The organism is Kocuria sp. ICS0012 (assembly GCF_001665945.1).
GTDB lineage: Bacteria > Actinomycetota > Actinomycetes > Actinomycetales > Micrococcaceae > Kocuria > Kocuria marina.
Window position 1 is genome coordinate 1 of record NZ_LZMM01000013.1, and the last position, 43,300, is coordinate 43,300.

Sequence of the window (43,300 nt, forward strand, 5' to 3'; positions counted from 1 at the left end):
TTTTTCTCCACCCCCGCGGCCGCCTTTTTGCGGGGTACCCCCCAATTGGGCCCCCCATGAAATTTCCTTTCGGCACCGCCGTGGGGGCGCCGGATTCCGGCGCACCACGAGAACGGTTACTTCTTGACGATCGTTTCCTGGTTCACAGCGGTCGCGCCCAGGGACTCGTGCTCCTCGACCCCGGCCTCGATCCCGTGCTTGGAACCGTGGAAGTCCCGTTTGACCTCGGCCACGGCCGTCTTGAGCGCCTCGACCGCGTCGTCCTCGAGCTTGCCCGTGGAGTTGATCGAGTCCATCACGTTGGTCGTGCGCCGGACCTGGTCCAGCAGCGCGCGCTCGAAGTCCGCGACGTTGGCGACGTCGACGTCGTCGAGCTGGCCCGTGGTACCGGCCCAGATGGACACGACCTGGTCCGCGACGGGGTACGGCGTGTACTGGGGCTGCTTGAGCAGCTCCATGAGCCGCTCACCGCGGATCAGCTGCTGACGGGACGCGGCGTCCAGGTCCGAGGCGAACATGGCGAACGCCTGCATGGATCGGTAGGACGCGAGGTCCAGTTTCAGCGTGCCGGAGACCTTCTTCATGGCCTTGACCTGCGCGGCACCGCCCACGCGGGACACCGAGATGCCCACGTCCACGGCGGGACGCTGGTTGGCGTTGAACAGGTCCGACTGCAGGAAGATCTGACCGTCGGTGATGGAGATGACGTTGGTCGGGATGAACGCCGAGACGTCGTTCGCCTTGGTCTCGATAATGGGCAGACCGGTCATGGAGCCCGCGCCCAGCTCGTCGGAGAGCTTGGCGCAACGCTCGAGCAGGCGCGAGTGCAGGTAGAAGACGTCACCCGGGTACGCTTCACGTCCCGGCGGGCGGCGCAGCAAGAGCGACACCGCACGGTAGGCCTCGGCCTGCTTGGAGAGGTCGTCGAACACGATGAGCACGTGCTTGCCGCCGTACATCCAGTGCTGACCGATCGCGGAACCCGAGTAGGGGGCCAGGTACTTCAGACCGGCGGACTCGGACGCGGGAGCGGCCACGATCGTGGTGTACTCCAGGGCGCCGTTGTCCTCGAGGGTCTGGCGCACCGCGGCGATCGTGGAGGCCTTCTGACCGATGGCCACGTAGATGCAGCGCACCTGCTTGTCCACGTCACCGGACTCCCAGTTGGAGCGCTGGTTCAGGATGGCGTCCACCGCGATCGCGGTCTTACCGGTCTGGCGGTCACCGATGATCAGCTGACGCTGGCCACGCCCGATCGGGATCATGGCGTCGATGGCCTTCATGCCGGTCTGCAGCGGCTCGTGCACCGACTTACGCATGGTCACGCCCGGAGCCTGCAGCTCCAGTTCGCGGCGACCCTCGGTGGCGATGGGTCCGAGATCGTCCAGGGGCTCGCCCAGGGGGTCCACGACGCGGCCGAGGTAGCCCTCGCCCACGGGCACCGACAACACCTCGCCGGTGCGGTGCACCTCCTGGCCTTCCTCGATGCCCTGGAAGTCACCGAGCACCACGACGCCGATGTCGCGGGTGTCGAGGTTCAGGGCCAGGCCCAGCACCCCGTTCTCGAACTTGAGCAACTCGTTCGCCATGACGGAGGGCAGGCCCTCCACATGCGCGATACCGTCCGCGGCGGACGACACGCGTCCGACTTCTACTCGTTCCACATTGCCGGGATCGTAGGACGCCGCGAACTCATTCAGCGCACTACGGACCTCATCGGCATTGATGGTCACATCGGCCATCTACTGTCCCTGCTCTCTACGTCTTGTGATCATCGCTCGAGCCATGACCACGGTTGTACTTGTCGCGATGCGTTGCCCCATCGCCGTGCGGCCGCCCCAGCGGTCGGGGGGGGCAACGTGACGAGATGCCGGCATCGACCGACTCCCCGCGATCCCCGCTGCGCGCGGGGATCAGGCTGCGATCCGCTGCTGCAACTGTTCCAGCCGGTGGGTCACCGATCCGTCGATGACCTCCTCGCCCACCTGCACCCGCAGGCCACCCACCAACGACGGGTCCACCTCCGTGGTGAGCTTCAGGTCCCGTCCGTACAGCCGGTTCAGACCCTGGCGCAGTTTCTCCGTCTGGTCCTCCCGGAGGGGACGAGCCGTGGTGATCCGCGCGATCCAGCGCTGCTGACGGTCCGCGACCCACTCGGCAAAGTGCCCGAGCAGGCGACCGGGTAGTGCGCCCCGGGGTTCGCTCGCCGCGCGTTCGATCAGCAAGGACACCTCCTCCGAGCTCGTCGTCATGAGACGACGGGCCAGGGTGACCTTGGCCTGCGCGCTCGCGCGCGAGTCCGAGAACGCGTTCTGCACCTCGGTGGAGTGATCCAGTACGGACTTGAACCGGATCAGTTCGTCCACGAGGGTCTCGAGCGCGTTCACGCCGCCGCGGTTCTCGGCGGACGCGGCCGCGAACAACACGGCCGTGCGTTCGATCCCGTCACCCAGCTGGCGCTCGGTGGCGCTGCGCTGGGATGCGAGTTCGGCGACGACGTCCACGGCCACCTCGTGCGCGCGGCCGTCGAGCAGCGTGTGCACGAACCGGGCGCGGTCCTCTGCGGGCCGGGAGGGATCCGTGAGAGCGCGGCGCAGTGCGCCGTTCTCGTCCACGATGTCCAGGATCTCGAACAACTGGTGTGCGATCTCGGGACTCGCGGCAGATGCCCAGCGGTCAACGTCCACGGAGAGCGGACGATAGGGTTCGTTCGATGCTTCTGCCATTACCGTGCAGCTCCCGTGCGACCTTGCTCGGCCTCGAGATCAGCCAGGAAACGATCGACCACGCGGTTGGCGCGATCGTCGTCGTTCAAGGACTCCCCGACGATCTTGGACGCGAGCTGTGTTGCCAAAGTGCCCACCTCGTCACGCAGTGAGACCACAGCGGCCGCACGCTCGGCCTCAATGGCCTTGTGCGCGTTCTCGGTGATCCGCGCGGATTCGAGGTTGGCGCGATCCTTGAAGTCCGCCAGGATCTTCTCGCCCTCGGAGCGAGCTTCCTCACGAATCTTCTGGGCCTCGAGCCGGGCACTTTCGAGCTGCTGGTTGTACTCGTCGCGAGCGGCCTTGGCCTCGGCCTGAGCAGCCTTGGCCTTGGCCAGTCCACCCTCGATGGCGTCAGCGCGGTCCCTGAAGACCTTTTCGAACGCCGGGACGATGAACTTGTACGCGATGAAGAGCAGAATTGCGAACCCCACAAAGGTAATCAGCATTTCCCAGCCGTTGGGGAGCAGAGGGCTCTGCCCCTCTTCAGCTGCCAACACCATTGCGTTCATGAGCGCGATTCCTGTTCTCTAGTTAGGGCGAGTGCGAAAGGGAGAGCCCTTAGAGCAGCGCCAGGACGAAGCCCAGAATGGCGAGCGCCTCGACCACGGCGAAGCCCATGAACAGCATGGGCTGGATCACGCGCTGGGACTCGGGCTGACGGGCCACGGACTGCATGTAAGCCGCGAAGATGAGACCCACACCGATGCCACCGCCGATGGCAGCGAGACCGTAGCCAATAACGCTGAGCGAACCTTCCATTATGGATATTTCCTTTCTGGGTGCCCGCTGGAGCGGGCCGTGGTGCCATTACGGGAAACCGTGAATGGTCGATGGTCACGTGAGCGGCCCGGAGGTCGCGCTCCTTCGTGGGGCTAGTGCCCCTCCTGCAGTGCGCCCTGTACGTACACGGCGAACAGCAGGGTGAAGATGTAGGCCTGCAGGATCTGGATCAGAACCTCCAGGAAGTAGATGAACAGTCCGAGGACCAGACCGAAGATCGAGCCGCCGATGCCCAGGGCGCCGCCCACCTCGGTGGCGAGGTACGCCATGAAGGCCGCCGCGACCATGATGGCCATGTGGCCGGCGAACATGGTGGCGAACACACGCAGTGCGTGGGTCACGGGGCGGATGATCATGTTCGAGAGGAACTCGAGCGGGATCAGGATGAGGTACAGGACCTTGGGGACGTTCGGCGGCATGGTCATCTTGGCCATGAAGTGGCCCAGACCGTGGCGCTTGATGCCGACCCCGACCCACACGACGTAGGCGATGGCCGCGAAGACGTACGCGGTGCCGGGGTGCGAGAACGTGGGCAGCTGCAGGACGGGGATGGACCCGAAGAGGTTGTTCACCAGGATGAAGAAGAAGAAGGTGAACAGCAGGGGCACGAACGGGCGGAAGTCCTTCTCGCCGATGATGTCGCGACCCAGGTGGTTACGCACGAGCCCGTAGCCCATCTCACCCAGGTACTGGCCCTTGGTGGGGACCAGCGCTCGCCGCCGCACCACGTACATGAAGAACGCGGCGATCAGAACCACCGACAACAGGATCAGCAACGAGTGCTTACCGAGGGCGAAGGAACCCACTTCGAAGAACGGGGGCAGATGCGCATCTTCCGTGGACGGGGCCACGAATTCGGCCGGAATCCTCAGGGCGGGGTTCAATACAGGTCCTTTCTGCGGTATCCAGACCGGTCACACTCTGGGCTCGGGGCCCATGCCGGATGACTTCTTCGTCTCCGACGGGGTCTTTTGCGGGGCGGTACTGCGGTTCAAGGCGTCCCTCATATGAAGATAACCGAGGTACACCCCGGCGGCCGCCCCGAAGACAGCTCCCGCGATCACAATCCACCGAGTTCCCAGTAGGTGATCCAGGAACCAGCCTACCAAACTCCAAAACACCGCACCGACCACGATGTACAGCAGGACCGCGATCCCACCACCCAGACCGCCACGCTCCACGAGCTCCCCTGCGGTGTGGAGGGTTTCCTTGCGCGCGTTGTCCCGCATGCGCGTTGACATCCCCCGCAGGTCCCTGGGGCGCCGGTCTCCCGGCTCGTTCGGTGCGGAACTCATGGCGTTCGCCTTTCGTGAGTGGGTCGGTCGTGCCCCGCCCGGCCGCCACTCGAGTCACGGGCGGGAGGGACGGACGGGGCGGCAGCGGCGTCGTCGTGGGCGTGTTCGACGGCCGACGACGCCGCGTGGGGTGCGGGCTCGGGCGCGTCCTGCCGGGTGACACCGCGGGTCAGCACGGTGAAACCGGCCAGGGCGAGTACGAGACACACCAGGACGGTCACGGCGAACACGCGCGGGGCGAGCCACGGCGGGGCCCCCAGGAACAGCAGGAACCAGCCCAACACGAGCACCTTGAGGAGGTACAGCGCGGCGAGCGCGGGAGCCGTGGCCGCCGGTGCCACGCGGTACATCTGAGCCGCCACGAGGGCGGTGGCTGCGGAGCTGACCGCGATGATCCCCGCCCCGAGCAGCACCGAGCGCGGTGCCGACAGCATGTCCACGACGGCTGAAAGTGTAAGCAGAATCACACCCAGGATCAGGAACATGACGGCCCCGGCCCGCACACCCCGGGCGTAGGAAGGGGGGCGGGAGCGGGCGGCGTCGTGCGCGGCGGATTCCGCCGACGAACGGGGAGCGCGGTCAGGGGTCACGGGCGCAAACTCCGTGCGGTGCTCCGGGCGCGGTCAAGCAGCACCGGCGACACGAGGTACAGCACGATCACGAGCACCACAGCCACACCGGCGAGCACGGAACCCGTGCCCGCGGCCCGCAGACCGTAGAGGGAGATCAGACTGACGCACGCCGTGGCGGTCGTGACCACCGCGGCGGACTGCACGTGGGACAGGCCCACGTCCGTGAGGCGCTGGTAGACGTGCTGCCGGTGCGGTGTGTACCAGACCTCCCCGCGGCGGATGCGCAGCACGAGCGTCACGGCGGTGTCCGCGAGGTAGACCAGCAGCGGGGACAGCAGGTACTCCACGTAGACGCCCGAGAGGAACGCGCCGATCGCGATCGCGGCGATGGCACTACCCAGGACGTAGGAGCCGACGTCGCCCAGGAAGACCGTGCCGCGCCCCAGGTTCCACGGTAGGAAGCCCAGGAACGCACCGGCGAGCGCGAGGCCCGCGCACACCATCCACGGCATCCCGTTTGCCGCACCAGCCCACGCGTAGAACAGCCCCACCACGCCGCCGTGCAGCCCGGAGATCCCGTTGATACCGTCCATGAAGTTGGCGATGTTGACGTAGGCCACGGTCGCGAGCACACCCACGGGCCACCACCACGCGGGGATGCCCAGGGCCACGATCATGGCGGCGGTCCCGAGCGCGCCCACGAGGGCCTGCATGCCCAACCGGACTCCGATGGACACGCCGCGGTAGTCCTCGGCCCAGCCCAGGGCCGCGCTGGCAGCGGTCATGGCGAGCACGGACAGGGCGAGCGAGCGGTCCACGGGGATCAGACCGAACCCCAGGGACAGCCCGTACGTGAGGATCAGGGCGATGGCCACCGCGAGTCCCATCCCGCGCAGTACGGGCCGCGAGTGCGAGGACCGGTCGGACGGGATGTCGATCACGCCCCACCGGCGTAGCAACGGCTTGACCGCGAACGGCAAGAGCACTGAGAGCACGAAGGCAGCGGCGAGTGTCCACGGGGCGAGGGCCAACAACAGATTCAGCGCCTGGCCGTCCGTGAAAGTGGCGGGGCCGGTGTCGACCGCGGGGGCCGTGGGTACGCCGTGGGCGGGCAGGAACGCGGTGGACACGAGGACGGTGCTCATGCGTGGCGCCTCCAGCCCGTGTGTCCCTCGGCGGCGTCGCCGTCCGCACCGTCAGCGTCCGCGTCCTCGGCGCGGGGTCCGGTGGCCGGTGCGCACTCGGCGGCGCGCGGCACGGAGAAGTCCGTGACCTTGGGCTGGGTGCTCACCACGACCTGCGGGATGGACCCCGTGAACATCATCCCGCCGCGCACCTTCCACACGTGACGGTCCAGGTTCGCGGGATCCAGGCGCTCGGCCTTGGCGTGGGAGATCTTGGGGTGGAAGGGCCGCTCGTCGGTCTCACCCGTGCCGATGAGGTCCTCATGCAGCTTCTCACCGTGGCGCAGCCCGGTGATCTCGATGCTGATGTCCTCGCGCCCGGACATCGACCGCAACCGGCGGGCGATGTCCAGGATCCGCACGGGCTCCCCCATGTCCAGGATGAGCACCTCTCCCCCGTGCGCGATCGCACCGGCCTGGATCACGAGCTGACACGCCTCGGGGATGGTCATGAAGTACCGGGTGGCATCCGGGTGGGTCACGGTGATCGGCCCGCCCTGGCGGATCTGTTCCGCGAACAGCGGCAGCATGGACCCGCGCGAACCGAAGACGTTGCCGAAGCGCACGGACGCGTAGCGCTTGCCCGTGCGGTCCCCCATCCACGCGGTGAGTTTCTCCGCCACGCGCTTGGAGTGACCGAGCGCCGTGGTGGGGTTGGCGGCCTTGTCCGTGGAGATGTTCACGAACACGTCCACGTCCACGGCGGCCGCGGCGCTCAACACGTGCAGCGAGCCCATGACGTTGGTCTTCCACGCCTCGTCCGGGTACTGCTCGAGCAGGGACACGTGCTTCAGCGCCGCAGCGTGGAAGACCACCTGGGGCCGGCGGTCCTGGAACACCCGGGTGAGCGCGTCCGGATCGCGGATGTCACAGAGCACGGTGTCGTTGCCGTCCAGCAGGCCACGCCCGGTGATGGAGATCTGGGTGGCCTGCAATCCGGATTCGTCACGGTCCAGCATGATCAGCTCGGCGGGTTCGAAACCCACGAGTTGGCGGCACAGTTCCGAACCGATCGACCCACCCGCGCCCGTGACGAGCACGCGCTTGCCGGTCACGTACCCCGCAATGGCCTCCACGTGGATGTCCACGGGCCGCCGTCCGATGAGGTCCTCCATGGAGATGTCACGAAGGTCCACGCTCTGGTTTGCGCCGGTGAGCATCTCGGTCAGGGGCGGGACGGTCATCACGCGAGTCCCTGTGCCCTCCACGGCTTCCGAGACGCGTTGCATGGTGCGGGGGTCCACGTCCGCGACGGCCACGATCAGCACGCCGGCGCGCGTGTGCTCCAGGACGGACGCGGCGTCGTGCAGCGTGCCCATGACCGGGACGGAGGAGATGCGCAGGTGCTTCTTGGCGGGGTCGTCGTCGAGCAGGGCCACGGGCAGGAAACCGGAGGCGGGGTCCTGCATCATGCGGTGTACCAGGAACGTGCCCAGCGCGCCCGCACCGAAGATCACCACGTTCTGCGCCTGCTCACCCGGCTTGGCCGTGGATTCCTGGTACATGCGTTTGAGGTAGCGGAACGCGGCCATCAGCAGGCACGCGAACGGGAACGCGATGAACCCCAGCGAGCGCGGGATCCACAGGGCCACACCGAAGACCAGCAGGACGGCCTCGAGCAGTGCCGTGACGATCACGGTCACGACCACGAGCAGCTTGGCCTCCTCGAAACTGCCGAACGAGTACCGGCCCTTGTAGAGGGCGAACGAGAATCCCACGAGCAGTTGCAACACGACCGCCACCACGCACGTGATGATCACGCCCCCCACGGAGATGAGCTCCACGTTCATCTCGAACCGGAGGAACGCCGCGACCCACAGCGCCACGATCCACGCGACGGAATCCAAGATCATCTGGATCCACAGCCACGCGACCGGTTTGTCCGCTCGGGGGGTGGGGCTTGCGGGGGTGACCATGCAGTCGTAGTCCTTTCGGGTGCGGGTCAGTCGCGGTGACCCACCATGAGCCGGTACGCCGTTTCCCGTACCCTCAGGGGGACGAATCGGTAGCCGCCGCGCACCATGACGTTCACGGCCCATTGTAGGAACCCCACGTGGCCCAGGGTGCGCAACCGGTGCTGCAACGTCAGTTCGGCCCGCAGCACGCGGTACCCGCCGCGGCGTTCGTAGGAGCCCGCGGAGACGCGATAACCCACGAGCGGTTCCGCCACGTTGCGCACGTCCGCGCCAGCATGGAGCATGCGCGTCCACAACCAGTAGTCCTCGGCCATGGGGACGTCCTCGTAACCACCCACGGCGAGCGCGGCACTGCGGCGCAGCACGACCGTGGGATGGGAGATGGGGTTGCGGTATCGGCTCACCGCGGCGATCCGCGCGGCCCCCACGGGGGCTGTGCGCAGCGCGACGGGCCGAGTCTCGTCGTCGCCGATCTCGTGCATGGACGCACCCACGAGATCCGCGCCGTCCTCGATCAGGGGCAGTTGCCTCTCGAACCGGCGGGGGTAGGAGACGTCGTCCGCGTCCGCGCGCGCGACGACGTCGTACGCGCACCGCGGCAACGCAACGGTCAGCGCCTGGGCGAGGCCACCGTTCTCCGGGATCCGCAGCACACGGACGGGGATCGGGGATTCTTTCGCGAGCCGCTCGAGCTCCGCCGTGACCGACGCCGACACCGGACCGTCCTGGACGAGCAGCACCTCCGCGGGCGGGCGGGTCTGCTCCACCGAATTAGACTCCACCGCGCGCCGGATCCGCTCGGCGGTGTCCGCGGCGTACACGGGGATCAGCACCGAGAACCGAGCCGGCAGTTGCGCGGGGGTCAGCGGGTCAGCGAGGGCCACCGAAACCACGTCCGCGCATGCCGTTGCCGTAGAGCCGCGCCCACCGCACCAGTCCGGGCAGGTCACGGCGGCGCGCGTAGTGGGCGGGGTAGCCGATCGCGTCCGCGACCAGTTGCACCACGCGCTTGTAACGCCACGAGACGTACCCGCGGTTACGGAAGAAGTGGCGCTGCTTGAACTCCCCCGGCGGGATCAACACCTGCAGCTTGCCGGGGATCACCACGTGTTCCTCGGCCCAGCCCGGCGGGTGGGACACGGCCGTGGTCGTGACCGTGCCGAACGGCAGCCCACTCTTGCGCAGGCGCACGAGGAAGTCGACCTCATCCCCGCGCAGGAACAGTTTCAGGTCCGGCAACCCCACCCGGAAGAACACGGACTCGTCCATGAGCGCACCGTTGAAGAAATTGGCGTAGGAATCGATGAAGCCCAGCGGTTCCAGGTCCGCGCGACGGTGGGTGATCCCGCCGTCCAAGCGGAACGGGAACGCGAGGGCGTCGTGGTCCTGGGGCGCCACGATGAGCGGTGACACCACGGCGAGCCCCCGCTCGCGCGCTGTTTCGCGCAGGGTGTGTAGGCACTCGGGGTCCTCGGGATGGGCGTCGTCGTCCATGAGCCACACCTGGTCCGCGCCGCTCGCGAGCGCCGTGAGGATGGCGAGCGCGAATCCGCCCGCCCCGCCCAGATTGGCCACGGAGCGGCGGTAGTGCAGCGTGAAGGCTCCCCCGATCCGCTCCCCCAGCGCGGCCTGGTCCAGGGCAGTGCGCCCGGCGTCCACGAGACACAGACTCGCGATCGGGTCGGTCTGGACGCGCAGCGCGTCGATCAGCGCCGCGACGTCCTCGGGGCGGTCCTGCGTGACGCACGCGACGCTCACGTTCGCGTCCGGACGGTCGCTCGCCCGCGCGGTGGATTCGGTCATGGCGCCCCCGGGACGACTCGTGATGTGCAAGGAAGATGTGCTCGACCGCGGCGCACGCGCAGCCGCTCGCGCGGGCGCCCGGCACGCCGGTGAACTCCGGGAGTCTATCAACGCGTACCTTGACGCCGCCTCGACGTCACCCGCACGGGTGATGTGCCGTGCTGACGACCACGGGCTGACCACCAAGAACGGGTCCGGGGCGCTACCGTACGATGAAGACACCATCACAGGAGGAGACACAACAGTGACGGCTCACAGCTGGCGCGTTCTCGGGGCCACGGGGTTCATCGGTTCCGCCATCACCACTGCCCTGCAGACCCGGAACATCCCGGTCACCCCGGTGGCCACCCCCCGACTGGCCTCGCCCGCGACCACGGTGCACCACCTCATTGAGCACGCGCACCGCCTCGAGTCCGTGATCGACTACCTGGCCGATTCCTTCGCCGGCGCGGACGTGGTGGTCAACGCCGCCGGTCTGGCCGCCCCCGATCAGACGCACCAGCAGTCCCTGACCGGGGCTAACGCGCTGCTTCCCGTCCTCGTGGCGCTCGCCGCCCACCGCACGGGCGTGCGCCGGGTGATCCACATGAGTTCCGCGTCCGTGCAGGCCGACGCACCCGTGCTGGACGAGTCCATCCGCACCGCACCGTTCTCCCCCTACTCCTTCTCCAAGGCCCTGGGCGAGTCCGCGCTCTACCGGTTGCGCTCCCAATGGCGCGAGGAATCCGGCGCTCCGCAGTTGAGCGTCATCCGCGCGACGTCCGTGATGGGCAGCGGGCGGCGCACCACGCGCATGCTCGCACGGTTCGCGTCCTCGCCCCTGAGCTCGGTCGCCGGGGACGGCTCCGCCCCCACCCCCGTGACCTCCGTGACCGCCCTCGCGCAGTTCACGGTGGCCGTGGGCGAGTTCCCTGAGGTCCTGCCCCCCGTGATCCTGCAACCGTGGGAGGGCGCCACGACCGGTTCCGTGCTGCGCGACGCCGGACGCCGCCACCCCCTGCAGCTGCCGTCCTGGGTGTGCCGGGCGGTGATCGCGACCGCGCGCACGGCCTCGGCCGCTGCCGGTTACCGCTACGGCGGGCTCATCCGCCGCCTGGAGGTCACGTGGTTCGGTCAGCGCCAGGTCCCCGGGTGGGCCCACGACAACGGTGTGCTCCCCGAGCCCCACGTGCAGGAGGTGCTGCGCCAGGCGCACCTCGCGCTGGGTCGCTGAGCCGCGCGTTGGGTTCTTCGCAGCGCGGCCGCGCCCGGTCCGGAGCACTCCCGCGCTGACAGAACGATCCCCGCACCGTACCCGTCATGGGATGGTGCGGGGATCGTCTCGTCAAGTCACCTGTTGTTCAGGCCCCGTGGTTCTCGGGTTCCCCGGCGACGAGCCGCTGCGCCTCCTCCATGCTCAGTGCCCCGGTCCCGTCCCAGCGCGGCTCGGTGTCCGGTGTGCGTTCCCGTCCCTGGTCCACGAACGGACGGGCCTCCGCGGGGGAACTTCGGACCAGGTCGGCCACGAGGTCCTCGTCCGCGGGAGTCGAGCCGGCCGAGAGGGCCGCGCCCTCGCCGAACGATTCCGGTGCATTCGCTTCGGGGTTCTGACGCGCGGAGTGTGTCGACGCCGCGGCGTCGTCGTCCGAGACCGCTGCGCCGGCACCGCTGGCTGCAGCGGCCGCCTCCGGGCTCTCACCGGTCGCCGGAGCTGCCGGTTCGGTGCCGCCGTCCACGTTCGGGACGACCTCGCGCAGCCGCGCCAGCGTGATCGCGCCGTGGCGCAGCACCACGGGCGTCTCCCCCGTGCAGTCCACGATGGTCGAGGCCACGTCCTGCGCACCGGCGGGGACCTCACCCGCGGGCCGCGGACCGTCGTCGAGGTAGAGCGCCACGCGGTCCTGCAGCATCTCGCGGGCCTGCTCGGCGGTGCGCGCGGCGGGCATCCCCGTCCGGTTGGCGGAGGACACGGCCATGGGACCCACGCGTTCGAGGACCGCGCGGGTCACGGCGTCGTCGGGAACGCGTAGCGCCACTGTCCCATGGGTCTCCCCCAGGTCCCAGCCCAGGGTGGGCTGGGCCCAGCAGATGATCGTGAGGGCGCCGGGCCAGAACGCCTGCGCGAGCGCGCGGGCGTCGTCGGAGATCTGGTCCGCGAGGCCGTCGATCACCTCGGGGCGGGCGATCAGCACGGGCGGGGGCATTTCCCGCGTGCGGCCCTTGGCGCCCAGCAGTCCCTGGACACCGGGCGCCGAGAACGCATCGCAGCCGATGCCGTAGACGGTGTCCGTGGGCAGCACGAGGCATTCGCCGTCCGCGACGACGCCCGCGGCCTCGGTCACGGCCGCTTCGAGTTCCTGCGGGGTCCCGCAGGATCGGATCTCACTCACGAGCAACTCCTCTGCTGACGTGTTTCGTGTTCTTCCCGTGCTCCGCGCACCCGGCCGTCCCGTTCACGGTACGTCTCCCGGCACGACGGCGCTGCGGCGCCCCGGTCTCTCAGCCCCCCGGCCCCGGCAGCGTGGCGGTCGTGGCCCGCGGGCGGTCGGTCAGGTCATGGTGCGTGCGGATGTCCCGGAACCCCCGGTCCTCGAGGGCGCGGGCGACGGCCGCGACCTGGGACTCGGCGTGTTCCATGACGAACGAACCGCCCGGACGCAGGATCCGCACGGCGGTGTCCATCGCGGCGCACGGGAACGTCATCCCGGTCTCGTCCCCGCCGTACAGCGCCGTGGGTGGATCGTAATCGCGTACCTCGGGATCCTCCGGGATCTCACCGTCCGGGACGTAGGGTGGGTTGGTCACGACCACGCAGAACCGCCCCGCCGACTCGACCGTGACATCGCGGTAGTCGGATTCGAGCAAGCGCACGCGGGAGCCCGCCAGATTGCGCCGGGTCCATTCCAGTGCGGCCGGTTCGCGTTCCACGGCGGTGACCCTACTCGCGGGATCCTCGCTCGCCACGGCCAGGGCTATCGCGCCACTGCCCGTCCCGAGGTCGATGACCCCCGGGTGGGTCTCGCCGGCCCCGCGCCATACGCGCACCAGATCCAGGGTCAATTGGACGAGCAGTTCGGTCTCCGGGCGGGGGACGAAGACCCCGGGACCCACCGCGAGCTCGAGCTTACGGAACGGGGCCGTACCCATGATGTGTTGCAGGGGCTCACGCCGTGCGCGGCGTTCCACGAGGTCGCGGTACCCGTGCGGTTCCGGCGCGCCCAGAATGGCCCGCGCTTCGGTGTCCCCGCGGCCCAGGCCCAGCGTGTGGGCGGCGAGCAACACGGCGTCGACGTCCGGGGAGGCCACACCCGCGCGAAGCAACCGGGACCGGCCCCACGCGATCGCCTGGGCGAGAGTCGTGGCCACGGGAAGTTACTTCCCGCCCGCGGACCCGTGCTGCGCGGAGTCCTGACCCAGTTGTTCCAACCGGTGCTTCTCGTCCAGTTCCACGGCGGAGGCGATCACGGGTTCCAATGCGCCGTCCAGGACGTGGTCCAGGTTGTAGGCCTTGTACCCGGTGCGGTGGTCCGCGATGCGGTTCTCGGGGAAGTTGTAGGTGCGGATGCGTTCCGAACGGTCCACGGTGCGCACCTGCGACTTGCGGGCCGCGGCGTTCTCGGCGTCGATCTGTTCCTGCTGGTGCGCGAGCAACCGGGCGCGCAACACGCGCATGGCCGCCTCACGGTTCTGCAGCTGGGACTTCTCGTTTTGCATGGACACCACGATGCCCGTAGGGACGTGCGTGATCCGCACCGCGGAGTCCGTGGTGTTCACCGACTGCCCACCCGGACCCGAGGACCGGTAGACGTCGATCTTGAGGTCGTTCTGGTTGATGTCGATCTCGTCCGGCTCGTCCACCTCGGGGAAGACCAGCACCCCCGCAGCGGACGTGTGCACGCGCCCCTGGGACTCGGTCACGGGCACCCGCTGCACGCGATGCACCCCGCCCTCGTACTTGAACCGGGCCCACGCGCCCTCGGCCGGATCGGAGGAGGACCCCTTGACCGCGAGCTGGACGTCCTTGTAGCCGCCCAGTTCGGTGGGGGTTGACGAGAGGATCTCGGTCTTGAGCCCGGACTGTTCCGCGAAGCGCATGTACATGCGCAGTAGGTCCCCGGCGAAGAGGGCGGATTCGTCCCCGCCCTCACCCGCCTTGACCTCGAGGATCACGTTGCGGCCGTCGTCCGGGTCCCGCGGGATGAGCTTGCGGCGCAGTTCCTCGCGCGCCACGACGAGCTCGTCCTCAAGGGGCTTGACCTCCGCGGCGAGTTCGGGATCCACGCTCCCGAGCTCGCGCGCGGCGCCCAGGTCCTCGGAGATGCGTTCCACCCGGCGATGCGCCTCAACGATGCCGTTGAGTTCGGAGTAGCGCCGACCCAGTTTCCTGGCCTTGCTCGCGTCCGCGTGGACGGCGGGATCCGCCAGGGCGCGCTGGAGCTCGGCGTGCTCATCCAGCAGCGGCTGAACGGGGTCGGACATACGGTGCTCTCCTGGGATCGACGGGTGGAACGCGGTGCTCGCGGGTTCCTAGTGACCGGCCAGCGTGGTCTTCTGGACCTGCAGCAGGAACTCGGTGTTGGACTGGGTATCCCGCAGCTTGCTCGTGAGCAGTTCCAGGGCCTGCTGCTGTTCCAGACCGGAGAGCACGCGGCGCAGCCGCCACATGATCTTGATCTCGTCCGCGGACAGCAGGTTCTCCTCGCGGCGGGTACCGGAGGAATTGACGTCCACGGCCGGGAAGATCCGCCGGTCCGCGAGCTGACGGGACAGGCGCAGTTCCATGTTGCCCGTGCCCTTGAACTCCTCGAAGATGACCTCGTCCATCTTGGACCCGGTCTCCACGAGCGCGGTCGCGAGGATGGTCAGCGAGCCACCGTTCTCGATGTTGCGCGCGGCGCCGAAGAACTTCTTGGGCGGGTACAGCGCGGCGGAGTCCACACCACCGGAGAGGATGCGGCCGGACGCCGGTGCCGAGAGGTTGTACGCGCGGCCCAGGCGGGTCATGGAGTCCAGCAGGACCACCACGTCCATGCCCATCTCCACCAGGCGCTTGGCCCGCTCGATCGCGAGCTCCGCGACCGTGGTGTGGTCGTCCGCAGGCCGGTCGAAGGTCGAGGCGATAACCTCACCCTTGACCGTGCGCTGCATGTCCGTGACCTCTTCGGGGCGCTCGTCCACGAGCACCATCATGAGGTGGACCTCGGGGTTGTTGGTCGTGATCGCGTTGGCGATCGATTGCAGCATGAGCGTCTTACCGGCCTTGGGCGGGGAAACGATCAGACCGCGCTGGCCCTTGCCGATCGGGGCCACGAGATCCACCACGCGGGGACCGATCTTCTTGGGCTCGGTCTCCAGGCGCAGCCGCTCTTGGGGGTACAGCGGGACGAGCTTGTTGAACTCGACCCGGTCCTTGTTCTCCTCGGGCTTGCGGCCGTTGACCGTGGTCAGCTGCACGAGCGCGGAGAACTTCTGGCGCGAGTTGTTGTGTTGTTCGCCCTCACGGGGAGCACGGATGGCACCCACGATCGCGTCGCCCTTGCGCAGGTTGTTCTTCTTGACCTGGGACAGGCTCACGTACACGTCCGACGGGCCGGGCAGGTAGCCCGAGGTGCGCACGAACGCGTAGTTGTCGAGCACGTCCAGGATGCCCGCCACGGGCAGCAGGACGTCGTCCTCGGTGATCTCGACGTCGTCCACGTCCGGACCGTTGTGCCGGTTGCGACGGTTGCGCCGCTCGTTGCGGTCGTTGCGGTCGTTACGGTCGTTACGGTCGTTGCGATTGCGGTTGCGCCGGTTGCGGCGGGAGTTGCCCTCACCGTCGTTGTTGCGATCGTTGTTGTTGCGGTTGCGCCGGTCGTTGCGGTTCTGGTTGTCCTGACCGCCGTCCTTGGGGTCACCGGAATCGTTGGAACCGCCTTGGCCCTTGGAGTCACGGGGGTTGTCCCGGTCCTGACCGTTGTCCTTGGAATCCTTCTGGTGGTTGGCGTGGCGGGAACCGTCCACCTGACCCTGCTTGTTCTCGCGCCGGTTCTCGTCCTGGGACGAGCCGTTCTGCTCGGACTTCTCGTTGCGGCGACCGCGCTGGTTGCGCTGACCGCGCCCGGACTCGTTGCCGGAGTCGTCAGAGCCCTGGGCGGAGTCCTGCCCGGACTCGTCCCGGCCCTTCTCCGCCTGGTCCTTGTCCTGCTGGTTCTGGGCGGAACGGTCCTGGCCGGAGCGCCCGTGCTCACCGGTGCCGCTGGCCGTGGCGCGCCGGGAACGGCGCGAACCGCCCTGCCGCGGGACGTTCTGTTCGCCGTTCTCGCCCTCCGAGCCCTCCTGGGACTTCGAGGAGGAGTCCGACGACGCCGCGTCCGCGGACGCGGCGGCCGGAGCGGCGTCGGCGGAGGACGACTGCGGAGCGTCGGAGGAGTGGCGCTGGGAGGCCTTGCGAGCGGTCTGCTCGATCTTGGCCTCCACGGCTTTGTCGCGCTCGGCGACGGCGCCCCCGCGCTGGTGGGCCTCGATGGCCTCGACCAGCAAGGACTTGCGCATGCGACGCGCGCCGGTGATGCCCAACTGGGCCGCGAGGGCCTGCAGCTGCGCGAGTTTGAGCCCGGACAGACCGGTGCTCTGGGCGTTCGAGGTGTCCGTTCCCTGTTCGGGGGCGGTGGTTTCTGTCACGAAGCTTCCTTCTGACTCGATGAGGGTTGCGGCACTCAGATCGCCAGCAACCCGACGATGATGGTGTGGGCCACCCGCGGCGGGCCACGAAAGTGCGCGCCGGAGGCGCGCGTCATCAGCAATGAAGTCCCCCGAATCTCCCGCGGAGCCGGGACGCCACATTACAGAGGTGGCTGGTCTACGCGGAAGAGGATCGCAGAGAGGCGACGCGGTCGAACACCTGCGTTGAGGAACTGCGCACGAGGCTCGGCTGCGGGGCTGCACTGTCCGGCACGGACGCGAACCCGGGGCCTATTGCGTGGATACGCTCACTTTAGCACCCTCTTCGGGCACCCGCAGGACATGAACACGCCACGTCACCGTTCGCCCCTGGTACTCGTGCGCCGACGACGCCGCGTCCGCCGCGATCTCCTCGATCGCCGCAGCCACGCGCCCAGCGTGCTCCGCGCCGTTCGCGAGCGTGAGCACGGTGGGGCCCGCACCCGAGATCAGGGCGGCGTGACCGAGGTCGCGCAATCGGGTCATGAGCTCGCAGCTCGGTGCCATGGCCTGTGCACGGTAGGGCTGGTGCAGCAGGTCGAACGTCGCAGGCACGAGCAGCTCGGGCCGTTCGCCCAGGGCCGCAACCAGAAGCGCCGCGCGGCCGGCGTTCACGGCCGCCGTGCGATGCGCGACCATCTCCGGCAGCAGCCCGCGGGCCACCGACGTGGCGACTTCGAAGTCGGGCACCGCGACCACGGGGACCACGTCCGGGTGCACGCGCACGGGCACGCTGTGGAAACGGCCTTCGTCCTCGTACGAGATCGTCAGACCACCCAGCAGGGTGGGGGCCACGTTGTCCGGGTGTCCCTCCATGTGGGAGCACACCTGCAGCACCGCATCCGGTGAGAGCCGGTGGGACGCGGGGAGCAGCGCGTTGGCCGCGAGGACACCGGCGACCACCGCGGAGGCCGAGGAGCCCATGCCCCGGCCGTGCGGGATCGCGTTGTGGGCGCGCAAGCGCAGCGGGGGCAGCTCACCGGCCCCGGCGGCGTCGAACGCGGCCTGCATGGCACGGATCACCAGGTGCTCGGGACCGCGCGGCACGCCCGCCGCGCCCTCCCCCGAGAGGTCGAACTCGAGTCCGCGCTCGATGCGCGTGAGCGTCACGGTGTCGTAGTGACCCAGTGCGAGACCGAGCGAGTCGAAGCCCGGGCCCACGTTGCCCGTGGAGCCGGGGACCCGCACGCTCACGGTGGTACCCACGGGCGTGATGGCGCCCGGCACGTTCCCGGTGCGGGGTGCGCTGTCGGTGTCGGGCGCGTCGGTGCGGGTGGCGTGCAATGGTGCGTTATTCACGGCGGAGCCGGTCATTCCAGGCCGAGGGCCGAGGCCACGGAGACCACGTCGAAGGCCACGCGCTTGGGCTCGGCGGCCGTGGGGTCCTCGGCCTCGGCGCCCTTGATCGCCCACTGGGGGTCCTTCAGGCCGTGGCCCGTGACGGTCACCACGATCGTCGCGTCCGTGGGTACCTCCCCGGCCCGGGCCTTCTTGAGCAGACCCGCCACTCCGGACGCGGAGCCCGGTTCCACGAACACGCCCTCGCGGGACGAGAGCCAGCGGTGGGCCTCGAGGATCTCGACGTCGCTCACGGAGTCGATGAGCCCGCCGGACTCGTCACGCGCGGCGATGGCCGTGTCCCAGGACGCGGGGTTGCCGATCCGGATCGCGGTCGCGATGGTCTCCGGTTCCGTCACGGGATGGCCCAGCACGAGAGGTGCGGCACCCTCCGCCTGGAAGCCCCACATGGCGGGCGTGCGGGTGGACACCGCAGGCAGGGTCTCACCCGAGGTGGCCGGGGTCTCCTGCGCGTACTCTCGGTAGCCCTTCCAGTACGCCGTGATGTTCCCGGCGTTGCCCACGGGCAGCACGTGGATGTCCGGGGCGTCGCCCAGTGTGTCCACGACCTCGAAGGCCGCGGTCTTCTGACCCTCGATCCGGTACGGGTTCACGGAGTTGACCAGGAAGACCGGGTAGGACTCGGAGAGCTTGCGCGCGACCTCCAGGCAGTTGTCGAAGTTGCCGTCGATCTGGATGATGTCCGCGCCGTGGGCCACGGCCTGGGACATTTTGCCCATGGAGATCTTGCCCTCCGGCACGAGCACCGCGCTGCGCATCCCGGCCTGCTTGGCGTACGCCGCCGCGGACGCGGACGTGTTGCCGGTGGACGCGCACACCACGGCCTTGGCCCCGGACTCCTTGGCCTTGGTGATGGCCATGGTCATCCCGCGGTCCTTGAACGAACCGGTGGGGTTCATGCCCTCGAACTTGAGCCACACCGTGGAGCCCGTGAGCTCGGACAGCGCCCGCGCCTGGATGAGAGGGGTGCCACCCTCTCCCATGGTGATGACCTCGGTCTGCTTGGTGACCGGCAACCGGTCCTTGTACTCGTTGATGACGCCCTGCCAGACGTGTGCCATGCCGCGTGCTCCTCGGTTCGACTCGTGGCCCCGCGCTGCGTGGTGCGCCGGGCGCTCAAGAATTATTCTCCGGCTTCCACCGGTGTGACGGACACGATGTCCCGCACCACGTCCAGCTCGCGCAGGGCCGCGACCGTGGCCATGAGGGACGCGTGTCGGCCGCTGTGCGTCACGAGCCGCAGCTGGGACATCCCGGGGGCGTCCGGGTCCTCGATCTGCAGCATCGTGGAGATCGAGACCCCGTGGTCCGCGAACACCTGGGCCAGTTGCGCGAGCGCACCCAGTCGGTCCGTGACGGCCACCGTGATGGACAGCCGCGTGGTGGCGTCGTCCATGCTCACGGCGGGCAGCGCCGCGTAGGCGTCGAGCGGGATGCCCTGAGCTCCCAGCGCGATCGCGCGCGCCGCGGAGACGAGGTCGCCCAGCACCGCCGACGCCGTGGGGTGACCACCCGCGCCCTGTCCGTAGAACATGAGGGAACCCGCGTTCGCGGCCTCCACGAACACCGCGTTGTACGCGCCGTGCACACCCGCGAGCACGTGGTCGCGCGGGATCATCACGGGGTTCACGCGCAGATTCACGCCGTCACCGCAGCGCTCGCCCACGGACAGCAGCTTGATCACGTACCCCGCCTCGCGGGCGGCCGCGACGTCCTGCGCCGTGATGCCCGTGATCCCCACGCAGTGCACGTCCGCGATCGTGTAGGTCGAGTGGAACGCGAGGGACGCGAGCACGGCGGCCTTGGCGGCGGCGTCGTGCCCCTCGACGTCCGCGGTGGGGTCCGCCTCGGCGTAGCCGAGCTCCTGAGCCTGCGCGAGGGCGTCGTCGAACGCGGCCCCCGTGGTGTCCATCTGGTCCAGGATGAAGTTGGTGGTCCCGTTCATGATGCCCAGGAAACGGTTGACCCGGTCCCCCGCGAGCGAGTCGCGCATGGGGCGCACGATGGGGATCGCGCCGGCCACTGCGGCCTCGTAGGACAACTGTGCGCCCGAGGCCGCCGCGGCGTCGTGCAGTTCGCGCCCGTGCTCGGCGAGCAGCGCCTTGTTGCCCGTGATCACGGACTTCCCGGCGTTCAGGGCACGCAGCACTCGCGTGCGCGTGGGTTCGATCCCGCCGGTCAGCTCCACCACCACGTCCGCGGCGTCGATCACCGCGTCCGCGTCCGTGGTCAGCAGTTCCGCGGGCAGCTCCGTGTCCCGCGGGGCTTGCGGATTGCGCACGGCCACGCCGCTCAGTTCCAGGCGCACGCCGCTGCGCAGGGCCAGCTCATGGGCGTGGTTGAGCAGCACGCGGGCCACCTGGGAGCCCACGGTGCCAGCACCCAACAGGGCCACTTTCAGCACGGGCGTCTCGCGGTCGGTTGCGGGTGAAGTGTTCATGGCTCCTGGTGTTCTGTCGGGGGCTTGCTGTCGGGGCGTGTCAATGGGTGGGGCCGCGCCCCGCGGGCTGTCGCGGCCCGGTGGGCGCGGCGGTGCTGCGTCCGGCGCGGGGGCGGGTGCGACGTCGCTCGCGTACCTCGACCGCGCCGGGCGGCTCACACCCCGGTGTCGCGGGCGAGCAGATCCGTGACGGACTCGCGGCGCACGATCTCGCGGGTGGCACCGTCCGGTGCGACCGCCACGATCCCCGGGCGGGGCAGCCAGTTGTAGTTGCTGGACAGGGACCAGCAGTACGCACCGGTCACGGGCACCACGAGCAGGTCACCCGCGGTGACGTCCCCGGGGAGGTAGACGTCCTTGACCACGATGTCACCGGACTCGCAGTGCTTGCCGACCACGCGCGAGAGCACGGGCGTCTCCTCGGACACGCGGTTGGCGAGCACGGCGGTGTAGTCGGCGTCGTAGAGCACGGGACGGGCGTTGTCGCTCATGCCGCCGTCCACGGACACGTACCGGCGCTGCACGCCCGGGCTGACCGTGACGGTCTTGACGGTGCCCACCGTGTAGACCGTGCACCCGGAGGGCCCGGCGATGAACCGGCCCGGTTCGAAGGACAGGTGCGGGGTGGGCAGGTCCGAGGACTCGAGCACGGAGGTGAGCAGCGGGGCGAGGTCCGCGGCGATCGCGGCGACCTCGCGCGGGCTGTCCGCGGCGGTGTACGCCACACCGTGGCCGCCACCCAGGTCGATCTCGGGCAGCGTCACGTCCCAGCGCTCGGCCACGGTCTCGCGCAGCGCGAAGACGCGCTCGGCGGCCTGACCGAAGCCCTCCGCCGCGAAAATCTGGGATCCGATGTGGCAGTGCAGCCCGCGCAGGTCCAGTGCATCGGAGGCGTCAACGCATGCAGCCACGGCCACGAGTGCGGGAGAGTCCTCCCCCTCCTGCACGGGGTTCAGCGAGAGTCCGAACTTCTGGTCCTCGTGGGCGGTCGCGATGAACTCGTGCGTGGACGCGTGCACCCCCGGGGTCACGCGGATCATCACGGGCGCGCGGGTGCCGCGGTCGCGGGCCAGCCGTGCCACGAGCTCGATCTCGGCGAGCGAGTCCACGACGATGCGTCCCACGCCCACCTCGAGGGCCCGGTCGAGTTCCTCCGCGGACTTGTTGTTGCCGTGCAACGCGATCCGGCCCGGGGCCACACCCGCGGCGAGCGCCACGGCGAGTTCCCCGCCGGAGGCGGTGTCGATATTGAGGCCCTCCTCCGTGGCCCACCGCGCCACGGCGGTGTTCAGCAGGGCCTTGGAGGCGTAGTAGACCTCGAGTTCCACGCCGAGAGGATTCAGGGCGGCCTCGAACGCCTCGCGGAAACCGCGGGCGCGGTCCCGGAAGGTCCGTTCAGAGACCACGTAGCTCGGGGAACCGTGGCGCGCGGCGATCTCGGTCACGGGCACGGAATCCACGGTGACGCACCCCGTGTCATCCCGGGCGTACTGGGACGTGAAGACCACGGGGTCCAGTGCCGCGGGGTCCGCGGGGACCTGCAGCCAGGCCGGGGCGAGCGGGTGGGCGGGAGCGAGTTCGGTCATGGGATCACATCCTTTCGGGAGCGGAGACGCCCAGCAGGTCCAGCCCATTGGCGAGGACCTGGCGCACGGCGTCGTTGAGCCATAGGCGGGTGTGGTGGACGGGCGCCACGGGGTCGTCGCCTTGCGGGGTGACCCGGCACGCGTCATACCAGCGGTGGTACGCCCCGGCCAGGGCCTCGAGGTGGCGCGCCACGCGGTGCGGTTCGCGCAGGGCCGCGGCCTGGGCGACGACGGACGGGTACTGTCCGAGCGCGGCCAACAGGTCCGCTTCACGCGGGTGCTCGAGCAGGGACGCGTTGAACCGGTCGGCGCCGGCCTCGTCCGTGTGCGCGACACCGGCGGCGTGGGCGTTGCGTTCCACAGCGCACGTGCGTGCGTGGGCGTACTGGACGTAGAAGACCGGGTTCTCGTTGGAGCGCTTGGTCAGCACGTCCAAATCGATGTCGATGTTGGAGTCCACGGAATAGCGGGTCAGCGAGTACCGCGCGGCGTCCACGCCCACGGCCTCCACGAGGTCCTCCATGGTCACCACGGTGCCCGCGCGCTTGGACATCCGCACCGCGGTGCCGTCCTTGACCAGGTTGACCATCTGACCGATCAGCACCTCGACGGCGTCCGGGGAGTCCCCGAGCGCGGCCGCCGCGGCCTTGAGCCGGGCCACGTAGCCGTGGTGGTCCGCGCCGAGCATGTAGATGCACAGGTCCGCACCGCGGTCCCGCTTGTTCTTGAAGTAGGCGATGTCCCCCGCGATGTACGCGGCGTGACCGTCCGACTTGATGACCACGCGGTCCTTGTCGTCCCCGTGGTCGGTGGAGCGCAGCCACCACGCTCCGTCCTCGAAGTACAGCGCGTCCGAGGAACGCAGCTGGTCGAGCAGCTTCTCGACCTGGCCGTCCTCGAACAGCGAGTTCTCGTGGAAGAAGACGTCGAAGTCCACGCCGAAATCGTGCAGCGAGGATTTGATCTGGGCGAACATCAGTTCCACGCCCGCGGCGCGGAAGACCTCCTGCGGGTCCTCGGACTCCAGGGCGTCCGGGTGCTGGGCCAGGACCTCGTCCGCGATCTCGGAGATGTACTGCCCGCCGTAGCCGTCCTCCGGGGCGGCCTCCCCGCGGGCACGGGCCAGCAGGGAACGGGCGAAGCGGTCGATCTGGTTGCCGTGGTCGTTGAAGTAGTACTCCCGCACGACCGAAGCACCCTGCGCATCCAGGATCCGGGCCAGGGAGTCACCCACGGCGGCCCACCGCGTGCCACCCAGGTGAATCGGACCGGTGGGGTTCGCGGAGACGAACTCGAGGTTGATGGTCGTGCCGGACAGGGTGTCCGCGGTCCCGAAGGCGCGCCCCTGTTCCACGATCGACTGCGCGAGCTCACCGGCCGCGGCGGCGTCGAGCGTGACGTTGAGGAAGCCCGGACCGGCGATGTCCACGGTCTTCACACCGGGGACGGCCGACAGGCGCTCGGAGAGGATCTGCGCGACGTCCCGGGGGGAACGGCCCACCTTCTTGGCCACCTGCATGGCCACGGTGGTGGCCCAGTCCCCGTGCTCACGGTTCTTGGGTCGCTCCACCTTCGCGTGCGGGAGTTCGGCGCCGTCCACCGGGGTCAGTTCACCGGCGGCCACGGCGTCTTGCAGGCATGCGGACACAGCGGAGGAAAGTTCTTCAGGAGTCACTGTGCCAGTGTAACGGCGCGGGAGCACCCCGCTCGATCCGCGCCGATTGGTGCGCCCGCGCGACCTGGTAGTATCGTCGAGTTGTCGTCGCGGGCCTCGTTCTCGGATCCTGTGACACCGCACGCCCGCGTAGCTCAGTGGATAGAGCGTCTGCCTCCGGAGCAGAAGGTCGTAGGTTCGAATCCTGTCGCGGGCACCACGAATGCCCTCCCCTCGGGGAGGGCATTTTCCCATTTTGGGGACCCCCACGCCCTACGGGGCCGGCACCCGGATCGCGGGTGGTTCGAGCTAGCGGGTCAGCGGTGACCGCGGCGCTGCTCGCGGGTCCTCAGGTGGGGGTTCAGCTCGAGTGGGTCGTACTCATTGACCACGGAGTCGCTGCCGTAGTGCTCTTCGAGCAGTTGGTCCTCCTCCACCGGGCGGGGTGGAGCCGTGCGCCGCAGCACGACCCCCACGATCGTGAGCAGGCCACCCACCGCGAGGGTTCCGAAACCCACCGCAATCATGGTCCACCCGCGAGTGTTCAAGGGCTCTCCCCCGTGGTCCGCCGCGGCCCGGCTCATGGCCACGAGTGCCTCCGGGAGGGTGAAACAACACACGAACAACAAAAGCAGCCCCACCGCGGTGATGACGGACGTGAAACGTTGTCTGCGGTGGGGCTGCTTCATACGATCAATGGCCTTCCGGTGACACCCCCGGAGCGGAGGAACCACCCGTTGGGGCGCCGTGGGCGGGGGCACCCCGGGACGGGGCACCGGCCGGTTCGGCGCTGCGAGCTGTCTCCAGAAGCGTAGCGTCATCCAGGGCGGGTTCGCCCGTGGCCGCTTGCAGCGTGCGGAACTCGGCGAGCAGATCCGCCACGGTGGCCTCGGCCTTCTGCTGCGCGTCCAGCTCGAAAAGGATGCGACCCTCGTGCATCATGATGAGCCGGTTGCCCAGCCGCAGGGCCTGGTCCATGTTGTGCGTGACCATGAGCGTGGTCAGGTGACGCTCGTTCACGATCCGCTCGGTGATCTCCGTGACGTGCTGCGCACGCTGGGGATCCAGGGCGGCCGTGTGCTCGTCCAGTAACAAGATCTCGGGTGCGGAGAACGTGGCCATGAGCAGGGACAGCGCCTGGCGTTGCCCGCCGGACAGCAACCCCACCTTGGCCCCCAGCCGGTGCTCCAGACCCAGTTCGAGGGTCTTGAGCTCCTGCTCGAACTCGTGGCGTCGGGCGCGGGTGACGCCGCGCGCGAGACCACGGGAGCGACCGCGGCGCTGCGCGATGGCCATGTTCTGCTCGATGCTCAGGGTGGGCGAGGATCCCTTCATGGGGTCCTGGAACACCCGGGAGATCCACGTGGCCTTGCGGTGTTCGGGAAGCCGCGTGACGTCCCGGTCCCCCACCATGATCCGGCCGCTGTCCGGGATGATCGTCCCGGACACCGTGTTGAGCAGGGTGGACTTGCCCGCACCGTTGGAGCCGATGACCGTGACGAAGTCCCCGGGGTTGACCGTGAGGCTCACCCCGTTCAACGCCACGCGTTCGTTGACCGTCCCGGCGAAGAACGTCTTGCGCACGTCCTGTACGTTCAACATCCGATCACGCTCCCGTTCGTCCGGACACACCGGCGTCCACGGTGCGCCGGGCGCGGGATCGCACGTCCGCCTGCACCGCTTGCGCGGCCCTGAGGGTGCGGTGGCGCTTCCACCGCTTGTACACGCCGAGCTGCGGCAGCACGAGCGCGATCACCACGAGCACCGCGGAGATCAGCTTCATGTCCGAGGGGTTCAGTCCCGCCTGCAGCGCCACGGTGATCACCAGGCGGTACAGCACCGAGCCGAGGATCACCGCGAGCGTGGCGATCACCACGGTGCGCGTGCCAAAGATGCCCTGGCCGAGGATCACGGAGGCGAGGCCCACGACGATCATGCCGATGCCCATGCCGATGTCCGCGAAGCCCTGGTACTGCGCGATCAGGGCACCGGACAAGCCCACGAGGGCGTTGGACAGGCACAGACCGAGGATCTTCTGCCGGTCCGTATTCACCCCGAAGGAACGGATCATCTCCGGGTTGTCACCCGTGGCCTGCATGGCCAGGCCGGCGTCCGTGTACAGGAACCAGTCCAGTGCAAGCTTCACGAGCAGCACACCGACCAACAACAACAGCACTCCCACGACCGTCCCCAGCAGCCCGGCCTCGCGCAGGGGCGTGAAGACGGTCTCCTCGCGCAACAGCGCGAGGTTCGCCTTGCCACCCATAAGCCGCAGGTTCACGGAGTACAGGGCGGTCATGGTCAGGATGCCCGCGAGCAACCCGTTGATCCGCGCCTTGGTGTGCAGCAGCGCGGTGATCAGACCGGCGAAGGCGCCGACCACGAAGCCCACGACGGTCGCAAACCACGGGCTGCCGCCGTGCAGGATCACCATGGCCGCGGTGGCCGCCCCGCTCGTGAAGGACTGGTCCACGGTCAGGTCCGGGAAGTCCAGCACGCGGAACGTGAGGTACACGCCCAGGGCCATGATCGCGTAGATCAGCCCCAGTTCGATTCCAGCGATCACCGGCGTTACTCGATGACCTGGTCGGCCTGGTCCCGCAGGCTCTGCGGGATCTCCACGCCCATGGCCTTGGCGGCCTTGGCGTTGATGATGAGCTTGGTCTCTTTCTGGGACTCCACGGCCATCTCACCGGGCTTGGCGCCGTCTTTGAGGATGCGCACCGCCATCTCACCGGTCTGCTTGCCCAGGTCCGTGTAGTTGATCCCCTGGGTTGCCAGGGCACCGCGCTCCACGGAGTCGCCCTCACCCGCGATCAACGGGATCTTCTTGGCCTCCGCGGCGGAGATCACGGCCTCGAGCCCGGCTACGACCTTGTTGTCGGTGGGCACGTAGATGGAGTCGGTGTCGAAGGACTCGGCGGCCTGGGCCACCTCCGCCGTGGTGGTCACGGTCTTCTCCTCAACCTTCAGACCCTCGGCCTGCGCGGCCTTCTTGGCCTCGTCCACCTGCACCTGGGAGTTGGTCTCACCGGAGCTGTAGATGATGCCCACGGACTTGGCGCCAGACTTGAGCTTCTTGATGAGCTGGATCTGCTCGGCCACGGGGTTCATGTCCGTGGTGCCGGTGACGTTGGCGCCGGGCGCATCCATGGAGTTCACGAGCCCCGCGTCCACGGGATCGGTCACGGCGGTGAACAGGACGGGCTTGTCCGTGACGGCCTGGGCCAGGGACTGGGCGGACGGCGTGGCGATGCCCAGGATCAGATCGTCGTTGGAGGACGCGAAGTTGGAGGCGATGTTGGTCGCGGTGGCCTGGTCGCCGGAGGCGTTCTGCACGTCCAGGGTCAGGTTCTCACCCTCCGTGTAGCCGCCGTCCTTGAGGGCCTGCACGAAACCTTCGCGGGCGGCGTCGAGCGAGGGGTGCTCCACGAACTGCGAGATGCCCACGGTGACCTTCTTGGTCTCACCGGACTGCCCACCGTTGTCGGATCCGCAACCTGTGAGCAGCAACGCCGCGGTGGTGGCCACGGCGGCGACCGGGAGTAAACGCTTCATGACGGGTAATTCCTTTCCCCGAGGGTCAATGATGAGTGGATATTATCTAACAATCGGTCGAAAAAGAGACGCAGCTCACATGTGCGGACAATCGGGCGCGTCGTCGAGCTCCCGCAGCGGCCCGTGGGCGCGTGTCGGCCGGGGCCCGTAGACTCTTCCGTTGACATGACTGAGCCCCGCATCCAGCCCCGCATCGTGTACCCGAACGACCTCCCCGTCAGCGCGCGCCGGGAGGACATTATGGCCGCGATCCGCGATCACCAGGTCGTGGTCATCGCGGGTGAGACCGGTTCCGGCAAGACCACCCAGCTGCCCAAGATGTGTCTGGAGCTGGGTCTGGGGGACGGCGGTCTGATCGGTCACACCCAGCCGCGCAGGATTGCGGCGCGTTCGGTGGCCGAGCGCATCGCCCATGAACTCGGGCAGCGCGTGGGCGACACCGTGGGCTACCAGGTGCGCTTCACGTCCGAGGTGGGCAAGGACTCGCGGATCAAGCTCATGACGGACGGCATCCTGCTGGCCGAGATCGGCCACGACCCGCAGCTGTCGCGCTACAACGCGATCATCATCGACGAGGCCCACGAGCGCTCCCTCAACATCGACTTCCTGCTGGGCTACCTCAAGCGACTGCTCCCCCAGCGCCCGGACCTGAAGGTCGTCATCACGTCCGCGACGATCGACCCGCAACGCTTCGCCGAGCACTTCGTGCTGCCGGACCCGCAGCACCCGGACGCCGACCCAGAGCCCGCCCCGATCATCGAGGTCTCCGGGCGCACCTACCCCGTGGAGATCCGCTACCGGCCACTGGCCCAGGAGCGCGGCGGGGACGGCGGCGAGGACGAGGACAACACCGGCGACGGGCTCGTGGACGAGGACCGCGACCCGATCGACGCCGTGTGCGACGCCGTCGTGGAACTCTCGCGCGAACCCCGCGGGGACATCCTCGTGTTCTTCGCGGGCGAGCGTGAGATCCGGGACGCCCAGGACGCGCTGCACAAGGTCATCGACTCGCACCGCTCCCTGGCCGGGACCCAGATCCTGCCGCTGTTCGGGCGGCTGTCCATGGCCGAACAGAACCGCGTGTTCGCGCCGTCCTCGCACCGCCGGATCGTGCTCGCGACCAACGTGGCCGAGACGTCGCTCACGGTCCCGGGCATCAAGTACGTGATCGACCCGGGCACCGCCCGGATCTCCCGGTACTCGGCGCGCACCAAGGTCCAGCGCCTGCCCATCGAGCGCATCTCCCAGGCGTCGGCGCGGCAGCGCGCGGGGCGCTCGGGGCGTACGTCCGACGGCGTGTGCATCCGGTTGTACTCCGAGGAGGACTTCGAGTCCCGGCCGGAGTACACGGACCCGGAGATCCTGCGCACGAACCTCGCTGCGGTCATCCTGCAGATGATCTCGGTGGGCGTGGTGGAGCAACCCCACGACATCACCCAGTTCCCGTTCGTGCAGAAACCCGATGCGCGCGCGGTCAAGGACGGCGTGGTGCTGCTGCGCGAACTCGGTGCCCTGCGCTCGGGCGCGGCGGACGCGGGCGACGACGCGGCGTCGTCGTCCGCGCGTGACGGGCACCGGGGGCGGCGCTCGCGGTCCGGGCGCCACCGCGGTCGGCAGAGCGGACCGCGGGGTCCGCTGACCCGCACGGGCGAGGTGCTCGCCGCGCTGCCGGTGGACCCGCGACTGGGCCGGATGATCGTGGAGTCGCAGCGCCGGGGGTGCGTGCGCGAGGTGCTCGTGCTCACGGCCGCGCTCACGGTGCAGGACCCGCGGGAACGCCCGCTCGAGAAGCGCCAGGCGGCGGACGAGTTCCACGCGCGCTTCCGCGACAAGACCTCCGACTTCCTGTCCTACGGTCTGCTGTGGCAGTACCTGCAGGAGCAGCAGAGCGAGCTGTCCTCGTCCCAGTTCCGCAAGCTGTGCCGACGCGAGTACCTGAACTTCCTGCGGATCCGCGAGTGGCAGGACCTCTACGCGCAGTTGCGACAGATCGCACGCCAGGTGGGGATCGATGCCGGGGCGTCCCGGGAGATCGACGTCGCCTCGCACCAGGAGGCCGTGCACAAGAGCCTGCTATCCGGGCTGCTGAGCAACATCGGCGTGCGGGACGAACGCACGCGCGAGTACCGCGGCGCGCGCGGGACCAAGTTCGCGATCTTCCCGGGCTCGGCCCTGTTCAAGACGTCCCCGGACTGGCTCGTGTCCGCGGAGCTCGTGGAGACCTCCCGATTGTGGGCGCGCACCAACGCGGCGATCAAGCCCGAGTGGGCCGAGGAGATCGCGCCGCAGCTCGTCAAGCGCAGCTACTCCGAACCCCACTGGTCCCGTTCCCGCGGGGCCGTAATGGCGTACGAGAAGGTCACGCTCTACGGGCTGCCCGTGGTGTCCGAGCGGCCCGTGTTGTTCTCCCGGATCGATCCCGAACTCTCCCGGGAACTGTTCATCCGCCACGCGCTCGTGGAGGGCGACTGGCAGACCCGCCACACGTTCGTCAAGCGCAATCGCAAGGCCCTGGCCCAGGTCGAGGAACTCGAGAACCGCATGCGCCGCAAGGACCTGCGCGTGGACGACCAGGTGCTGTTCGACTTCTACGACGCGCGCGTGCCCGCGGACGTGGTCTCCCAGCGGCATTTCGATGCGTGGTGGAAGAAGGCCCGCCAGCGGGACGAGCACCTGCTGGACCTCACTCCCGAGGACCTGATCGCGCCCGAGGTCGCGGAGCTGGACACGGCCTCCTTCCCGCGGTCCTGGACCGTGGCATCCCCGGACGGCGAGCTGAGTCTGGACCTGGACTACGAATTCGCGCCCGGGGCGGAGACCGCGGACGGCGTCACGGTGCGGGTCCCCGTGCTGTTCCTGGACCGACTGGCCCCCGAGCAGTTCGAATGGCACATCCCCGGGCTGCGTGTGGAGCTCGTGACCGCGCTGATCAAATCGCTGCCCAAGGCCGTGCGGCGCAACTTCGTGCCCGCCCCGGACACCGCCGTCACCGCCGTGAAGCACCTGGACGCCGAGTTCGATCCGGCCCGCGACTCCCTCCTGGAGTCCCTGGCCACCGTTCTGCGGCGGTTGCGGGGCCACCCCGTCCAGGCCTCGGACTTCCACCCGGAGGCCCTGCCCGCCCACCTGCGCATGCGCTTCGAGGTGCGCGACGCCCGCAACTCGGTACTGGGCCGGGGCGACGACCTCACGGAGCTCAAACAGCGGTTGCGGCCCAAGGTCCGCGCGGCGCTCGCCGAGTCCCTCGGGGGCGCTGCGGCCCAGCTGTACGACGCCGCTCGGGGCAGCGCCGAGGGTTCGGCCGCGTCCGGTGACGACGCCGCCGCGGCCCGTCGCGGTCGCGGCAAGCGGGGCTCGGCGCGACCGGCCCCAGGGACTTCCCCCGGATCCGGCGCACCCCAGGCCGCCTCGCTGGAACGCACCGACCTCACGGCGTGGCCCGAACCCGATCCGCCGCGCCGCGTGGAGACGACCGTGGCGGGTCAGACGGTCACGGGATACCCCACACTCGTGGCGGTGCGGGACACCGATGCTTCGCAGCCACCCCGCGTGGACCTGCGGATCCTGAGCGACGCGGAGGAACAGCGCGCCGCGCAACGCGACGGCGTGATCGCCCTGCTGCACCGGACCCTGCCGTCCGTGCACCGCTACGTGGTGGGCCACCTGAGCCAGAAGGAACGGTTGATCTTCACCCAGAACCCCCACGGTTCGGTCGAGGCGCTCATCACCGATTGCACGATCGCCGCGATCGACCGGCTGGTACCCGAGGAGCCGCCGTTCACGCGGGACCAGTTCCGGGCGGTCGCCGAGCACGTACGCGCCGAGCTGATCGACACGGTCTTCGCCGTCACTGCGCTCGTGACCACCGCGCTCACCGAGTCCAACACCGTGCGCAAACGGTTGAAGAAACCCGGGTCACTCGGGGCGGTCGCCGCGTTCAAGGACATGTCCGAGCAGCTCTCCCGCTTGATCCATCCCGGCTTCGTGGCCCGCACCGGGTGGCGGGCCCTGCAGCACGTGCCGCGCTACCTCGCGGGGATCAACGTGCGCCTGGACAAACTCTCCGGCCACCTGCAGCGGGACGCCGTGGCCATGCAGACCGTGCACGATCTCGAGGCCGAGTACCGCGCCGCGGTGGACGCCGTCCCCTCGACCGTACCCACGCCCGCTGCGCTGCGGGCCGTGCGCTGGGACCTCGAGGAACTGCGCATCTCGTTCTTCGCGCAGGAACTGGGCACCGCGCACACGGTGTCGGAGAAGCGGATCCGCAAGCGGTTGCGCGAGCTCGGCTGAGCGACACCGGCGGTTAAAGCCCGCCAGCGACGGGTGCATTGCACCCGCCGCCGGTACCCGTGAGCGAGGCCGTCGGTCGCTACTGCTGCGGGACCTCGTCCTGGTGGCCCTGGGCCTCGAGGGCCTCGCGGATCCGGCGGGCAGACTCGTCCAGGACCGCGGGGTCCGGGTCCTGATCCACCTGGGCGAAGTCGAACTCCTCGATCGAATTGGTGGGCCACACGTGCAGGTGGGTGTGGGGCACCTCGAAGCCCTGGATCATGAGCCCCACCCGTTTGGGCGTGAACGCGGCGTCGATGGCCTTGCCGATGAACTGGCTGACCTTCATGAGGTGCAGGGCCAGCTCCACGGGTAGGTCCACCCACGCGTCGATCTCCTGGCGCGGGACCACCAGGACGTGGCCCTGGGACAGGGGCTGGATGGACAGGAAGCCCACGCAGTGCTCGTCCGCCCAGACGAACCGGCCGGGCAGTTCGCCCTCGATGATCCTGGTGAACACTGAACTCACGGTGATGTCCTTTCCGTCGGGTGGAACCGGCTGGTGGCCGGATGGGTCATGCGGTGCGGAGCTCCACGCTCTCGCGAGTGTCCAGGTGCCGGTACTCGGTCCCGTAGACCTGCGAGAAATGCCTGACCTGCTTCTCCACGACACCGAAGCCGGTCTCGGAGAGCAGCGCGTCGTGGATCTGGTACACCCGCTGCGCGCGGGTCGCGATGATGAAGTCGATGACTTCGGACATCTTGGACCACGGGGCGTGCAACGGGACCAGGACCGTGGGAACGGTGAGCCCGTGCGGGACGGTGAAGGAGTCCCCGGGGTGGAACACGGCGTCGTCGATCACGTAGCCCACGTTGGCGATGGTGGGGATGAGGGGGTGGATCAGTGCGTGCTGACCCCCGTACGTGGCCACGGAGAACGGCCCCGCGGTGAACGTGGTGTCCGCCGACACGGCGTGCAACCGGTCCGTGTCCCTGATGTGCTCCGCGAGCTTCTCGATCACCTGGCCCGGGGCATGCACCGTGAGCTCGGGATCCGCCGAAAGGACGGCGCCCAGCCGCTCGGCGTCGTAGTGGTCCGGGTGCTCGTGGGTGATGAGGACCGTGTCCGCTCCGCGCAGTGCCTCCTCGACCTCGGAGAACGTACCCGGGTCGATCACGAGCACCGCGCCGTCCTTCTCGAGGCGCACGCACGAGTGGGTGAACTTGGTCAGCAACATGGCTTCACCCTAGCGGCTCGGTCCGGCCGTGACGACGCCGCCTGTGCATGTCCGCGCCGCACGTTAAGATGTCCCGGACGACCGCTCGCGGAAAGGACACCTGGGTTGAGCACCAAGACCACCGGAACCGCGGAGGTTCGCAACACCAAGCAGCGCCGTGCCGTGACCGGCGCGCTGCAGGGGTTGGAGGACTTCATCTCCACGCAGGACCTGCACCGGCTGTTGCGCGATCGCGGACAGTCGGTGTCCCTGGCCACCACGTACCGGATCCTGCAGTCCATGGCCGAGCTGGGTCAGGTGGACGTGCTGCGCAACGCCGAGGGCGAGGCCATCTACCGTCGGTGCGAGGCCGAGCACCACCACCATCACATCGTGTGCCGCTCGTGCGGCGCGGCCGTGGAACTCGAAGCTCCGGACGTCGAGACATGGGCGGAGGAGACCGCGCGCCGCTACGGTTACGCGGACGTGGACCACACCGTGGAGATCTCCGGGATCTGTGCCGAGTGCGGGGCCCGGGGCCGCGTCGAGTCCTCCGACGCCCGAGAAACCGCGAAACCCGCCCGGTGACCCGGATGTCACGCCGCGAGATCCTGCTCGTCCACAACGGCGCCTCCCTCGTGGGCCGGAACGCGTGCGAGCGCGCCGTGGGCATCCTGCGGGCCGGCGGCTACGACCCCCGACCGCTCAGCGCGGCCACCGCCCAGGCCCTCTCCCGCGATCTCACCGCGACCCTGCGCAACGCGTCCACCCGGATCGCCGCGGTCGTCGCGGTCGGCGGAGACGGCATGGTCCACCTGGTCCTGCAGTCACTGAACCGGTTGCGCGAGCAGGGCGTCGAGTTCCCGTTCGGGCTGATCCCGGCCGGTTCCGGCAACGATCTGGCCCGGTTCCACGGTGTACCCGTGGGGGACGTCGAACGCGCGGCGGGCCGGGTGCTGCGCGGACTCGAGTCCCCCGAACGCAGCATGGACCTCGTGCACGTCACGTGCGCGGACGGCAGCCACCACGTGTGCGCGACCGCGGTGTGCCTCGGCCTCGACGCCCGCGTGAACGCGCGCGCCAACCGCTGGTCCAGCGTCACGCACTCGGTCAAGTACGTCGCCGCGCTCGCTGTGGAGGCCGTCTCCATGCGCGCGCGGCGTTACGACCTGAGCTGGACCGGCCCGGACGGCGCGTGCCACGTGAGTGACCGCACGCTGACCTTCCTGGCGCTGACCAACACCTCGTCGATCGGGGGCGGGCTGACCATCGTTCCCCGCGCGGATCCCACGGACGGCTCGGGTGAGCTGTTCATGGTCTCCGACGTGGGCGCGCTGCGGCTCGCGTGGCTATTCCCCCGCTTGTTCCTGGGCACGCACGAATCCCTGCGGGAGGTCACCGTGGTGCCCGCCACGGCCGCGACCGTCGCGGCCCACGGTATCTCTTCCGAGCCGCGGGACGCGGCCTACGGCGACGGCGAACGGTTGGGTCCGCTGCCCGCCTCGCTCAAGGTGCTCCCCGCCGCGGTGCGCGTCCTGCTCTGAACCGCGCGACCGGCGCCGAGCGGCGTCGTCGACCGCGGTGTCGAACGGCGATACGACGACGAGCGCTCACGCGCCGCGCGCACGCACCGCGAGACGAGCCACACGACGAACGAGATGGTCGTGACGTACGGGCTGATCGGGACGTTGCCGCCCAGCGCCAGGAGGATCCCGCCCACCATGGCGAGCTCGGCGAAGACCACGGAGAGCACCACGGTGCGCGCGGGACTCGAGGTGAGGTTCATGGCCGCCGCGGCCGGGGTGATCAGAAGCGCGAGCACGAGCAGCGCGCCCACGATCTGCACGGACATCGCGACCGAGATCCCCAGCACGACCATGAACATGATCGCCAACGAGCGCATCGGCAGCCCCTTGGCCCGGGCCACGAGCGGGTCCGTGCTCGCGAACGTCAGCGGCCGCCACACCACAAGCAGCGTGGCGAGCACCACCACGGACAGCACGATCATCGACGTCAGCTGCAGGGAGGACACGGAGACGATTTGGCCCGTGAGCAGGGAGAACTTGTTGGAGGATCTGCCTTCGTAGAGGGACAGGAAGAGGATCCCGAGCCCCAGGCCGAAGGGCATGAGCACGCCCACGAACGAGTTGCCCTCCCGCGCGCGCAGGCCCATGAACCCCATGATGAGCGCGGCGAGCACGGACCCCACGAGGGACCCGGTGACCACATCGGAGCCGACCAACAGGGCCGCGGCGGCACCGGCGAAGGACAGCTCCGCGATCCCGTGCACCGAGAACGCGAGATCGCGCATCATCACGAACGTGCCCACGAGCCCGCCCACCAAGCCAAGCACCGCGCCCGCCCACACGGAGTTGCGCAGCAGGGACAGCAGTTCGCCGTAGTTGTCGAAGACGAACACGGAACCGAACAATGAGTTCCAGTCGATCGCGGCTAGGCTCACAGGATCAGCTCCTCCGGGGAATCGGTGTGGTGGGAGCTGTCCGGGCGCCCGGCCACGAGGATGCGACCGTTGCTGCGCAGCACCTCGACGCGGGTCCCGTACAGCTCGGAGAGCACGTCCGAACGCAGCACCTGGTCCGGCGTGCCGATCCGGAACGAGCCGTTGGCCAGGTAGAGGATCCGGTCCACGTGCTCCATGATCGGGTTCACGTCATGGGTCACGAAGACCACGGCGCACCCGCTGCGTTCACGTTGTTCGTGCACGAGCTCGCTCACCACGTGCTGGTGATGCAGGTCCAGGGACAGCAGGGCCTCGTCGCACAGCACGAGCGTGGGGTCCGCAGCGAGCGCCTGGGCCACGCGCAGGCGCTGTTGCTCACCCCCGGACAGCACGCCCACGGGGGCGTCCGCGTAGTCGGTGGCACCCACGCGTTCGAGCAACTCGTCCACGGTGCGGTGCACGCGGCGTGGATGCAGTCGGATCCCCCAGCGGTGCCCGTCCACGCCCTGCGCCACGAGGTCCCGGGCCCGCAGCGGCGTGCGCGCCGGGAAGCCGCGCTGTTGGGGCACGTACCCCACGCGGGCGGCGGCGGCCCGCGGACGGGTCCCGTTGACGCGTACGGTCCCGCTCGTGAGCGGGAGCAGTCCCAGCAGCACGCGCAGGAAGCTCGTCTTGCCGGTCCCGTTGGAGCCCAGGACCGCGAGGTACTCCCCCGGGGCGACGTCCAGGTCCAGACCGGACCACAGGGTGCGGTCCCCGAAGGCCAGGCGCGCGTCCCTGAGCCGGACGACGGCGTCGTCGGCCCCGGAACGGGCGGCCACCTCGGGTGCGGATTGGGGTGCGTTCATGTCCCTACTTCTGGAGCGCGTGGGCCACGCGGTCCGCGTTCTGCGTCATCCACTGCTGGTAGTTCAGCCCGTCCGGGATGGTCTCGGTGAACTCCACCACGGGCTTGCCGGCGTCCCCGGCGGCCGAGCGCAACCGGTCGGTCTGCCCCGTGGAGGTCTGCTTGTTGAGGGCGAGCAGTTTCACGTCGCTGCCCTTGACGAGCCCGAGGGTGTCGTTGAGCACCGCGGGTGCGGCGTCGGAGCCGGCGTCGATGGCCTCGGTGAACGCCTGCGGGGTCTCGTCGTGCAGGCCGGCGTCTTGCAGGAGGTACCCGGGCAGAGGCTCGGTCGCGATGTATCCGCCCGAGGCCTTGATCCCCTCGACCTTCTGTTCGACCGTGCCGAGCTCGTTCTTCACGCGCGCGGCGTTGTCCCGGTAGTACTGGGCGTTCTGCTGGTCCATCTGGCCGAGCTGCTCGGCCATGCGGTCCACGACCATCTGCATGCTCTCGACGTCGTACCACACGTGCTCGTTGAAGTCGCCGTGGTGGTGGTGTCCGGAGCCGTGGTCGTGGTCGTCGTGCGCGTCCTCTTCTCGCTGCAGACCGGAGGCCTCCACGGCGTCCACCACGTGCTGGCCGTCGGAGGCCAAATCGGTCATGAACTGGTCGTACCCACCCCCGTTGCACACCACGACGTCCGCCTTCTCCACCTTCAGCCGGTCCTGGGGGGTGGCCTCGTAGGAGTGGGGGTCCTGGGCGCTCGAGTCGATCACGGGGGTCGCGGAGACCTTGTCGCCACCCACCTGGGACGCGAGGTCCGAGTAGACGTTCGTGGAGGTGACCACGGCGATCTTCCCCGCACCGGGCGAACCTTGCGCGTCCGACGCGGTCCCGCTCGAACATCCGGCGAGCGCGAGACCCACCACCACGCCCGCGCCCAACACGCTCGTCCTACCCTTGCGCACGCTGCGCCCTGCGGTCATCGTCCATCTCCCTCATCCGACCCCCGGCTCCCGCCAATGAGAATCAATGTCATGTAGCCGTGCGTGAGCATATCATGAACCATTCTCAATAAGGGGCGTGGTGAGAACGGGCCGCTCAGGCCCAGGACTCCGAGCGGGGGCGGCCCTCGTCGTACCCGGACTGGGACTGGATGCCCACCACGGCGCGCGCCGCGAACTGCTCGAGCGTGGCCGCACCGGCGTACGTCATGGAGCTGCGAACCCCGGAGGTGATGTGGTCCAGTAGGTCCTCCACGCCGGGGCGCTGGGGGTCCAAGTACATGGTGGAGTTGGAGATGCCCTCCTCGAACAGGGCCTTGCGGGCCCGCGCGAAGCGGTCCTCCCCGGCAGTGCGGTGGCGCACGGCGCGCGCCGAGGCCATCCCGAAGGACTCCTTGTAGGCGCGCCCGTTGGCGTCAAGGTTGATCTCACCGGGGCTCTCGTGCGTGCCCGCGAACCAGGACCCGACCATCACCTGGCTCGCGCCGGCCGCGAGCGCGAGGGCGACGTCGCGCGGGTGCTTGACCCCGCCGTCGGCCCACACGTGCTTGCCGAGATCGGCCGCGGCCTCCGCGCACTCGACCACGGCGGAGAACTGGGGGCGACCCACGGCGGTCATCATGCGCGTGGTGCACATGGCCCCGGGGCCCACGCCCACCTTGATGATGTCCGCACCCGCGCCCGCGAGGTCTCGCACGCCGTCCGCGGTGACCACGTTGCCGGCCACGATCGGCACCCGGGGGTCCAGGGCCCGCACGGCGGACACGGCCTCCAACGCTTTGATCTGGTGACCGTGGGCGGTGTCCACCACGAGGACGTCCACCCCGGCCTCGAGCAGTTGCTCGGCCTTGCCGGAGACGTCCCCGTTGATTCCGACCGCGGCACCCACGCGCAACCGGCCGTCGTCGTCCAGGGCGGGTGCGTAGATCGTGGAACGCACCAGACCCTGGTGAGTCAGGATGCCCACGACCTCGCGTCCGCGCAGCACCGGGGCCACGTTGACGCGCGCGGCGGACATCGTCTCGTAGGCGGCGCGCAACACGTCCGGGTCGGAGTCCACGGGGAAGTCGCTGTCCTGGAACTCGGGGCCCTCCGAATGGGCCAGGTCCCCCAATTGGGTGAAGCGGTCCACGTCCCGGCAGTCGGAGTCCAGGACCATGCCGGCGTAGTGCTCGTCCGCGTCCACGACGATGACCACGCCGTGGGGGCGTTTGTGCATGATCCCCAGGGCGTCGTGCACGGTGTTGCTGCGGTGCATCACCACGGGGGTCTCGTAGCGCGGCGAGCGCTGCTTGACCCACGAGGTCACCTCCGCGATCACGTCCAGCGGGATGTCCTGGGGCAGGATGCCCAGACCGCCACGCCGGGCCATGGTCTCGACCATGCGCCGCCCGGTCACCGCGGTCATGTTCGCGGCCACGAGCGGGATGGTGGAACCGGTGCCGTCCGCGGGGGCCAGATCGACGTCGAACCGGGAGGTCACCCGGGACATCGAGGGCACCAGGAAGACGTCATTGTAGGTCAGGTCCGTGGTGGGTGTCGTCAGGAATCGCACAAGAGGAGAGTCTACGTGCTCGCCGCGGGCCGGCGGGCGGGCCGCACCCGCGGGCCGGCGGGTAGGTGGCAACCGTCCAAATGCCTCACTAGACTGAAAAACCGGTACGGCTTTGCGTGCGCGAAGCCAGTTCGCAAGTCCCGCGGCCGGTAAGCTCCGTGGGAGCCACACGAGGGCCGCAAGGACCAGCTCGCCGCCCGGGACACCCAGCACAGATGGAAGAGGCGTATCACTAGTGCCAGACCAGCCGCGTCACCTTATCCCTGAAGAATTTGCCGGCAACGAATGGCTCGTGGACGAGCTGTTCGACAAGTACCAGGCGGACAAGAACTCGGTGGACAAGAAGTGGTGGCCCATCTTCGAACAGATGGCCGGCGACGACCAGTCCGATACCCAGACGTCCGACACCAAGACCTCAGCAGCCGCCCCGTCCCAGGGGGCGGCTGCGCGGACGTCCGGGGGTGATCGTCCCGCTGGACGGCGCGACGACGCCGCCGCCAAGACGTCCGCGGACAAGGCCTCCTCCGGGACGTTCGGCGAGAACAAGCCCGCCTCCGGGACGGCGTCAACCTCGTCCAAGACCGAGCAGAACACCTCCGGTGCCGACGCGGAGGCGCCCAGGAAGGCGCAGCGGGCCAAGTCCCCGGCGCCGTCGACCACCGGTTCCAAGGCGAAGGGACGACCCGAAGGCGTGGACACCGAGACCGAGACCAACGAGGGCTCCGGAACCAAGCGCCCCATCCGGGCGCAGCCGGAGGACCGTGCGAAGGACAAGGGCCAGGACAAACCCGCCGAGGACACCGTGGTCAAGCTGCGCGGTCCCGCCAAGGCCGTGGCCGCCAACATGGACGCCTCCCTGACCGTGCCCACCGCCACCACGGTGCGCGCCGTGCCCGCCAAGCTGCTGATCGACAACCGCCTGGTGATCAACTCGCACCTGGCCCGTAACCGCGGTGGCAAGGTGTCCTTCACCCACCTCGTGGGCTACGCCGTGATCCGCGCGCTCGCCAATTTCCCGTCCCAGAACGTGATCTACGACGAGGTGGACGGCAAGCCCGCCGCGGTGCATCCCGCGCACGTGAACTTCGGGATCGCGATCGACATCCCCAACAAGGACGGTTCCCGCAACCTGGTGGTGCCCAACATCAAGGGTGCGGAAGAGATGTCCTTCCAACAGTTCTGGACCTCGTACGAGGACATCGTCAAGCGCGGGCGCAATGGCGCGCTGACCATGGAGGACTACGCGGGCACCACGGTGTCCCTGACGAACCCCGGTGGCATCGGCACCGTGCACTCGGTGCCGCGACTGTCCAAGGGCCAGGCGTGCATCATCGGCGTGGGTGCGCTGGACTACCCCGCCGAGTACAAGGGTGCCTCCCCCCGCACGATCGCACGCAACGCGGTCTCCAAGGTCATCACCCTGACGTCCACGTACGACCACCGCGTGATCCAGGGCGCCGGTTCGGGTGAGTTCCTCAAGCTCGTGGAGCACTACCTGCTGGGCGGCGAGGACTTCTACGACCACATCTTCGAGGCCCTGCGCATCCCCTACGAGCCCGTCCGCTGGGCCGTGGACCACCAGGTCAACCCCGAGATCCAGATCAACAAGGTCGCCCGGATCCAGCAGCTGATCCACTCCTACCGCGTGCGCGGTCACCTCATGGCGGACACCAACCCGCTCGAGTACGTGATGCGCAAGCACCCGGACCTGGACATCCGCACCTACGGGCTCACCCTGTGGGACCTGGAGCGCGAGTGGCCCACCGGCGGTTTCGGCGGCCAGAGCCTGCTCACGCTGCGCGTGATCCTGGGTCGGCTGCGGGATGCCTACTGCCGCACCGTGGGCGTGGAGTACATGCACATCCAGGAGCCCGAGCAGCGCGAATGGTTCCAGTCCAAGCTCGAGCGTGACTACCAGAAGCCCGCGCGCGAGGAGCAGTTCCACATCCTCGAGCGGCTCAACGCCGCCGAGGCTTTCGAGACCTTCCTGCAGACCAAGTACGTGGGTCAGAAGCGCTTCTCGCTGGAGGGCGGCGAGTCGCTGATCCCGCTGCTGGACGCGATCATCTCCGAGGCCGCGGATGCTTCCCTCGCGGGTGTGGGCATCGCGATGGCCCATCGCGGCCGCCTCAACGTGCTGACCAACATCGCCGGGAAGTCCTACGCCCAGGTGTTCCGCGAGTTCGAGGGCAGCCAGGACCCGCGCGCCGCCGAGGGCTCGGGTGACGTGAAGTACCACCTGGGCACCGAGGGCGTGTTCACCTCCGACAACGGCAACGAGACCCAGGTGTACCTGGCCGCGAACCCCTCCCACCTGGAGGCCGCGGACCCGGTGATCGAGGGCATCGCCCGCGCCAAGACGGACGTGCTGGGCGCCGGGCCGGAGGGTAACGGTGAGTACCCCGTGCTGCCCATCCAGGTCCACGGTGACGCCGCGATGGCCGGACAGGGCATCGTCTACGAGGTCATGCAGATGTCCGGGCTCGAGGCCTACAACGTGGGTGGCACCATCCACGTGGTGGTCAACAACCAGGTGGGCTTCACCACCGCGCCCTCTGCGGGCCGCACGTCCACGTACTCCACGGACGTCGCGCGTACCGTGCAGGCCCCGATCTTCCACGTCAACGCGGACGATCCCGAGGCCGTGGCCCGTGTGGCGCAGCTCGCGTTCGAGTACCGTCAGCGGTTCCAGCGCGACGTCGTGATCGACCTGGTGTGCTACCGCCGCCGCGGGCACAACGAGGGCGACGACCCCTCGATGACCCAGCCGCTGATGTACTCCCTGATCGACGGCAAGCGCTCCACGCGCAAGGTCTACACCGAGAACCTCGTGGGCCGCGGGGACATCACGCAGGAAGAAGCGGACCGCGCTCTGAAGGACTACCAGGAGCGTCTGGAGCGGGTCTTCGCCGAGACCCATGAGGCCCAGACCTCCACGGTCCCGCTCGTGACCGGGGATGCCGCCGCGATCGCCAACATCGAGCGGCCGTCCGCGCAGCAGGCCGATTCCGGGGTGTCCGTGCCCAAGACAACTGCCATCTCCGAGGAAGCGGCTCACCGCATCGGTGACGCCTACGTGGACCTGCCCGAGGGCTTCACGATGCACCGCAAGCTGCACAAGCTTGCGGAGAAGCGCCGCGAGATGACGCGCGAGGGCGGGATCGACTGGGGCATGGGCGAGCTCATGGCCTTCGGTTCGCTGCTCATGGACGGTGTCCCGGTGCGGATGTCCGGTCAGGACGTGCGCCGCGGTACGTTCACGCAGCGCCACGCGGTGTTCTTCGACGCCGAGAACGGTGCCGAATGGACCCCGCTGAACCACCTCTCCGCGGACCAGGCACGGTTCTCGATCTACAACTCCTTGCTCTCCGAGTACGGCGTGCTGGGCTTCGAGTACGGCTACTCCGTGGAACGCCCCGAGGCGCTCACGGTGTGGGAGGCGCAGTTCGGTGACTTCACCAACGGTGCGCAGACCATCGTGGACGAGTTCATCTCCTCCGCGGAACAGAAGTGGGGTCAGCGCTCCAACCTGGTGATGCTGTTGCCGCACGGCTTCGAGGGCCAGGGACCCGACCACTCTTCCGCGCGCATCGAGCGCTTCCTGGTGCTGTGCGCGGAGAAGAACATGATCGTGGCCCAGCCCTCCACCCCGGCCAACCACTTCCACTTGCTGCGCCGCCAGGCGTACTCGCGCCCGCGCCGGCCGCTGATCGTGGCCACGCCCAAGCAGCTGCTGCGCCTGAAGGCCGCGGCGTCCCCGGTGGAGGAGTTCACGCAAGGCGGCTTCCAGACGGTCATCCCGGACACCGCCGGGCTCGACGACGCCAAGGTCACCGACGTCATCCTGGTCTCCGGTCGGTTGTACTACGACCTCGTGACCCAGCGGAAGAAGTCGGACGACCACTCCACCGCGATCGTGCGCGTGGAGCAGCTCTACCCGCTGCCCGTGGACGAGATCAAGGAACAGCTGGCGCGCTACCCGGAGGCCCGGATCCTGTGGGCTCAGGACGAACCCGCCAACCAGGGTGCGTGGCCGTTCATGGCCGTGAACCTCGTGCCGCAGCTGGACCGCCCGGTCACGCTCGCGTCCCGGCCCGCCTCGGCCTCCCCCGCCAACGGCTCGGCCAAGCGCCACACGGCGGAGCTGGAGACCCTGGTGCAGCAGGCGTTCGCCCGCGGCGAGTGAGTGCCGCCCGGCGCACGGTCCCGCGAGCTGCGCGGCGTCGTACGCCCCCGCCCGATCACCGGGCATGATCCGCCCGGGGGGCCGGCGCGCCCCCGCCCCCCCGGGTCCCGCTAGCGAAGGATGTATGAAGAGTGGCCCAACGCAGGATCCGCATTGTGGGGGGGGGGGGCGCGTGGGCGACCC

35 protein-coding genes and 1 tRNA gene are annotated in these 43,300 nt (G+C 69.1%); 6 read left to right on the forward strand and 30 right to left on the reverse strand.

The window, feature by feature from the left end; translation table 11 throughout:
* Nucleotides 1-116 precede the first annotated feature (116 nt).
* The 11 genes from atpA to A5728_RS01250 form a co-directional block, all read right to left on the reverse strand.
* Complete coding sequence (gene atpA / locus A5728_RS01200) at nucleotides 117-1,742, reverse strand: F0F1 ATP synthase subunit alpha (protein WP_064845322.1); 1,626 nt, start codon at nucleotides 1,740-1,742, stop codon at nucleotides 117-119.
* Between the two features lie 171 nt (nucleotides 1,743-1,913).
* A complete protein-coding gene (locus A5728_RS01205; protein ID WP_231885432.1) occupies nucleotides 1,914-2,687 on the reverse strand; it encodes a F0F1 ATP synthase subunit delta in 774 nt (257 codons plus the stop codon).
* A gap of 38 nt (nucleotides 2,688-2,725) precedes the next feature.
* Nucleotides 2,726-3,277 (reverse strand): F0F1 ATP synthase subunit B, encoded by a 552-nt coding sequence (locus A5728_RS01210; RefSeq protein WP_064845325.1) that lies wholly within the window; start codon nucleotides 3,275-3,277, stop codon nucleotides 2,726-2,728.
* 49 nt (nucleotides 3,278-3,326) lie between these two features.
* A complete protein-coding gene (gene atpE, locus A5728_RS01215) occupies nucleotides 3,327-3,527 on the reverse strand; it encodes an ATP synthase F0 subunit C (protein WP_035964663.1) in 201 nt (66 codons plus the stop codon).
* A 113-nt stretch (nucleotides 3,528-3,640) separates the two neighbouring features.
* Entirely contained in the window at nucleotides 3,641-4,432 is a 792-nt protein-coding gene (gene atpB, locus A5728_RS01220) for a F0F1 ATP synthase subunit A (RefSeq protein WP_064845326.1), read from the reverse strand.
* 30 nt (nucleotides 4,433-4,462) lie between these two features.
* The gene (locus A5728_RS01225; RefSeq protein ID WP_064845328.1) at nucleotides 4,463-4,843 is read right to left on the reverse strand and encodes a hypothetical protein; all 381 of its coding nucleotides are present in this window, start codon (nucleotides 4,841-4,843) and stop codon (nucleotides 4,463-4,465) included.
* Nucleotides 4,840-5,433 (reverse strand): hypothetical protein, encoded by a 594-nt coding sequence (locus A5728_RS01230; RefSeq protein WP_064845329.1) that lies wholly within the window; start codon nucleotides 5,431-5,433, stop codon nucleotides 4,840-4,842. The genes A5728_RS01225 and A5728_RS01230 overlap by 4 nt, the downstream gene beginning before the upstream one ends.
* Nucleotides 5,430-6,560, reverse strand: coding sequence for a glycosyltransferase family 4 protein (locus tag A5728_RS01235; RefSeq protein WP_197493048.1), 1,131 nt, complete (start codon nucleotides 6,558-6,560; stop codon nucleotides 5,430-5,432). The genes A5728_RS01230 and A5728_RS01235 overlap by 4 nt, the downstream gene beginning before the upstream one ends.
* Nucleotides 6,557-8,515, reverse strand: a complete 1,959-nt coding sequence (locus A5728_RS01240; RefSeq protein WP_231885433.1) for a nucleoside-diphosphate sugar epimerase/dehydratase — start codon at nucleotides 8,513-8,515, stop codon at nucleotides 6,557-6,559. Before A5728_RS01240 ends, A5728_RS01235 begins: the two co-directional genes overlap by 4 nt.
* A gap of 26 nt (nucleotides 8,516-8,541) precedes the next feature.
* A complete protein-coding gene (locus A5728_RS01245; protein ID WP_064845331.1) occupies nucleotides 8,542-9,399 on the reverse strand; it encodes a glycosyltransferase in 858 nt (285 codons plus the stop codon).
* Nucleotides 9,386-10,318: a glycosyltransferase gene (locus tag A5728_RS01250; RefSeq protein ID WP_064845332.1), complete on the reverse strand. Its 933-nt coding sequence runs from the start codon at nucleotides 10,316-10,318 to the stop codon at nucleotides 9,386-9,388. The genes A5728_RS01245 and A5728_RS01250 overlap by 14 nt, the downstream gene beginning before the upstream one ends.
* 244 nt (nucleotides 10,319-10,562) lie before the next feature.
* Between A5728_RS01250 and A5728_RS01255 the strand changes: the two genes are divergently transcribed.
* Nucleotides 10,563-11,531 (forward strand): NAD(P)-dependent oxidoreductase, encoded by a 969-nt coding sequence (locus tag A5728_RS01255; RefSeq protein ID WP_064845356.1) that lies wholly within the window; start codon nucleotides 10,563-10,565, stop codon nucleotides 11,529-11,531.
* 127 nt (nucleotides 11,532-11,658) lie between these two features.
* Here the strand turns inward: A5728_RS01255 and A5728_RS01260 are convergent, their stop codons facing one another.
* The 9 genes from A5728_RS01260 to argS form a co-directional block, all read right to left on the reverse strand.
* Nucleotides 11,659-12,687, reverse strand: a complete 1,029-nt coding sequence (locus A5728_RS01260) for an L-threonylcarbamoyladenylate synthase (RefSeq protein WP_064845333.1) — start codon at nucleotides 12,685-12,687, stop codon at nucleotides 11,659-11,661.
* Nucleotides 12,688-12,796: 109 nt separating this feature from the next.
* A complete protein-coding gene (gene prmC, locus A5728_RS01265; RefSeq protein WP_064845334.1) occupies nucleotides 12,797-13,663 on the reverse strand; it encodes a peptide chain release factor N(5)-glutamine methyltransferase in 867 nt (288 codons plus the stop codon).
* 6 nt (nucleotides 13,664-13,669) lie between these two features.
* The gene (gene prfA / locus A5728_RS01270; protein ID WP_064845335.1) at nucleotides 13,670-14,776 is read right to left on the reverse strand and encodes a peptide chain release factor 1; all 1,107 of its coding nucleotides are present in this window, start codon (nucleotides 14,774-14,776) and stop codon (nucleotides 13,670-13,672) included.
* 48 nt (nucleotides 14,777-14,824) lie between these two features.
* The gene (rho, locus tag A5728_RS01275; RefSeq protein ID WP_064845336.1) at nucleotides 14,825-16,960 is read right to left on the reverse strand and encodes a transcription termination factor Rho; all 2,136 of its coding nucleotides are present in this window, start codon (nucleotides 16,958-16,960) and stop codon (nucleotides 14,825-14,827) included.
* Between the two features lie 291 nt (nucleotides 16,961-17,251).
* Nucleotides 17,252-18,214: a homoserine kinase gene (gene thrB / locus A5728_RS01280; RefSeq protein WP_231885434.1), complete on the reverse strand. Its 963-nt coding sequence runs from the start codon at nucleotides 18,212-18,214 to the stop codon at nucleotides 17,252-17,254.
* A gap of 95 nt (nucleotides 18,215-18,309) precedes the next feature.
* Nucleotides 18,310-19,419: a threonine synthase gene (thrC, locus tag A5728_RS01285; RefSeq protein ID WP_064845337.1), complete on the reverse strand. Its 1,110-nt coding sequence runs from the start codon at nucleotides 19,417-19,419 to the stop codon at nucleotides 18,310-18,312.
* A 62-nt stretch (nucleotides 19,420-19,481) separates the two neighbouring features.
* The gene (locus A5728_RS01290) at nucleotides 19,482-20,798 is read right to left on the reverse strand and encodes a homoserine dehydrogenase (RefSeq protein ID WP_064845338.1); all 1,317 of its coding nucleotides are present in this window, start codon (nucleotides 20,796-20,798) and stop codon (nucleotides 19,482-19,484) included.
* 155 nt (nucleotides 20,799-20,953) lie between these two features.
* Nucleotides 20,954-22,384: a diaminopimelate decarboxylase gene (gene lysA / locus A5728_RS01295; RefSeq protein WP_064845339.1), complete on the reverse strand. Its 1,431-nt coding sequence runs from the start codon at nucleotides 22,382-22,384 to the stop codon at nucleotides 20,954-20,956.
* Between the two features lie 4 nt (nucleotides 22,385-22,388).
* Nucleotides 22,389-24,059, reverse strand: a complete 1,671-nt coding sequence (gene argS / locus A5728_RS01300) for an arginine--tRNA ligase (RefSeq protein WP_064845340.1) — start codon at nucleotides 24,057-24,059, stop codon at nucleotides 22,389-22,391.
* A gap of 123 nt (nucleotides 24,060-24,182) precedes the next feature.
* Here argS and A5728_RS01305 point away from each other — a divergent pair.
* Nucleotides 24,183-24,258 (forward strand) — tRNA-Arg (locus A5728_RS01305).
* 97 nt (nucleotides 24,259-24,355) lie between these two features.
* Here A5728_RS01305 and A5728_RS01310 read toward each other — a convergent pair.
* Genes A5728_RS01310 through A5728_RS01325 form a run of 4 tightly spaced genes read right to left on the reverse strand, consistent with a single transcriptional unit; the run spans nucleotide 24,356 to nucleotide 27,596 of the window.
* Nucleotides 24,356-24,727, reverse strand: a complete 372-nt coding sequence (locus tag A5728_RS01310; protein WP_064845341.1) for a hypothetical protein — start codon at nucleotides 24,725-24,727, stop codon at nucleotides 24,356-24,358.
* Nucleotides 24,728-24,731: 4 nt separating this feature from the next.
* On the reverse strand, nucleotides 24,732-25,640 hold the full coding sequence (locus A5728_RS01315; protein ID WP_064845342.1) for an ABC transporter ATP-binding protein: 909 nt from the start codon (nucleotides 25,638-25,640) through the stop codon (nucleotides 24,732-24,734).
* Nucleotides 25,641-25,644: 4 nt separating this feature from the next.
* Complete coding sequence (locus A5728_RS01320) at nucleotides 25,645-26,604, reverse strand: ABC transporter permease (RefSeq protein WP_064845343.1); 960 nt, start codon at nucleotides 26,602-26,604, stop codon at nucleotides 25,645-25,647.
* A gap of 5 nt (nucleotides 26,605-26,609) precedes the next feature.
* Nucleotides 26,610-27,596 carry an ABC transporter substrate-binding protein gene (locus tag A5728_RS01325; protein WP_064845344.1) on the reverse strand — a complete coding sequence of 329 codons (987 nt, stop codon included), beginning with the start codon at nucleotides 27,594-27,596 and terminating at the stop codon, nucleotides 26,610-26,612.
* A gap of 165 nt (nucleotides 27,597-27,761) precedes the next feature.
* On the opposite strand from A5728_RS01325, the gene hrpA reads away from it, so the two are divergent.
* Nucleotides 27,762-31,889 carry an ATP-dependent RNA helicase HrpA gene (gene hrpA / locus A5728_RS01330; RefSeq protein ID WP_064845345.1) on the forward strand — a complete coding sequence of 1,376 codons (4,128 nt, stop codon included), beginning with the start codon at nucleotides 27,762-27,764 and terminating at the stop codon, nucleotides 31,887-31,889.
* A 79-nt stretch (nucleotides 31,890-31,968) separates the two neighbouring features.
* Here the strand turns inward: hrpA and A5728_RS01335 are convergent, their stop codons facing one another.
* Together A5728_RS01335 and A5728_RS01340 are read right to left on the reverse strand one after the other, a co-directional pair.
* A complete protein-coding gene (locus A5728_RS01335; protein ID WP_064845346.1) occupies nucleotides 31,969-32,397 on the reverse strand; it encodes an HIT family protein in 429 nt (142 codons plus the stop codon).
* A 46-nt stretch (nucleotides 32,398-32,443) separates the two neighbouring features.
* The gene (locus A5728_RS01340) at nucleotides 32,444-33,106 is read right to left on the reverse strand and encodes an MBL fold metallo-hydrolase (RefSeq protein ID WP_064845347.1); all 663 of its coding nucleotides are present in this window, start codon (nucleotides 33,104-33,106) and stop codon (nucleotides 32,444-32,446) included.
* Between the two features lie 105 nt (nucleotides 33,107-33,211).
* Here A5728_RS01340 and A5728_RS01345 point away from each other — a divergent pair, with 105 nt between their 5' ends.
* Together A5728_RS01345 and A5728_RS01350 are read left to right on the forward strand one after the other, a co-directional pair.
* The gene (locus tag A5728_RS01345; protein ID WP_064845348.1) at nucleotides 33,212-33,673 is read left to right on the forward strand and encodes a Fur family transcriptional regulator; all 462 of its coding nucleotides are present in this window, start codon (nucleotides 33,212-33,214) and stop codon (nucleotides 33,671-33,673) included.
* A gap of 5 nt (nucleotides 33,674-33,678) precedes the next feature.
* Nucleotides 33,679-34,629 carry a diacylglycerol kinase family protein gene (locus A5728_RS01350; protein WP_064845349.1) on the forward strand — a complete coding sequence of 317 codons (951 nt, stop codon included), beginning with the start codon at nucleotides 33,679-33,681 and terminating at the stop codon, nucleotides 34,627-34,629.
* Here the strand turns inward: A5728_RS01350 and A5728_RS01355 are convergent.
* The 4 genes from A5728_RS01355 to A5728_RS01370 all read right to left on the reverse strand — a co-directional run bounded on the left by A5728_RS01355 (nucleotide 34,551) and on the right by A5728_RS01370 (nucleotide 38,931).
* A complete protein-coding gene (locus A5728_RS01355) occupies nucleotides 34,551-35,546 on the reverse strand; it encodes a metal ABC transporter permease (RefSeq protein WP_064845350.1) in 996 nt (331 codons plus the stop codon). The genes A5728_RS01350 and A5728_RS01355 overlap by 79 nt on opposite strands.
* Nucleotides 35,543-36,394, reverse strand: coding sequence for a metal ABC transporter ATP-binding protein (locus A5728_RS01360; protein WP_064845351.1), 852 nt, complete (start codon nucleotides 36,392-36,394; stop codon nucleotides 35,543-35,545). The genes A5728_RS01355 and A5728_RS01360 overlap by 4 nt, the downstream gene beginning before the upstream one ends.
* Nucleotides 36,395-36,398: 4 nt before the next feature.
* The gene (locus tag A5728_RS01365) at nucleotides 36,399-37,358 is read right to left on the reverse strand and encodes a metal ABC transporter solute-binding protein, Zn/Mn family (protein ID WP_064845352.1); all 960 of its coding nucleotides are present in this window, start codon (nucleotides 37,356-37,358) and stop codon (nucleotides 36,399-36,401) included.
* Nucleotides 37,359-37,473: 115 nt separating this feature from the next.
* Entirely contained in the window at nucleotides 37,474-38,931 is a 1,458-nt protein-coding gene (locus A5728_RS01370) for a GuaB1 family IMP dehydrogenase-related protein (RefSeq protein WP_064845353.1), read from the reverse strand.
* 292 nt (nucleotides 38,932-39,223) lie between these two features.
* On the opposite strand from A5728_RS01370, the gene A5728_RS01375 reads away from it, so the two are divergent.
* On the forward strand, nucleotides 39,224-43,117 hold the full coding sequence (locus A5728_RS01375; protein WP_369795596.1) for a multifunctional oxoglutarate decarboxylase/oxoglutarate dehydrogenase thiamine pyrophosphate-binding subunit/dihydrolipoyllysine-residue succinyltransferase subunit: 3,894 nt from the start codon (nucleotides 39,224-39,226) through the stop codon (nucleotides 43,115-43,117).
* Nucleotides 43,118-43,300: the final 183 nt, after the last annotated feature.

Coding starts and splice junctions, on each gene's coding strand:
- atpA (WP_064845322.1), bottom strand. CDS start 1,742: ATGGCCGATGTGACCATCAATGCCGATGAGGTCCGTAGTGCGCTGAAT.
- A5728_RS01210 (WP_064845325.1), bottom strand. CDS start 3,277: ATGAACGCAATGGTGTTGGCAGCTGAAGAGGGGCAGAGCCCTCTGCTC.
- atpE (WP_035964663.1), bottom strand. CDS start 3,527: ATGGAAGGTTCGCTCAGCGTTATTGGCTACGGTCTCGCTGCCATCGGC.
- A5728_RS01225 (WP_064845328.1), bottom strand. CDS start 4,843: ATGAGTTCCGCACCGAACGAGCCGGGAGACCGGCGCCCCAGGGACCTG.
- A5728_RS01235 (WP_197493048.1), bottom strand. CDS start 6,560: ATGAGCACCGTCCTCGTGTCCACCGCGTTCCTGCCCGCCCACGGCGTA.
- A5728_RS01240 (WP_231885433.1), bottom strand. CDS start 8,515: ATGGTCACCCCCGCAAGCCCCACCCCCCGAGCGGACAAACCGGTCGCG.
- A5728_RS01250 (WP_064845332.1), bottom strand. CDS start 10,318: ATGACCGAATCCACCGCGCGGGCGAGCGACCGTCCGGACGCGAACGTG.
- prfA (WP_064845335.1), bottom strand. CDS start 14,776: ATGTCCGACCCCGTTCAGCCGCTGCTGGATGAGCACGCCGAGCTCCAG.
- thrC (WP_064845337.1), bottom strand. CDS start 19,419: ATGGCACACGTCTGGCAGGGCGTCATCAACGAGTACAAGGACCGGTTG.
- A5728_RS01290 (WP_064845338.1), bottom strand. CDS start 20,798: ATGAACACTTCACCCGCAACCGACCGCGAGACGCCCGTGCTGAAAGTG.
- lysA (WP_064845339.1), bottom strand. CDS start 22,384: ATGACCGAACTCGCTCCCGCCCACCCGCTCGCCCCGGCCTGGCTGCAG.
- A5728_RS01310 (WP_064845341.1), bottom strand. CDS start 24,727: ATGAAGCAGCCCCACCGCAGACAACGTTTCACGTCCGTCATCACCGCG.
- A5728_RS01315 (WP_064845342.1), bottom strand. CDS start 25,640: ATGTTGAACGTACAGGACGTGCGCAAGACGTTCTTCGCCGGGACGGTC.
- A5728_RS01325 (WP_064845344.1), bottom strand. CDS start 27,596: ATGAAGCGTTTACTCCCGGTCGCCGCCGTGGCCACCACCGCGGCGTTG.
- hrpA (WP_064845345.1), top strand. CDS start 27,762: ATGACTGAGCCCCGCATCCAGCCCCGCATCGTGTACCCGAACGACCTC.
- A5728_RS01340 (WP_064845347.1), bottom strand. CDS start 33,106: ATGTTGCTGACCAAGTTCACCCACTCGTGCGTGCGCCTCGAGAAGGAC.
- A5728_RS01350 (WP_064845349.1), top strand. CDS start 33,679: ATGTCACGCCGCGAGATCCTGCTCGTCCACAACGGCGCCTCCCTCGTG.
- A5728_RS01360 (WP_064845351.1), bottom strand. CDS start 36,394: ATGAACGCACCCCAATCCGCACCCGAGGTGGCCGCCCGTTCCGGGGCC.
- A5728_RS01365 (WP_064845352.1), bottom strand. CDS start 37,358: ATGACCGCAGGGCGCAGCGTGCGCAAGGGTAGGACGAGCGTGTTGGGC.